The organism is Photobacterium sp. Ph5 (assembly GCF_022129445.1).
Taxonomy (GTDB): domain Bacteria; phylum Pseudomonadota; class Gammaproteobacteria; order Enterobacterales; family Vibrionaceae; genus Photobacterium.
The window spans coordinates 1-57,671 of record NZ_JADQAQ010000027.1 but is presented as its reverse complement, the minus strand read 5'-3'; the positions used below and the strand labels follow the sequence as shown (position 1 = coordinate 57,671).

Annotated in this window: 59 protein-coding genes (1 of these 59 running past the window's edge); 25 read left to right on the top strand and 34 right to left on the bottom strand. The window is 43.0% G+C overall.

Annotated elements, in window-relative coordinates; genetic code table 11:
* Positions 1-631 carry the 5' portion of a DNA repair protein RadC gene (gene radC, locus I3259_RS12010; protein ID WP_238029845.1) on the bottom strand. Its footprint begins 44 nt before the window's first position, so only the first 631 of its 675 coding nucleotides appear in the window; its start codon is at positions 629-631; the stop codon falls past the left edge of the window.
* A gap of 233 nt (positions 632-864) precedes the next feature.
* On the opposite strand from radC, the gene coaBC reads away from it, so the two are divergent.
* The 3 genes from coaBC to slmA all read left to right on the top strand — a co-directional run bounded on the left by coaBC (position 865) and on the right by slmA (position 3,368).
* Positions 865-2,079 carry a bifunctional phosphopantothenoylcysteine decarboxylase/phosphopantothenate--cysteine ligase CoaBC gene (gene coaBC / locus I3259_RS12005; protein ID WP_238029844.1) on the top strand — a complete coding sequence of 405 codons (1,215 nt, stop codon included), beginning with the start codon at positions 865-867 and terminating at the stop codon, positions 2,077-2,079.
* A gap of 8 nt (positions 2,080-2,087) precedes the next feature.
* A complete protein-coding gene (gene dut, locus I3259_RS12000) occupies positions 2,088-2,543 on the top strand; it encodes a dUTP diphosphatase (RefSeq protein WP_238029843.1) in 456 nt (151 codons plus the stop codon).
* A 234-nt stretch (positions 2,544-2,777) separates the two neighbouring features.
* Positions 2,778-3,368: a nucleoid occlusion factor SlmA gene (gene slmA / locus I3259_RS11995; protein WP_005371955.1), complete on the top strand. Its 591-nt coding sequence runs from the start codon at positions 2,778-2,780 to the stop codon at positions 3,366-3,368.
* 76 nt (positions 3,369-3,444) lie between these two features.
* Here the strand turns inward: slmA and pyrE are convergent, their stop codons facing one another.
* Together pyrE and rph are read right to left on the bottom strand one after the other, a co-directional pair.
* Entirely contained in the window at positions 3,445-4,086 is a 642-nt protein-coding gene (pyrE, locus tag I3259_RS11990; RefSeq protein WP_238029842.1) for an orotate phosphoribosyltransferase, read from the bottom strand.
* Between the two features lie 145 nt (positions 4,087-4,231).
* Positions 4,232-4,948: a ribonuclease PH gene (gene rph / locus I3259_RS11985; protein ID WP_238029841.1), complete on the bottom strand. Its 717-nt coding sequence runs from the start codon at positions 4,946-4,948 to the stop codon at positions 4,232-4,234.
* Between the two features lie 228 nt (positions 4,949-5,176).
* Between rph and I3259_RS11980 the strand changes: the two genes are divergently transcribed.
* The 6 genes from I3259_RS11980 (at position 5,177) to recG (ending at position 12,241) form a co-directional block, all read left to right on the top strand.
* Positions 5,177-6,040: a YicC/YloC family endoribonuclease gene (locus I3259_RS11980; RefSeq protein WP_005371958.1), complete on the top strand. Its 864-nt coding sequence runs from the start codon at positions 5,177-5,179 to the stop codon at positions 6,038-6,040.
* A 201-nt stretch (positions 6,041-6,241) separates the two neighbouring features.
* Complete coding sequence (gene gmk, locus I3259_RS11975; RefSeq protein ID WP_005371959.1) at positions 6,242-6,868, top strand: guanylate kinase; 627 nt, start codon at positions 6,242-6,244, stop codon at positions 6,866-6,868.
* A gap of 51 nt (positions 6,869-6,919) precedes the next feature.
* On the top strand, positions 6,920-7,195 hold the full coding sequence (gene rpoZ / locus I3259_RS11970) for a DNA-directed RNA polymerase subunit omega (RefSeq protein ID WP_005371960.1): 276 nt from the start codon (positions 6,920-6,922) through the stop codon (positions 7,193-7,195).
* 17 nt (positions 7,196-7,212) lie between these two features.
* Positions 7,213-9,315, top strand: a complete 2,103-nt coding sequence (gene spoT, locus I3259_RS11965; protein ID WP_238029840.1) for a bifunctional GTP diphosphokinase/guanosine-3',5'-bis pyrophosphate 3'-pyrophosphohydrolase — start codon at positions 7,213-7,215, stop codon at positions 9,313-9,315.
* A gap of 119 nt (positions 9,316-9,434) precedes the next feature.
* On the top strand, positions 9,435-10,160 hold the full coding sequence (trmH, locus tag I3259_RS11960; protein ID WP_238029839.1) for a tRNA (guanosine(18)-2'-O)-methyltransferase TrmH: 726 nt from the start codon (positions 9,435-9,437) through the stop codon (positions 10,158-10,160).
* Complete coding sequence (gene recG / locus I3259_RS11955; RefSeq protein ID WP_238029838.1) at positions 10,160-12,241, top strand: ATP-dependent DNA helicase RecG; 2,082 nt, start codon at positions 10,160-10,162, stop codon at positions 12,239-12,241. The genes trmH and recG overlap by 1 nt, the downstream gene beginning before the upstream one ends.
* Positions 12,242-12,312: 71 nt before the next feature.
* Here recG and envZ read toward each other — a convergent pair whose 3' ends face one another.
* Both envZ and ompR read right to left on the bottom strand, forming a co-directional pair.
* Positions 12,313-13,644 (bottom strand): two-component system sensor histidine kinase EnvZ, encoded by a 1,332-nt coding sequence (gene envZ, locus I3259_RS11950; RefSeq protein WP_238029837.1) that lies wholly within the window; start codon positions 13,642-13,644, stop codon positions 12,313-12,315.
* A 3-nt stretch (positions 13,645-13,647) separates the two neighbouring features.
* On the bottom strand, positions 13,648-14,367 hold the full coding sequence (gene ompR / locus I3259_RS11945; RefSeq protein WP_005371969.1) for a two-component system response regulator OmpR: 720 nt from the start codon (positions 14,365-14,367) through the stop codon (positions 13,648-13,650).
* Between the two features lie 364 nt (positions 14,368-14,731).
* Between ompR and greB the strand changes: the two genes are divergently transcribed.
* Entirely contained in the window at positions 14,732-15,214 is a 483-nt protein-coding gene (gene greB, locus I3259_RS11940) for a transcription elongation factor GreB (RefSeq protein WP_238029836.1), read from the top strand.
* Between the two features lie 163 nt (positions 15,215-15,377).
* The gene (locus I3259_RS11935) at positions 15,378-17,702 is read left to right on the top strand and encodes a Tex family protein (RefSeq protein WP_238029835.1); all 2,325 of its coding nucleotides are present in this window, start codon (positions 15,378-15,380) and stop codon (positions 17,700-17,702) included.
* Between the two features lie 66 nt (positions 17,703-17,768).
* On the opposite strand, the gene I3259_RS11930 is transcribed toward I3259_RS11935, so the two are convergent.
* Positions 17,769-18,227 (bottom strand): ATP-dependent Lon protease, encoded by a 459-nt coding sequence (locus tag I3259_RS11930; RefSeq protein WP_238029834.1) that lies wholly within the window; start codon positions 18,225-18,227, stop codon positions 17,769-17,771.
* A 71-nt stretch (positions 18,228-18,298) separates the two neighbouring features.
* Complete coding sequence (bioH, locus tag I3259_RS11925; RefSeq protein ID WP_238029833.1) at positions 18,299-19,081, bottom strand: pimeloyl-ACP methyl ester esterase BioH; 783 nt, start codon at positions 19,079-19,081, stop codon at positions 18,299-18,301.
* A 35-nt stretch (positions 19,082-19,116) separates the two neighbouring features.
* Here bioH and I3259_RS11920 point away from each other — a divergent pair, with 35 nt between their 5' ends.
* Both I3259_RS11920 and nfuA read left to right on the top strand, forming a co-directional pair.
* Complete coding sequence (locus I3259_RS11920; protein WP_238029832.1) at positions 19,117-19,824, top strand: phosphoribosyltransferase family protein; 708 nt, start codon at positions 19,117-19,119, stop codon at positions 19,822-19,824.
* Positions 19,825-19,966: 142 nt separating this feature from the next.
* A complete protein-coding gene (gene nfuA, locus I3259_RS11915; RefSeq protein WP_005371977.1) occupies positions 19,967-20,545 on the top strand; it encodes a Fe-S biogenesis protein NfuA in 579 nt (192 codons plus the stop codon).
* A gap of 73 nt (positions 20,546-20,618) precedes the next feature.
* Here nfuA and I3259_RS11910 read toward each other — a convergent pair whose 3' ends face one another.
* From I3259_RS11910 to I3259_RS11885, 6 genes are all read right to left on the bottom strand, one after another.
* On the bottom strand, positions 20,619-21,002 hold the full coding sequence (locus tag I3259_RS11910; protein ID WP_238029831.1) for a 3D domain-containing protein: 384 nt from the start codon (positions 21,000-21,002) through the stop codon (positions 20,619-20,621).
* Positions 21,003-21,107: 105 nt separating this feature from the next.
* Positions 21,108-22,454 carry an MATE family efflux transporter DinF gene (gene dinF, locus I3259_RS11905; protein ID WP_238029830.1) on the bottom strand — a complete coding sequence of 449 codons (1,347 nt, stop codon included), beginning with the start codon at positions 22,452-22,454 and terminating at the stop codon, positions 21,108-21,110.
* Between the two features lie 115 nt (positions 22,455-22,569).
* Entirely contained in the window at positions 22,570-23,487 is a 918-nt protein-coding gene (cyoE, locus tag I3259_RS11900; RefSeq protein ID WP_238029829.1) for a heme o synthase, read from the bottom strand.
* Positions 23,480-24,553 carry a COX15/CtaA family protein gene (locus tag I3259_RS11895; protein WP_238029828.1) on the bottom strand — a complete coding sequence of 358 codons (1,074 nt, stop codon included), beginning with the start codon at positions 24,551-24,553 and terminating at the stop codon, positions 23,480-23,482. Before I3259_RS11895 ends, cyoE begins: the two co-directional genes overlap by 8 nt.
* Before the next feature lie 24 nt (positions 24,554-24,577).
* Positions 24,578-25,114 (bottom strand): cytochrome oxidase, encoded by a 537-nt coding sequence (locus I3259_RS11890; protein ID WP_238029827.1) that lies wholly within the window; start codon positions 25,112-25,114, stop codon positions 24,578-24,580.
* On the bottom strand, positions 25,111-25,794 hold the full coding sequence (locus I3259_RS11885) for an SURF1 family protein (protein WP_238029826.1): 684 nt from the start codon (positions 25,792-25,794) through the stop codon (positions 25,111-25,113). The genes I3259_RS11890 and I3259_RS11885 overlap by 4 nt, the downstream gene beginning before the upstream one ends.
* Positions 25,795-25,884: 90 nt before the next feature.
* On the opposite strand from I3259_RS11885, the gene I3259_RS11880 reads away from it, so the two are divergent.
* Entirely contained in the window at positions 25,885-26,091 is a 207-nt protein-coding gene (locus tag I3259_RS11880) for a DUF2909 domain-containing protein (protein ID WP_238029825.1), read from the top strand.
* Positions 26,092-26,112: 21 nt separating this feature from the next.
* Here the strand turns inward: I3259_RS11880 and I3259_RS11875 are convergent, their stop codons facing one another.
* The 6 genes from I3259_RS11875 to lexA all read right to left on the bottom strand — a co-directional run bounded on the left by I3259_RS11875 (position 26,113) and on the right by lexA (position 32,260).
* The gene (locus I3259_RS11875) at positions 26,113-27,003 is read right to left on the bottom strand and encodes a cytochrome c oxidase subunit 3 (protein ID WP_238029824.1); all 891 of its coding nucleotides are present in this window, start codon (positions 27,001-27,003) and stop codon (positions 26,113-26,115) included.
* Complete coding sequence (locus tag I3259_RS11870; protein ID WP_238029823.1) at positions 26,987-27,562, bottom strand: cytochrome c oxidase assembly protein; 576 nt, start codon at positions 27,560-27,562, stop codon at positions 26,987-26,989. The genes I3259_RS11875 and I3259_RS11870 overlap by 17 nt, the downstream gene beginning before the upstream one ends.
* Before the next feature lie 8 nt (positions 27,563-27,570).
* The gene (gene ctaD / locus I3259_RS11865) at positions 27,571-29,190 is read right to left on the bottom strand and encodes a cytochrome c oxidase subunit I (RefSeq protein WP_238029822.1); all 1,620 of its coding nucleotides are present in this window, start codon (positions 29,188-29,190) and stop codon (positions 27,571-27,573) included.
* 12 nt (positions 29,191-29,202) lie between these two features.
* On the bottom strand, positions 29,203-30,345 hold the full coding sequence (gene coxB, locus I3259_RS11860; protein WP_238029821.1) for a cytochrome c oxidase subunit II: 1,143 nt from the start codon (positions 30,343-30,345) through the stop codon (positions 29,203-29,205).
* Positions 30,346-30,701: 356 nt separating this feature from the next.
* Complete coding sequence (locus tag I3259_RS11855; RefSeq protein WP_238029852.1) at positions 30,702-31,499, bottom strand: class I SAM-dependent methyltransferase; 798 nt, start codon at positions 31,497-31,499, stop codon at positions 30,702-30,704.
* 140 nt (positions 31,500-31,639) lie between these two features.
* Positions 31,640-32,260: a transcriptional repressor LexA gene (gene lexA / locus I3259_RS11850; protein WP_238029820.1), complete on the bottom strand. Its 621-nt coding sequence runs from the start codon at positions 32,258-32,260 to the stop codon at positions 31,640-31,642.
* 352 nt (positions 32,261-32,612) lie between these two features.
* Between lexA and plsB the strand changes: the two genes are divergently transcribed.
* Positions 32,613-35,054 carry a glycerol-3-phosphate 1-O-acyltransferase PlsB gene (plsB, locus tag I3259_RS11845; protein WP_238029819.1) on the top strand — a complete coding sequence of 814 codons (2,442 nt, stop codon included), beginning with the start codon at positions 32,613-32,615 and terminating at the stop codon, positions 35,052-35,054.
* Between the two features lie 96 nt (positions 35,055-35,150).
* Here the strand turns inward: plsB and ubiA are convergent, their stop codons facing one another.
* Both ubiA and I3259_RS11835 read right to left on the bottom strand, forming a co-directional pair.
* Positions 35,151-36,011 (bottom strand): 4-hydroxybenzoate octaprenyltransferase, encoded by an 861-nt coding sequence (ubiA, locus tag I3259_RS11840; protein ID WP_238029818.1) that lies wholly within the window; start codon positions 36,009-36,011, stop codon positions 35,151-35,153.
* Positions 36,005-36,547 (bottom strand): chorismate lyase, encoded by a 543-nt coding sequence (locus I3259_RS11835; protein WP_238029817.1) that lies wholly within the window; start codon positions 36,545-36,547, stop codon positions 36,005-36,007. Before I3259_RS11835 ends, ubiA begins: the two co-directional genes overlap by 7 nt.
* A 168-nt stretch (positions 36,548-36,715) precedes the next feature.
* On the opposite strand from I3259_RS11835, the gene I3259_RS11830 reads away from it, so the two are divergent.
* Positions 36,716-37,135, top strand: a complete 420-nt coding sequence (locus I3259_RS11830; protein WP_238029816.1) for a flagellar basal body-associated protein FliL — start codon at positions 36,716-36,718, stop codon at positions 37,133-37,135.
* Positions 37,136-37,194: 59 nt separating this feature from the next.
* Here the strand turns inward: I3259_RS11830 and glpG are convergent, their stop codons facing one another.
* From glpG to ftsY, 6 genes are all read right to left on the bottom strand, one after another.
* On the bottom strand, positions 37,195-38,040 hold the full coding sequence (glpG, locus tag I3259_RS11825; RefSeq protein WP_238029815.1) for a rhomboid family intramembrane serine protease GlpG: 846 nt from the start codon (positions 38,038-38,040) through the stop codon (positions 37,195-37,197).
* Between the two features lie 79 nt (positions 38,041-38,119).
* Complete coding sequence (gene glpE, locus I3259_RS11820; protein WP_238029814.1) at positions 38,120-38,446, bottom strand: thiosulfate sulfurtransferase GlpE; 327 nt, start codon at positions 38,444-38,446, stop codon at positions 38,120-38,122.
* A gap of 549 nt (positions 38,447-38,995) precedes the next feature.
* On the bottom strand, positions 38,996-39,856 hold the full coding sequence (gene rpoH / locus I3259_RS11815) for an RNA polymerase sigma factor RpoH (protein ID WP_238029813.1): 861 nt from the start codon (positions 39,854-39,856) through the stop codon (positions 38,996-38,998).
* A 185-nt stretch (positions 39,857-40,041) separates the two neighbouring features.
* Positions 40,042-40,974 (bottom strand): permease-like cell division protein FtsX, encoded by a 933-nt coding sequence (gene ftsX, locus I3259_RS11810; RefSeq protein ID WP_238029812.1) that lies wholly within the window; start codon positions 40,972-40,974, stop codon positions 40,042-40,044.
* Entirely contained in the window at positions 40,964-41,632 is a 669-nt protein-coding gene (ftsE, locus tag I3259_RS11805; RefSeq protein WP_006647648.1) for a cell division ATP-binding protein FtsE, read from the bottom strand. The genes ftsX and ftsE overlap by 11 nt, the downstream gene beginning before the upstream one ends.
* A gap of 3 nt (positions 41,633-41,635) precedes the next feature.
* Positions 41,636-43,015, bottom strand: coding sequence for a signal recognition particle-docking protein FtsY (gene ftsY / locus I3259_RS11800; RefSeq protein WP_238029811.1), 1,380 nt, complete (start codon positions 43,013-43,015; stop codon positions 41,636-41,638).
* 84 nt (positions 43,016-43,099) lie between these two features.
* Between ftsY and rsmD the strand changes: the two genes are divergently transcribed.
* The gene (gene rsmD, locus I3259_RS11795; RefSeq protein ID WP_045149839.1) at positions 43,100-43,705 is read left to right on the top strand and encodes a 16S rRNA (guanine(966)-N(2))-methyltransferase RsmD; all 606 of its coding nucleotides are present in this window, start codon (positions 43,100-43,102) and stop codon (positions 43,703-43,705) included.
* On the top strand, positions 43,702-43,968 hold the full coding sequence (locus I3259_RS11790) for a DUF1145 domain-containing protein (RefSeq protein ID WP_005372036.1): 267 nt from the start codon (positions 43,702-43,704) through the stop codon (positions 43,966-43,968). Before rsmD ends, I3259_RS11790 begins: the two co-directional genes overlap by 4 nt.
* Before the next feature lie 60 nt (positions 43,969-44,028).
* On the opposite strand, the gene I3259_RS11785 is transcribed toward I3259_RS11790, so the two are convergent.
* The 3 genes from I3259_RS11785 to I3259_RS11775 form a co-directional block, all read right to left on the bottom strand.
* The gene (locus I3259_RS11785) at positions 44,029-44,349 is read right to left on the bottom strand and encodes a DUF2007 domain-containing protein (protein ID WP_238029810.1); all 321 of its coding nucleotides are present in this window, start codon (positions 44,347-44,349) and stop codon (positions 44,029-44,031) included.
* Positions 44,350-44,371: 22 nt separating this feature from the next.
* Entirely contained in the window at positions 44,372-44,992 is a 621-nt protein-coding gene (locus tag I3259_RS11780; RefSeq protein WP_238029809.1) for a lysoplasmalogenase, read from the bottom strand.
* A gap of 974 nt (positions 44,993-45,966) precedes the next feature.
* Positions 45,967-46,323: a DUF4145 domain-containing protein gene (locus tag I3259_RS11775; protein ID WP_238029808.1), complete on the bottom strand. Its 357-nt coding sequence runs from the start codon at positions 46,321-46,323 to the stop codon at positions 45,967-45,969.
* Between the two features lie 189 nt (positions 46,324-46,512).
* Between I3259_RS11775 and I3259_RS11770 the strand changes: the two genes are divergently transcribed.
* The gene (locus I3259_RS11770; protein ID WP_238029851.1) at positions 46,513-46,845 is read left to right on the top strand and encodes a DUF2500 domain-containing protein; all 333 of its coding nucleotides are present in this window, start codon (positions 46,513-46,515) and stop codon (positions 46,843-46,845) included.
* A gap of 63 nt (positions 46,846-46,908) precedes the next feature.
* Here the strand turns inward: I3259_RS11770 and I3259_RS11765 are convergent, their stop codons facing one another.
* Positions 46,909-47,913: an acyltransferase gene (locus I3259_RS11765; RefSeq protein WP_238029807.1), complete on the bottom strand. Its 1,005-nt coding sequence runs from the start codon at positions 47,911-47,913 to the stop codon at positions 46,909-46,911.
* A 177-nt stretch (positions 47,914-48,090) separates the two neighbouring features.
* Positions 48,091-48,813, bottom strand: a complete 723-nt coding sequence (locus tag I3259_RS11760) for an SDR family oxidoreductase (RefSeq protein ID WP_238029806.1) — start codon at positions 48,811-48,813, stop codon at positions 48,091-48,093.
* Positions 48,814-49,180: 367 nt separating this feature from the next.
* Here I3259_RS11760 and I3259_RS11755 point away from each other — a divergent pair, with 367 nt between their 5' ends.
* The 4 genes from I3259_RS11755 (at position 49,181) to I3259_RS11740 (ending at position 53,425) form a co-directional block, all read left to right on the top strand.
* Positions 49,181-50,773 carry an AbgT family transporter gene (locus tag I3259_RS11755; protein ID WP_238029805.1) on the top strand — a complete coding sequence of 531 codons (1,593 nt, stop codon included), beginning with the start codon at positions 49,181-49,183 and terminating at the stop codon, positions 50,771-50,773.
* A gap of 114 nt (positions 50,774-50,887) precedes the next feature.
* Positions 50,888-51,745: a LysR family transcriptional regulator gene (locus tag I3259_RS11750; RefSeq protein ID WP_238029804.1), complete on the top strand. Its 858-nt coding sequence runs from the start codon at positions 50,888-50,890 to the stop codon at positions 51,743-51,745.
* 102 nt (positions 51,746-51,847) lie between these two features.
* Positions 51,848-52,732: a patatin family protein gene (locus I3259_RS11745; RefSeq protein ID WP_238029803.1), complete on the top strand. Its 885-nt coding sequence runs from the start codon at positions 51,848-51,850 to the stop codon at positions 52,730-52,732.
* A gap of 216 nt (positions 52,733-52,948) precedes the next feature.
* Positions 52,949-53,425, top strand: coding sequence for a Dps family protein (locus I3259_RS11740; RefSeq protein ID WP_238029802.1), 477 nt, complete (start codon positions 52,949-52,951; stop codon positions 53,423-53,425).
* 143 nt (positions 53,426-53,568) lie between these two features.
* Here the strand turns inward: I3259_RS11740 and I3259_RS11735 are convergent, their stop codons facing one another.
* Together I3259_RS11735 and rhtB are read right to left on the bottom strand one after the other, a co-directional pair.
* Entirely contained in the window at positions 53,569-54,792 is a 1,224-nt protein-coding gene (locus tag I3259_RS11735) for an HDOD domain-containing protein (RefSeq protein ID WP_238029801.1), read from the bottom strand.
* Between the two features lie 29 nt (positions 54,793-54,821).
* The gene (rhtB, locus tag I3259_RS11730; protein ID WP_238029800.1) at positions 54,822-55,439 is read right to left on the bottom strand and encodes a homoserine/homoserine lactone efflux protein; all 618 of its coding nucleotides are present in this window, start codon (positions 55,437-55,439) and stop codon (positions 54,822-54,824) included.
* A gap of 265 nt (positions 55,440-55,704) precedes the next feature.
* Between rhtB and I3259_RS11725 the strand changes: the two genes are divergently transcribed.
* Together I3259_RS11725 and I3259_RS11720 are read left to right on the top strand one after the other, a co-directional pair.
* Entirely contained in the window at positions 55,705-56,625 is a 921-nt protein-coding gene (locus I3259_RS11725) for an alpha/beta fold hydrolase (protein WP_238029850.1), read from the top strand.
* A 157-nt stretch (positions 56,626-56,782) separates the two neighbouring features.
* Positions 56,783-57,589 carry a Cof-type HAD-IIB family hydrolase gene (locus I3259_RS11720; RefSeq protein ID WP_238029799.1) on the top strand — a complete coding sequence of 269 codons (807 nt, stop codon included), beginning with the start codon at positions 56,783-56,785 and terminating at the stop codon, positions 57,587-57,589.
* Positions 57,590-57,671: the final 82 nt, after the last annotated feature.

Here is a 57,671-nt window from a genome sequence, read left to right as displayed (position 1 = left end):
CAACAACAAAATGATCCAGAACACGAATATCGACCAAAGCCAGCGAATCGCTGATTTTGCGCGTTATTCGACGGTCAGCCTGACTAGGTTCAGCGACGCCTGATGGGTGATTATGCGCTAAAATGAGCGCTGCTGCATTAAGTTCTAGTGATCTTTTTACAACTTCACGTGGATAAACGCTCGCACAATCGATCGTTCCTTCAAATAAAACCTCTCCTGTGATCACTCGGTGCTGGTTATCTAAAAACAGGATATAAAAGGCTTCACGCTGTTTATCACGTAATTTTCGCGCTAAATATCGACGGGTATTTTGCGGGCTTGTGAGGACATCATCTTTTTTTAAAATTTCTTCTAAATACCGTTCATTCAGCGCTAAAACTGCCTGCAATTGTGCAAATTTTGCCGGTCCCAAACCTTTAACCTGACAAAATATCTGTTTTTCAGCGCCAAGCAGTGCTCGAAGAGATCCAAATTCATCCAGTAAATGGGTCGCCAATTCCAGCGCATTCATTCCTTGAGTGCCGGTGCGTAAAAAAATGGCTAATAATTCAGCATCGGTTAATGCATCAGAGCCATGAGATAATAATTTTTCTCGCGGTCGTGATGCGGCTGGTAATTGCTTTAATGACATAACCCCTCCCATTGATATGCCACTAGCAAAACAGTCGACGCTATTATCACAACCTAACAAGACGCTTTTTTAGAAAACAGTCACAGCGAAAAAGTAATCAATAAAATCTTCAGTACTCAAAATGCGAGACACACAACTTCCCATTCAATTCAGAGTTGATCCGAATCGATGATCAGAAATTACTTTGGTGGTATCTTGTTGCCAATTTTATAGCCCAAGACACAGGCAGACTAATGCAAACACTGGCAGGAAAAAAAATTCTTCTCGGCATTAGCGGCGGTATCGCTGCTTACAAATGTGCAGAGCTCACCCGACGACTTATTGAACGAGGGGCACAAGTGCGCATTGTCATGACCACAGCTGCAAAAGAGTTTATAACCCCACTCACCATGCAAGCCGTGTCAGGCCACCCCATTTCAGATAGCCTGCTAGATCCTTCCGCAGAAGCCTCTATGGGCCATATTGAGTTAGCAAAATGGGCAGATTTAGTCCTTTTAGCGCCTGCGACAGCGGATCTGATTGCACGAATGAGTGCGGGGATGGGCAATGACTTACTGACAACGCTGTGTCTCGCAACGGATGCACCAATCGCTGTTAGCCCTGCGATGAATCAACAAATGTACCGCAATATCGCAACACAAGAGAATATTGCCACCTTACAACGTCGCGGCTGCCATATTTGGGGACCAGCAAGTGGTGAGCAAGCCTGTGGCGATGTAGGCCCAGGTCGTATGCTAGAACCGATGCAACTGGTACATTGCTGCGAAGACTTTTTTCAACCACAAGACCTTAGTGGTCTAAACATTGTGGTAACGGCAGGCCCTACGCGAGAAGCGATTGATCCAGTACGTTATCTAAGTAACTACAGCTCAGGAAAAATGGGCTATGCCATTGCTCAAGCAGCAGCAAAGCGTGGCGCAAACGTCACCCTAATCAGCGGCCCAGTAAATTTAACCACGCCCGATGGGGTGACGCGTATTAATGTCAGTAGTGCCCAAGAGATGCATCAAGCGGCACTTGAACATGCCGTTAATCACCACATTTTTATTGCTTGTGCCGCCGTTGCAGATTTCCGTCCAGCTCATCTCGCAACTCAAAAGATGAAAAAACAAGACGGCAATGATGACATGGTGATCCAGTTAGTGAAAAATCCAGATATTGTTGCCAGCGTAGCGGCCTTAACAGAAAACCGCCCATTTACGGTTGGGTTTGCTGCGGAAACACAAGATGTTGAGCAATATGCACGTGGTAAGCTGACAAAGAAAAACCTTGATATGATTTGTGCTAACGATGTCTCGGTACAAGACCAAGGCTTTAATAGTGATAACAACGCGCTACACCTTTACTGGTCTAACGGTGATAAAGCACTACCTCTTGCAGCCAAATCAGAGCTTGGTCTGCAATTGATCAATGAAATTATTAATCTTTACCAACAAGCGAAACAATAGAGCGAAATATGAATAGTATTGATCTGAAAATTCTTGACCCACGCGTCGGCAATGAATTCCCACTACCAGCGTATGCAACCGAAGGTTCTGCAGGTTTAGATTTACGCGCTTGTTTAGATGAAGTATTAACCGTTGCACCGGGTGAGACCCATCTTGTACCCACAGGTCTTGCGATCCATATTGGCGATTCAAATCTTGCGGCAACCATCCTGCCTCGCTCAGGCCTTGGTCATAAACACGGCATTGTTTTAGGAAACCTTGTTGGCCTTATTGACTCTGATTACCAAGGTCAATTAATGGTGTCGGTGTGGAACCGAGGTGAAACCACATTTACTATTGAACCGGGTGATCGTATTGCTCAGCTGGTTTTCTTACCTGTGGTACAAGCGCAGTTTAATATTGTTGATGATTTCGATAGCACAGATCGTGGTGAAGGTGGATTTGGTCATTCAGGCCGTAGCTAGTCGATATTGATGTTAAAAAAGCGTGATCTAATTAGCCTTGTATTATCAATTTTGATGATAAAATAAAGGCAACATATTAAAGCAAAGCGCAACCTCTTCAGCTTGCGCTTTTTTTTGCGAATAAAAATACGTACATTTCGATTGCGCTACTTTTCACAACGCCAAGGCATCGCTAAGATAGGCGGGTTTCATACTGTCCATGGACAGTCTCATTTTGTAAAGGAACGATAATTCATGGCAGGCACCAAAAAGAACAATCGCCGCGAGGAAATACTTCAGTGCTTAGCGCATATGCTGGAGTCTAACCAAGGCAGTCAACGTATCACGACCAAAATGCTAGCCGCGAATGTTGGAGTTTCAGAAGCTGCACTCTACCGCCACTTCCCAAGCAAAGCGCGTATGTTTGAAGGGTTAATTGAATTTATTGAAGATTCAATTACCACTCGTATTAACCGCATTTTAGATGACGAAAAAGATACACTGAACCGCTTACGTATGGTGATGCAGTTCATCCTCATGTTTGCTGAGCGTAACCCTGGTTTAACTCGTATCATGACCGGCCATGCTCTGATGTTTGAACAAGATCGTCTTCAATCTCGTATTAATCAACTGTTCGAACGTGTTGAATCGCAACTTCGCCAGATCTTAAAAGAGCGTAAAATTCGTGAGGGTAAAGGCTTTCCTGTTGATGAGTCAGTTTTAGCAGCACAACTTCTAGGTCAAGTAGAAGGCAGTTTAAACCGCTATGTTCGCTCTAACTTCAAATACAAGCCAACGGCAAACTTTGATGAGTACTGGGAGCTATTAAGTGCGCAATTAGGATAAGGCTTAATTGACGGACACAAAAAAGCGAGAGCCTCTGCCCTCGCTTTTTTATTATCTATTTTTTCTTAAGCGGTACTTATACACCATACTCGGCACGGTACGCTTTTACCGCTTCAAGATGTTGTTCCATGCCATCTTGCTCAGAAAGGTACGTCACTACATCACCTAGCGATACAATTGAAATGACAGCACAACCAAAGTCACGTTCAACTTCTTGAATCGCAGATAATTCGCCTTGACCTTTTTCTTGGCGATCAATCGCCACTAATACGCCAGCTAAATCTGCGCCATTCGCTTTAATGATTTCCATTGACTCACGAATCGCCGTGCCTGCCGTGATCACGTCATCAACTAACATGATACGACCGTCTAGTGCACTACCGACTAAGTTGCCGCCTTCACCGTGATTTTTTGCTTCTTTACGGTTAAAGCAATATGGCGTATCGACATCATGGTGATCTGCAAGCGCAACCGCCGTTGTTGTTGCAATCGGGATCCCTTTGTATGCTGGGCCAAACAACACATCAAATTCAATCTTGGCATCAACCAAAGCTTCAGCATAAAAACGACCAAGACGTGCTAAGTCACGACCGGTATTAAATAAGCCAGCATTAAAGAAGTACGGACTCTTACGACCTGACTTCAATGTGAACTCACCAAATTTTAATACACCTTTCTCTAGGGCAAATTCAATAAACTGACGCTGATATGCTTTCATTGTGTCTCCTTAAACTACTTCTCTGTGTTTTAACAATGTACCCGTTACCTAACAGTCATCAGGTAACAACTAAAACCACCAAGTACTCCACTTGATATTCAGTTTTAGCTAAAAAAAAGCGGCTCCCAATAGGAACCGCTTAATATCAATTTTCTAACGCTTGCTTCTGCATCGAAATAATATCGGTTATACCGTCTTTCGCCAGAGCCAGCATTGCCAGTAATTCTTCATGGCTAAAGGCTTCACCCTCAGCAGTACCTTGGATTTCAATCATCTTGCCTTCTTCTGTCATCACCACATTCATGTCGGTTTCAGCAGCAGAATCTTCAAGATATTCCAGATCGCAAATAGGTTCGCCTTTATAGATACCCACAGATACCGCAGCTACCATACCTTTCAATGGGCTTTTCTTAATCATGCCTTTTTCTAGCATGTAATTAATTGCATCAACCAGTGCCACCATCGCACCGGTAATAGATGCGGTACGTGTACCACCATCAGCCTGAATAACATCACAGTCAACGGTGATCATCTGCTCGCCCAATACTTTTAAATCAACCGCAGCACGCAAGCTACGTGCAATAAGACGTTGGATTTCCATCGTACGTCCACCTTGCTTGCCACTCGCAGCTTCACGACGATTACGAGTATGCGTAGCACGAGGTAACATGCCGTATTCAGCCGTCACCCAACCTTGGCCTTTGCCTTTTAACCAGCGCGGAACATTTTCTTCTACACTCGCGGTACAAATAACCTTGGTATTACCAAACTCAACCAGTACTGAACCTTCAGCGTGAGCTGTATATTGACGAGTAATAGTGATTGGACGAACTTGAGTCGCACTTCTTCCGCTTGGACGCATCGGGATTTCCCTTTGGCTGGATGATATTAACCGGCGATTATAGCGATAACTCAATCTCAGTGCACGAGAAAACGATAACGTTAGCTGACAAACAGTAGCCCCTTGAGGCCAATATCGCATATAATCTCAGCACCCGGTAACGACGCACCCTGTTATGAATAATTAAGACTTATCGTGGGTAACGGTAAGTTAGTCGTCGCACCATTCTCAACTAAAAGGCCACAAGCCATGATCCATAGTATGACTGCTTATGCCCGTCGCGAAATTAAAGGCGATTGGGGTACTGCTGTGTGGGAGATCCGCTCAGTAAATCAACGCTATCTTGAAACCTACATTCGTATGCCTGAGCAATTTCGTAGCTTAGAGCCTGTACTACGTGAGCGTTTCCGTAAACGTCTTGCTCGCGGTAAAGTGGAATGTAATCTACGTTTTGAAGCCAATATTGCCGCAAACACAGAGCTAACTATCAATGAAGCGTTAGCAAAGCAAGTTATTACTGCTGCTAAATGGGTAAAAGAAACCGCGGGTGAAGGTAATATCGGTCCATTCCAAGTCCTTAATTGGCCGGGTGTGATGGAAGCGCCAGAGCAAGATTTAGATGCGATTAACAAAGATCTACTGACGGGTTTTGAACTCGCTATGGATGACTTCATTGCTGCACGTGCAAGCGAAGGCGATAACATGAAACAGCTTATCGACCAACGTCTGGATGCTATTTCGGTTGAAGCGACCAAGGTTCGCACGATGATGCCAGAAATCATCAACTGGCAGCGTGAGCGCATTATGTCTCGCCTTGAAGAAGCAAAAGTTGATCTTGATGCTAACCGCATTGAACAAGAGCTGATCATGCTCGCGCAAAAGAGCGATGTCGCAGAAGAGCTTGATCGTCTAGATTCTCACGTTAAAGAAACCCAAAAAATCATTGCTAAAGGTGGCGCATGTGGCCGTCGTTTAGACTTCATGATGCAAGAGTTCAACCGTGAATCTAACACCCTCGCATCAAAATCAATCAATACTGAAGTCACAGCTTCTGCAGTTGAACTTAAGGTCTTGATTGAACAAATGCGCGAACAAATCCAGAATATCGAATAACCCGATAATCGCTCAATCAAGGAAGCCATGGCTTCCTTGATTGTCGTTGATTAGCTTCTGCAATTATGAAAAACGCATTAAAGCCAACTAGGCTTAAGCTATATCACACAAAAAGATGAATTTTCCAGCAACTAGCTAATTTCAATTATGCGCAGATCATGATAATCTTCGCGCCCTTCTATCACTGAGTGAAAATAGGCAATGAGCAAAGGTACTCTATACATCGTGTCGGCCCCAAGCGGTGCTGGTAAATCAAGTCTGATTAATGCCCTTCTTGAAACAAACCCGACCTATGACATGAAAGTATCCGTGTCCCACACAACTCGTGGCATGCGCCCGGGTGAAGAACACGGTGTTCATTACAATTTCGTTAGCGTAGAAGAATTTACTGACTTGGTAGAACAAGGTGCATTCCTTGAACATGCAGAAGTATTCGGCAACTACTATGGCACTTCACGCCCATGGATCGAAGAGCAATTAAATAAAGGAATTGATGTATTCCTTGATATCGACTGGCAAGGTGCGCGTCAAATTCGCACACAAATGCCTGCGGCTAAGAGCTTATTCATCCTTCCTCCTTCAAAAGAGGAATTAGAGCGTCGTCTAAATACGCGCGGTCAAGATAGCGAAGCTGTTATTGAGCGTCGTATGCAAGAAGCTCGTTCAGAGATCTCACACTACGATGAGTATGATTATGTTATCGTAAATGATGATTTTGATGTTGCTTTAATCGACTTTAAAGCAATTATTCGTGCTGAACGATTGAAGCAAGACAAACAAGCTGCTAAATATAAGAGCATGTTGTCTGCACTACTAGCAGATCAGTAAGTTATTTTGTACAATTTTCTATTCCTAATTTAATAACCACTGGAGTCCTCCATGGCACGCGTAACCGTTCAAGACGCTGTTGATAAAATTGGCAACCGTTTCGATCTGATCCAAATTGCTGCTCGCCGCGCACGTCAAATGCAAACCGGCGGTAAGGATCCATTGGTTCCTGAAGAAAACGACAAGTACACAGTAATTGCACTTCGTGAAATCGAAGAAGGCCTAATTACTAAAGATATCCTTGATGCTCGTGAGCGTCAGGAACTGCAAGAGCAAGAAGCTGCTGAATTAGCAGCAGTTAGTGCTATTGCTGGCGACCACCGTTAATCAGGGAACCGGGCGAATTGTATCTTTTTGATAGCCTGAAAGAAGTCGCAATCGAGTACCTGCCAGAGCCTCAGCTAGAGGCTCTTCGGCAGGCTTTCCTCGTTGCTCGCGACGCACACGAAGGGCAAACTCGCTCCACTGGCGAGCCTTATATTATCCACCCCGTTGCGGTTGCTCGCATCTTGGCGGAAATGCGTCTCGATATTGAAACGCTCATGGCGGCATTGCTTCATGACGTTATCGAAGATACCGAGGTCACCAAGGAAGATCTCGCCAGCCGTTTTGGCGACACTGTTGCTGAACTGGTCGATGGCGTATCGAAACTCGATAAATTAAAGTTTCGCGATCGAAAAGAAGCACAAGCTGAAAACTTCCGCAAAATGATCATGGCAATGGCTCATGATATTCGCGTAATTTTGATTAAGCTGGCTGACCGTACCCACAATATGCGAACACTTGGCGCTCTTCGCCCCGATAAACGTCGTCGTATTGCCCGCGAAACCCTTGAAATATTCTCTCCTCTTGCCCACCGTCTGGGTATCCATAACATCAAATCTGAACTTGAAGAGCTTGGCTTTGAAGCGTTATACCCAAATCGCTACCGTGTATTAAAACAAGTGGTGGCTGCGGCACGTGGTAACCGTAAAGAGATGATCAATAAAATTCACGCTGAAATTGAGGGTCGCCTCAGTGATGCGGGAATTCACGCAACCGTATTAGGTCGCGAGAAAAACTTGTTCTCCATCTATAACAAGATGAAGAACAAAGAGCAGCGTTTCCACTCCATCATGGATATCTATGCTTTCCGTGTACTGGTGAATGATTTAGATACCTGCTACCGCGTATTAGGACAAGTACATAACTTGTACAAGCCGCGTCCTAGCCGCATGAAAGACTACATTGCGATCCCGAAAGCCAATGGCTATCAATCGCTGCATACCTCGCTTGTTGGCCCTCATGGTGTTCCCGTTGAAGTACAAATTCGTACCGAAGATATGGACCAAATGGCAGACAAAGGCGTCGCTGCGCACTGGACCTACAAAGATGGTGAAAGCTCAGGTACCACCGCGCAAGTTAAAGCCCAGCGTTGGATGCAAAGCTTACTTGAACTTCAACAAAGTGCAGGTAGCTCATTTGAATTCATTGAAAATGTAAAATCGGATCTTTTCCCTGACGAGATTTACGTTTTCACCCCGAAAGGCCGTATTGTTGAATTGCCAGTTGGCGCAACTGCGGTGGATTTCGCTTACGCCGTGCATACCGATGTCGGTAATGCATGTGTTGGCTCTCGCGTTGATCGCCAACCTTATCCACTTAGCAAACCACTTAAAAACGGTCAAACGGTTGATATCATCAGTGCTCCTGGCGCTAGACCTAACGCTGCATGGCTAAACTACGTGGTGACATCCCGTGCCCGTACTAAGATCCGCCAAGTGCTGAAAACCATGCGTCGTGATGAGTCGATTACTTTAGGTCGTCGCTTGCTAAACCATGCACTTGATGGCACCAATATTGATAATATCGCTAGCGAAAATGTCACCAAAGTATTGTCTGATCTCAAACTCAGTTCAATGGATGATCTTCTCGCTGAAATTGGCTTAGGTGAAGTGATGAGTGTGGTAATAGCTCGTCGTTTCTTAGGCAATGTCGATGAACTCACGCCAAAAGAAAATGATCGTCGCTTACCGATTCAAGGGGCTGATGGTATTTTATTGACCTTTGCTAACTGCTGTCATCCGATCCATGGCGATCCGATCATCGCACACGTTAGTCCTGGTAAAGGCTTAGTGATCCACCGTGAGGAATGTGCCAATGTCCGTGGTTATCGTAAAGAGCCGGATAAGTACATGGCGGTAGAATGGAGTGAAGACTTCGATCAGGAATTTGTTACCAGCTTGAAAGTTGATATGCAAAACCACCAAGGTGCATTAGCCGATCTCACTAATACTATTGCTGCGACAGGCTCGAATATTCAAGGCTTAGCGACGGAAGAAAAAGATGGTCGTTTATACACCATCACTGTTAAGTTAACCACTCGTAGCCGTATTCATTTAGCCAACATTATGCGTCGAATTCGTATTATGCCAAATGTCGTACGTGTCGCACGCCAGAAAAACTAAGCGTTAAGATACGCTACATTTTTCATCATAAAAACGCCCTTTATTGGGCGTTTTGTGTATTTGGCAATAAAGCCTTATTATCATTAACCTATCTCATTTGTTTTCATTAGGTAACATCCATGACCCCAGATCGTTTTCAACGTATCCACCAAGTATTGGCAACGCGTCAGCCCGATCTGACGGTATGTATGGAAGAAGTCCACAAACCAAATAATGTCTCAGCGATAATCCGCACTGCTGATGCTGTCGGTGTACATAAAGTCCATGCCGTTTGGCCCAAAGAAGGGATGAAAGTCTTAAGCCATACTTCAGCTGGAGCGCGTAACTGGGTTGAATTAGATACCCATGATTCTATGGTTGAAGCCGTGCAAACATTAAAAGATCAAGGCATGCAGGTACTGGCTACCAACCTATCTGATACTGCGATTGATTTTCGTGATGTTGATTACACCAAGCCAACAGCGATTATTTTAGGCGGAGAGAAAAACGGGATCACTGCTGAAGCACTAGCAATGGCAGATCAAGATATCATCATTCCAATGGTCGGCATGGTGCAGTCATTAAACGTGTCAGTCGCAAGCGCGTTGATTTTGTACGAAGCACAACGCCAACGTCAAAATGCGAGTATGTATGAGCGTGAAAAAACCTTACTGCCAGATGATGTCGTTAACCGAATCCTATTTGAACGCGGGCATCCTGTGCTTGCCAAAGTCGCACAACAAAAGGGCTTACCTTACCCACAATTAGATGATGAAGGTCAGATTGTCGCTGATGAAGCATGGTGGGCAGCTATGCAAGCGAAGAAAATGAAAAGACGCCAACCCGTGATGGAGAATAACGAGTAATGAGCGGACAACTCCTCAATACCATTTCGCTAGCTGAACTCTCTGGCGTTGGAGCAAAAATGGCAGAGAAACTAGAAAAGATTGGGCTCCATAATGTCCAAGATTTACTGTTTCACTTACCATTGCGCTATGAGGATCGCACTCGTATTTGGCCTATCAATCGAGCCATGCCGGGGCAACACTTAACAGTTCAAGGTGAAGTCCACCATAGCAGCATTACTTTTGGTAAACGTAAAATGCTGGCAGTAAAAATTGGAGACGGCACTGGCTCTGTCACGCTACGCTTTTTTAATTTCAATGCGGCAATGAAAAATAGCTTTGCTGAAGGAAAACAAGTTAAGGCTTACGGCGAAATCAAAGGCAGTAAATTCGGGCTTGAGATCATTCATCCGGATTACCGTATTTTCTCAGAGCCTACCGAGCTTAGTGTTGAAGAAACCTTAACACCTGTGTATCCAACCACTGATGGCTTACGTCAACTGACCCTGCGTAACCTAACCGACCAAGCGCTCAACTTGCTCGATAAGGCAGCGGTGACAGAACTACTGCCTGAAGGTTTATACGACCGTCAAATGACGCTTGCACAGGCATTACGTGCGATGCATCGTCCAACACCTGATATCTCATTAGATCAATTAGAAGCAGGTAAGCACCCTGCTCAACACCGATTAATTTTAGAAGAATTGTTGGCGCAAAATTTATCGATGCTGGCACTACGTAGTAAGGGTCAACAACATAGTGCTTGGCCACTTGCCGCGAAAGATTCATTAAAGCAGCAACTGCTCGATAGTCTACCGTTCTCTCCAACAGGTGCTCAACAACGTGTTGTCGCTGACATTGAAGCCGATCTTATCAAGCCGCAGCCTATGATGCGTTTAGTTCAAGGTGATGTTGGCTCGGGTAAAACCTTAGTTGCTGCTCTTGCTGCCCTACGCGCTATTGAACATGGCTTTCAAGTCGCCTTAATGGCACCAACGGAATTATTGGCAGAGCAGCATGCCATCAACTTTGCCAACTGGCTTAATCCTATGGGGGTTCAGGTTGGCTGGATGGCAGGTAAGCTGAAAGGTAAAGCACGTGAAACCGAACTTGCCCGTATTGCTAGCGGTGAAGTAAAGATGGTGGTCGGTACTCATGCCCTATTCCAAGACCACGTTAAATTTGAAAATTTAGCGCTAGTCATCATCGATGAACAACATCGATTTGGTGTCCATCAGCGTTTAGAGCTACGAGAGAAAGGCGCCAATGAAGGTCGCTACCCACATCAGTTAGTCATGACGGCAACCCCCATTCCACGTACTCTTGCCATGACAGCTTATGCCGATATGGATACCTCGGTCATTGATGAACTGCCACCCGGCCGAACACCGATCCAAACCGTTGCCTTACCCGATGCCCGCCGCCCTGAAATTATCGAGCGTATTCGATCGGCTTGCGTTAATGAAGGACGCCAAGCCTATTGGGTATGTACCTTGATTGATGAATCTGAAGTATTAGAAGCCCAAGCCGCCTCAGATACTGCCGATGAACTGACAGGCTTACTGCCTGATTTAAAAATTGGTTTGGTACACGGACGAATGAAAGCTGCAGAAAAACAAGCGGTGATGGCAAGCTTTAAAGCAGGTGAGCTGAACGTGTTAGTTGCCACAACCGTGATTGAAGTCGGGGTGGATGTGCCCAATGCCAGTTTAATGGTGATTGAAAACCCGGAACGATTAGGCTTAGCGCAGCTCCACCAGCTACGTGGGCGTGTCGGTCGAGGAAAAGTTGCGAGTCACTGTGTATTGCTTTATCACGCCCCCCTGTCTAAAACCGCACAAAAGCGTTTAGGGGTATTACGTGAAAGCAGTGACGGTTTCGTGATCGCCCAGCGAGATTTAGAAATTCGTGGTCCGGGTGAATTACTGGGTACTAAACAAACCGGTATTGCTGAATTTAAAGTCGCTGATCTGATCCGTGACCAATATATGATCCCACAGGTGCAGAAGCTGGCTCGCTATATTCATGACAGCTACCCCGATAACGCCAAAGCAATCATTGATCGTTGGCTAGGACAACGAGAAAACTACTCAAACGCTTAGTTATTGGTACAGTACAAATACAACAAAGCCCACATTACCGCGCGGTAATGTGGGCTTTTTCATTTGCTGACTTACTTCATTTTATGTAGTGGTAACGTCACTTCAACGCGTAAACCACCTTCGCTGCGGTTACGCACTAAAATAACCCCATCATGCTGATCAACAATACGCTTCACAATCGCAAGCCCTAATCCTGTCCCTTCAGCTTCACTACCACGAGCGGAATCACCTCGAGTAAGAGGTTGGAACATCTTAGTGACCTGATCCGGCGCAATACCCGGTCCATCGTCTTCAACACAGAACCATACAGATTTACGATCAGCAGAAGCCCCACTCGAGATCTTCACCCAACCTTTACCATAACGTTGTGCATTCACAACAAGATTGGCTACCGCACGTTTAAGCGCAACCGCATTAGCAGAAATAGTTCCAGGGATCTCACCGAGTTGCTGATCAATAGTTTTACCGTAACTGCCTTCAGTATGCGCAACATCAACCAACAAAGTGTTCAGGTCGATATCTTCTTCTTCCTGCTTCTTGGTCGATTTTAGATAATCCATAAACTGACTAATGATCGCGTTACACTCTTCAGTATCAGTGATCATCGATTCCGCTAAATAACTATCTTCAGGTGACATCATTTCTGTTGCCAGACGAATTCGGGTTAATGGTGTACGTAAGTCATGGCTAACGCCAGCCATTAACAACGCGCGATCTTCTTCTAGTTGCTTAATACCCTGTGACATCTGATTAAAGGCTTTGGTTACCGAACGAATTTCAGAGGCACCTTGCTCTGGGAGTTGTGGCGGCGTTTCACCACGTCCCACCATAAGTGCAGCCTGTTCCAACTCCATTAATGGACGGTTTTGGATCCGAATGAATAACCAGCCGCCAGCAATCACAAGAAAGGCAATGATCAGGCTATAGCGAAATAGCGGCGCAAAGTCTTCTTCTTGCAGTTCTGATAACGGGACTCGCATTAAGAAATTCGGCATCGCATCAGTTTTTAGCCACAGTACATAACTGTCAGCACCTAGCAATAAACGAACATCGGTTGGCGAACCAAGATCTTTGGTCATCTGCTCACTGAGATAACCAATATGCATAGCATCATGGAAAGGTTTGGCCGCTTCACTATCAGGTGCGACTAGGGTTAGACCTAACTCTTCTAATAGTTTACGACGAAGAGGACGGTCAAGATGTACACATTGATCATCCGGCATCGCCAATTCATCGTTAAGCATCAATTTTACTTCATAAGATAAGATGCGGTTGAATTGCTGAATGCTGGGTAATAAGGCGTAATTAACTATGGTCAGATACGAAAAAATCTGGCTTGCGATAAGCAAGCCAGCTAATAGGATTAACGTTCGACCAAATGTGCTTTTTGGCGATAAACGCATGGCTTACGCCTCGCGACCATCAGGAACGAAGACGTAACCTAAACCCCACACCGTTTGGATATAACGTGGACGGCTTGGATCTTCTTCAACCATACGACGTAAACGTGAGATTTGTACGTCGATAGAACGTTCCATTGCTGAATACTCACGACCTCGCGCCATATTCATCAACTTATCGCGTGACATCGGCTCACGAGCATTAGTAACCAATGCTTTTAATACCGCAAACTCACCAGACGTTAATGGCATCGGAACGTCGCCACGGAACATTTCACGCGTGCCTAAGTTTAAACGGAATTCGCCAAACTCAATCATCTTGCTATCAACACTCGGTGCGCCCGGTGCTTCAATTGTTTGACGGCGTAGTACCGCACGAATACGCGCTAACAGCTCTCGTGGGTTAAACGGTTTAGGCAGATAATCATCAGCGCCCACTTCAAGACCCACAATGCGATCAACCTCATCACCTTTTGCTGTTAGCATCAAAATAGGCAACATGTTATTGGCATTACGTAAGCGACGACAAATTGATAAGCCATCTTCACCTGGTAGCATTAAATCTAACACCATTAGATGAAACGTTTCGCGGGCTAATAGACGATCCATTTGTTCGCCATTTGCCACACTTCGAACCTGAAATCCTTGCTCAGATAAATAACGTTCTAATAGCGCGCGTAAGCGCATGTCATCATCAACAACCAGAATTTTGTAATTTTCTTGCATAATCCACCTTCAGCGGTCGAGGTCTTGAGCTTTTGCCGTAGTGTACGTCAGCTCACTAAACAGACTCAGAATTTCCTGCGTTTTTTTCAGGCAAATATGTAACAGAGTATGTATATTCGTTTTATGCGCCAGATAAGCGCCTGAGTCAATTAAGTAATTATAAAATAGCTAAAATGAAGTGAAAACTAGGGTTGCAGTCTATTTTATCTTGGTGAAAAGACACCTCTTCCCTGTCATATCTCATCTTTATTTCTACATAATTTGAAACTTACCGCGACAATTTATTATTGCGCTTATTGACCCATCAGTCTAAGCGTTAGATCATCGCCCCATTCCTCGTTCACGTCATGTTATAAGGATAGCTATGAGAACCAACCTAGTGACGCGTGAAGGTTACAATAAATTAAAAAAAGAACTTGATTTCCTATGGCGTGAAGATCGCCCTGAAGTGACCAAGAAAGTCACTTGGGCTGCCAGTCTGGGTGATAGATCGGAAAATGCCGACTACCAATACAATAAAAAACGCTTACGTGAAATTGATCGTCGCGTCCGCTTTCTACGTAAGCGCTTAGATGTATTAAAGGTGATTGATTACTCCCCGCAACAAGATGGTAAAGTCTTCTTTGGTGCTTGGGTGGAAATTGAAAATGAGGCGGGAGAAACAAAGACCTTTCGTATCGTTGGCCCTGATGAGATTTATGGCAGAAACGACTATATCTCGATTGATTCCCCTATGGCGCGGGCGCTACTCAGCAAAGAAGTCGATGATGATATTGTCGTTACCACTCCGCTTGGTAAGAAAGAATGGTTTATCAATGAAATCCGCTACGACACTAACATTGACTAATTAAATCATCATTACTGCATACGATAGAAGCCGTTCGTTATGTACGCGGCTTCTTTTCCGATCTTTTTTCTGCTCACTGACACACTCTTAACATCGGTAAACTTGCTACCCTCATCGGGAGACGTAGAATGTAAGCTTAACGATAAACAAGAGATACCTACGGATGAGCAACTCTATTAATCAGCTGATTGCCAGCGAACTGAATGTTCGAAATGAACAAATCAATGCAGCAGTCACACTGCTCGATGATGGTAACACCGTGCCTTTTATTGCCCGTTACCGTAAAGAAGTCACTGGCGGCTTGGATGATACCCAACTTCGTAATTTAGAATCACGTTTAGGCTACTTACGTGAGCTCGATGATCGTCGTCAGGTCATTTTAAAATCGATTACCGAGCAAGGTAAATTGACCCCTGCGCTAGAGGCTGAAATCAAGACAGCAGACAGTAAGACTCGTCTTGAAGATCTTTACTTGCCTTACAAGCCTAAGCGCCGCACTAAAGGTCAAATTGCCATTGAAGCCGGTATAGAGCCTTTAGCCGATCTGCTTTGGAGCCAACCAGACAACACGCCAGAGCAAGCAGCTGAACAATTTTTAAATCCAGAGCAAGGCTTTGCTGATACCAAAGCGGTACTGGATGGCGCTCGCGCAATCTTAATGGAGCGCTTTGCTGAAGATGCGACCTTGCTTGATAAAATCCGTCGCCAGTTAAACGGTCAAGCAGAGCTGACTTCTCGCCTTGTCGATGGCAAAGAGCACGATGGTGCGAAATTTAAAGATTACTTTGAATATAACGAGCCATTAAAAACTATTCCTTCTCACCGCGCACTCGCGCTATTTCGTGGTCGTAATGAAGGCTTCCTACAATTAGCATTGAATGCTGATCCCAACCAAGAGGAAGGCGTTCGAGGCTCTTACTGTGAAGTGATTATTGCCGATCACTACGGCGTAAAACTAGGTACGGCACCTGCTGATGCATGGCGTAAGCAAGTAATAAGTTGGGCATGGCGCATTAAGATTTTAATGCACATGGAAACCGAACTGATGAGTGCACTGCGTGAAAAAGCCGAAGGTGGCGCGATGCAAGTGTTCGCCGACAACCTTAAAGATTTGCTAATGGCAGCGCCTGCCGGTCCTCGCGTCACATTAGCACTTGATCCTGGTTTACGTACAGGGAGTAAGATTGCAGTGGTTGATGAAACGGGTAAGTTACTCGATACTGCCACCATCTACCCGCACCAACCCCACAACAAAATTGCCGAATCAAGCAAAGTCGTTTTAGCCTTGATCAACAAGCATAACGTTAACTTAATTGCGATTGGTAATGGCACTGCTTCACGTGAAACAGATGCGTTTGTTGCCAAGCTACTTAAAGATAATAATCTAAAAGTACAGAGCGTAATGGTAAGTGAAGCTGGCGCATCAGTGTATTCAGCATCAGAGCTTGCCGCTAATGAATTCCCGAACTTAGATGTTTCAATCCGTGGCGCGGTGTCTATTGGTCGTCGTCTGCAAGACCCATTGGCAGAGTTAGTGAAAATTGATCCGAAATCTATCGGTGTCGGTCAATACCAACACGATGTTAGCCAAAGCATGCTAGCGAAACGTCTAGATGCAGTAGTTGAAGACTGTGTAAACGCCGTGGGTGTGGATGTCAATACCGCATCTGCTGCACTACTTACGCGCGTGGCAGGTTTGAACGCTACCATCGCACAAAACATCGTGAACTACCGTGATGAAAATGGTCGCTTTGATGCGCGTACAGCCCTGAAAAAAGTCGGACGTTTAGGGCCAAAAGCATTTGAGCAGTGTGCTGGATTCTTGCGTATCATGAACGGTAAAAACCCACTTGATAGCTCTGCCGTTCACCCAGAGTCTTATGCGGTAGTTAAAGCTATATCGGCTGCTAATAATAAACCGGTTGATGCGATTATTGGTAACACCGATTTCCTACGAAGCTTAAAAGCTGCTGACTACACTGATGCAGACTTCGGCTTACCAACGGTAACCGATATCATTAGCGAGCTGGATAAACCCGGTCGAGATCCTCGTCCTGAGTTTAAAACAGCCACCTTTGCCGAAGGCGTTAATGAAGTCAAAGATCTTATCCCTGGCATGGTATTAGAAGGCGTGATCACTAACGTGACTAACTTCGGTGCTTTTGTTGATGTTGGCGTACACCAAGATGGTTTAGTCCATATCTCCGCCCTGTCTGATAAATTCGTTTCAGATCCGCGTGAAGTGGTAAAAGCTGGTGATATCGTCAAAGTGAAAGTGATGGAAGTGGATTTACAGCGTAAGCGTATTGGTATGTCGATGCGTTTATCTGACGAGCCAGGGCAAGAAAAACCGACTCGTCAACCTCGCGATAATTCAGCACGTCCTGCACGAAGTCAGCCACAAAGCCAACCTCGTCAACGTGATAACGGTAATGCAGCAATGGGTGGTGCGTTTGCAGCAGCCTTTGCTAATGCCAAGAAAAAATAAGCTAACGTCTTATTCATGAACGAAAAAGCCAGACATGATGTCTGGCTTTGTTTTATCAAGTAGAAATTAAATCACTTGCAGATATTCTGTTGGCGGGTTCGGCACACTGGCTTGTGCATACTTAAATGCCACCACCCCTTTAGTGCGCTCGTTGTGATTAACTTTATCTAATTGCTCAAGCAATTCTCGCGGCAATTTAATGTGCATGCTGTAACCCAGCGCACTGTCTTTCTCAAGATAATTACTGGCAGATAACAGATCAACAAGACGAGCAATATCATCTTGATAACCTTTTAAAATTTCATCATCTTGCTTATCGTAATCCGGATGCTCACTCGGATCCCAACTTGGCTTTTTTAGCTGTTTCTCTTCACTGGTGATTGGCTTTTCATCTGCCGCTGCACTACTTTCAGTTAACGGGACAATTTTTTCTCGCACTCGGTTATCCCGCGCAACTTGATCGGTTGGCGGATTGACCGTTGTGGCTAATGGCACACCACCAGCTTGTAGAGGAGAAATATTCATACCGAAAGCAAATTCACCATGTGCAAAGTAAACAAACCAAAGTGGTTACTATTTAATCATAACGGTAATCTTCAAGATACAACAGCATCTTCAAAAATAAACTGACGTACAGCTGCGATAAATTCATCAGGATGTGAAATAAACGGTGCATGAGATGCAGACTGAAAAACATAACTCAATGACTGTGGGCAGAGCTTGGTAATTGCGTCTTCTGTTTTAACTGGCACCAAGCCATCTAAGCGACCATACATTCGCAGCCAAGGTTGAGTGAGCAATGACAGTTCTGCTCGCTGATCGACAGTTTCAAGTAACGTTAACCCCAATGCTAAAGCTGAAGGTTGTGGCGTCGGCCGTTCAAGAACGGCTTGCTTTAAATTCTTAATATCCTGTCGTGCTGTCGGGCTACCCATCGCTTGTAACGCTAAGAATCGCTCTACCGTTAAGTTAAAATCAGAGGCTAGCTGTGATTGAAAATTCCTGAGTACATCAGGTTTGATCCCTCGCCATTCTTCTCGCGCCATAAAACTTGGCGAACTGGCTAAAGTCATTAATTGTGTTACACGCTCAGGTGCAAGTAATGCGGCTTGCGTTGCCACTAGACCACCCAGCGACCAACCTAACCACGCTGCTTTCTGAGGGGCTCGCGCTAATACCGCTTGCGTGATCTCGACCAATGACTCTGCGGTAACATCACCGCTATAGCCGTAACCCGGTAAATCACACCAATGCACAGTAAAATGCTCAGCGAGGGCTGGGATCACATCTTGCCATACCGCACCGTTCATCCCCCAGCCATGAATGAGAACCAGATCCGAGCCTTGACCTTTACTGTGCCAATCAAGCATTACCGCCATTACACTTCCTTATTCGGTTTTTTGAGGTTTTGTTTATGATGCCAAAAAACACAACGGCTTGGCTATCGCACACCTGCCGTAAACTATTATTTCGCCACTGTAGCTTATGTCAGTTGCCACTCGAACCCAATGATGATTATTGGTGCCATTATTGTCTTTCTCAATTTCCATCACCACCTTACTGTCAACGCTGTGGTGCCAGTGCTTTCAACGCTGAACAATATTGTGGTCACTGTTTAACCGCCCCTCCGCCTTGGCAACGATTATATCGGTTGGGTGAATACAGGCCGCCTCTACAGCAATTAGTTAGCCAATTTAAATTTGGGAAAAAGTTTTGGCTTGCAAAACCATTAGCCAAACAATTAGCAAAACAAATTACCGACCCCGCCCCTTTATTACTTCCTGTACCCTTGCATCGTTGGCGTTATTGGCAACGTGGATTTAACCAAAGTCATTACTTAGCGTTAGCCTTAGCTCGTGAACTTAATACCCGAGTTGATCACAATGTATTAGTGAGAACTCGACATACTCAAGCACAAAAATCTCTCACAAAAAAACAACGTAAAACTAATTTAGCCAATGCTTTTACTATTAAAGACTGTGTGCTTCCGCAACATGTAGCCTTAGTTGATGATGTCGTTACAACAGGAACAACCGTGGCATTATTAACCCAAAAACTTCACCGACGAGGCGTGAAGCGCGTTGATATCATTACGATTTGTCATACGGAAAAACCCGTATAGTCATCACTTATAACAAAAAAGTCGCGCATTATGTTGCAAAACGTGATGAAATTAAAAATGCTAAGATTAGGGATGATAGAACGTCTATCTAAGAGTAGAATAGAGAAAACTTACTAAATAGGTCAGGTATTACGTCGTGTCAATGATCACTATTACTGAAAGCGCTCAGCAGCACTTCGGCAAGCTTCTTGCCCAGCAGCCTGAGGGTACTAATATCCGTGTTTTTGTTGTTAACCCAGGCACTCAAAGTGCTGAGTGTGGTGTATCCTACTGCCCACCTGAAGCGGTTGAAGCAAGCGACACAGAAATCAAACTAGAGTTATTTTCTGCTTTTCTTGATGAGCTAAGCCTGCCATTTTTAGAAGATGCTGAAATTGATTTTGTTACTGACAAAATGGGCTCACAACTTACGCTTAAAGCACCAAATGCAAAAGTGCGTAAAGTGTCTGATGATGCACCATTAATGGAGCGTGTTGATTACGTTATCCAAACCCAAGTTAACCCACAACTTGCTGGTCACGGTGGTCACGTTTCTTTGTCAGAAATCACTGAAGATGGCGTTGCCATCTTACAATTCGGTGGTGGCTGTAATGGTTGTTCAATGGTTGATGTCACGCTAAAAGAAGGCATCGAAAAAGAACTACTCGCACAGTTTGAAGGTGAGCTAACTGGCGTTCGTGATATTACCGATCACGCACGTGGTGAGCATTCATACTACTAACTTTTAGTGTGAACGGAAAATCAAAAAGCCGCATATGATATGCGGCTTTTTCGTTTTGAAACAAAGATGCTCGTTATAATACGGTGAGAGTGACTTTCTTTCGTCCCCAGCGTTTCGCCGCACGAATGTCTTTCCCCATGTAAATATCAATCTTATTACGCCAACGGTGGTGCATTTTATCTAGCACTACATATTCACCGGGTAATCCTGATATTTTGACCTTTACACCTCGTTTTAATCCTTTTTTCAACAAATCCCGTGAAACGGCAATTGCTTTCATCCCTGGTTTTAACCTATCTCCCCATGCAGCAATGCTAGGGTTTGAGTTTGTCTGCGCCCTAACAGAATTATACGCTGTCGCTGTCACATGCATTTTTTTAGGCTTAGCTGCAAAGCTATTTACGCTAAAAAGTAATGCAATAGTCAGTAAGAAATAAGCAAGAATATTCTTTTTCATATCCAACACCCGGCTAAAAAGTGCTCGCATTTTAACCAAAAGAACATCACTTTTAATAGTTTTTTTTGCTTAAAATTAATACAAAATGTGTATTTTAAATCTAACTTACTGTTTTAATGCAGGAGATAAAAAAATATTTTTCTTCCACTGGTAACCAAAAATAACCGCTAAAGTCACACCGCGTAATGCCATAAAACCTAACATCGCCGCCCATAATGCATGGTTACCATAGTCATCCATTAACCACCAAATGACAAAGAACCCACAGGTTGCAACAAACATACTATTGCGCATTACTCGCCCTTGCGTTGCACCAACAAAGACACCATCCAATAAAAAACACCACATCGCTACTAATGGCACAGCAGCAAGCCACGGCAAATAAATATCAGCTTCAGCTTGAACCGCAGGCAGATCGGAAATCAAACTGACAATGCGCTCGCCGCTTAAAGAAAATGCCAATGTAAGAGCGACAGATATTATAAAACTCCAAAATGTAGTGTTAATTAAATAACGTCCTAACTGATCACGATTGTTCGCACCAACGGCTTTTCCTACTAATGCTTCCATCGCATAGGCAAAACCGTCCATGGCATAAGACACCAACATTAAAAAGCTCATTAAGACAGCATTTGCCGCGACTACGTTATCGCCTAATGTTGCACCTTGGAAAGTCATAAAGGTAAACGTCGCTTGTAAGCACAAGCTACGTAAAAAGATATCTCGGTTTAATTTAAGTAGTCGCCCCATACCATGTCGTGCAGCCATAATTTTCTCTTTTAACGGCGGCAAACCTAGCGCTAACCATTGACGAGAAACAAACCATAACCCTAATAACATACCACTATAATCGGCTAATACCGACGCAAAAGCGGCGCCTTGAACTTTCCAGCCAAAGCCCAAAACAAACAGAACGTCCAATAAAATATTAACGAGGTTAGTGACAATCAAAAGCCACATTGGCAACTTGGCATTTTGCGCTCCAAGTAACCAGCCCATGATGACAAAGTTTGCTAAAGCGGCAGGCGCTCCCCAAATACGGATTGAAAAGTATTGCTCTGCGTAAACTTTCACTTCATTGCTAGCATCACTGAAATGAAAAATAGTACTGCTGACAGGTTGGTGTAAGGCAATCAGAATAAACGCGAGTAACCATGCCAATGCGATACCTTGAACAAAAATAGCCGCTTGCCCATGTTTATCTTCTCGACCAAAAGCTTGCGCCGTAATACCTGTGGTTGCCATGCGTAAGAAACCCAACAACCAGAATGTAACGTTGATCATAGTACCGCCAACAGCAACACCACCGAGATACCATGACTTATCAAGATGCCCGATCACAGCAGCATCCACCAACCCGAGTAACGGTACTGTAATGTTAGAAAGTACCATCGGCAGGGCTAATGCAAACACCTGATAATGTAATGATTTGTCTTTTAATGCTGCTAGCACGAACTACCTCTGCCGCGATAATGTTGGTTATATAGCAGAGCAGTTTAACCAGTTGATTATGGCGACAAAAGTCTTATTGATTAAAGCGTATAAGATCTGTTGCTGAAACTAGAAACTAACCATACCAAGGTAATAACCAATGATCGGCAAGAAGTACTACAAATAAAGCCAATAAATGCCAGATCGAATATTTAAATGTCGCCCATGCATGACCTTCACTATCAAAAAATTTCAACTTCAACGCATAGCCTAGAAAGCCCACATTCAATGCGGTACTCCCTATTAAATAGACCCACCCACTCATACTGGTTAGCCAAGGTAATAACCCGACCGCACAGAGAATCACGGTATAAAGCAATACCATGGTTTTGGTATATTCAATCCCATGAGTAACGGGCAGCATTGGGATCCCTGCTTTGGCATAATCATCACGACGATGGATCGCTAATGCCCAAAAATGCGGAGGTGTCCATGCAAATACCAACATAACGAGTAACAATGCATGAGGATCAAGCTGACCCGTTACTGCCGTCCACCCCAATAACGGGGGCGCGGCACCTGCAAGCCCTCCAATCACAATATTTTGTGGTGTCGCATGCTTTAACCATACGGTATAAATCAACGCATAACCGACCAAACTAGCCATTGTTAGCCATGCTGTTAAGGCGTTAAGCATCATCAATACCCCAAAACCCACCAACATTAATGTTGTTGCAAAAACAACGGCTTTCCACGTTTCAACTCGCCCTTTTGCAAGCGGTCTATGGTAGGTCCGCGCCATTTTGGCATCAAAGCGTCTATCTAAAACATGATTAAACGCAGCTGCCGCACCCGATTGTAAACCTATCCCTGTTAAACCTAATATCACGGCATCTGCCGGCGGAATACCTTGCACAGCCAAACACATTCCCACCAATGCGGTCAGTAATAACATGGCAACGACTTTTGGTTTCGTCATCGTAAGGTAATCACGCCAAACAGCTATCTGCGGCGTACGAACTCGGCTGGAATGAAGCAGTTGTGATTTATCCATGAGTGGTGCCCTCCGATACAAAATACTTCACTTCTAATGGGGTACGGCAATCGCACATAAGGCGATAACAGGTGGTGACAACAGTGAGTAACAAAACTAATCCAACCACGTTATGTGCCACAGCAATCAGTAACGGTAAGCTGGCAAGAACATTGGTGATACCTAATATTATTTGTACGGATAATACTCCCATTAACCCAATGCTATAACGGCGTAAGGGAGAGGAAAGCCACAACAACCCAACCAGTATTAATACCAAAACAGTGGTAATAATTGCACCAATGCGATGAGTAACATGAATAGACACCCTTTGGGCATAATCTAAAACACCATATTCATAACTACTGTGTTGAGGTTGAAGTAATTCAAATGCGCGAGGATCAAATATTCCTTGCCAATCCCCTTCGCATATCGGTAATTGTGTGCATACAACCGCGGCATAATTAGCCGCCGTCCAGCCACCCAATGCAATTTGGCCGATCACAACGACTAAAGCAGCCATTGCTACACATTTAAGTACGGTTAAATATCGGCGTGATAATGATAACTGTGTTTTAAAACCACCTTGATAGAAAAGTGGTTTAGGCTGGATCCGCAAGCGTAATAACCACAATAGCGATACGATAGTAAAGCCACCTAACAAATGCGCCATCACCACAACAGGCATAAGTTGCATGGTGACTGTCCACATGCCTAATAGTGCTTGAAAACAAACCACCACTAATAACAAACTAGGTAACAATGTTGGACGTCCTGGTCGCCCCCATGCCATCACTGTAATCACTAACACGAAAACACCGAGTGAGCCTGCAATATAGCGATGTACCATTTCATTCCACGCTTTCACTGGCTCTACAGGCGAGTCAGGGTAAATCTCTTGTGCTATTTGTAATTGCGATTCCGTTTGCGGTACAGATATAAACCCATAACAGCCAGGCCAATCGGGACACCCTAATCCTGCATCCGTTAATCGCGTATAAGCACCCAGCCCGACCACAATCAAAGAGAGAAAAAAAGCACCAGTGACTAAAAAGTAGAACGGTTTATCTTTTTGCGTTTTATGCATACTTAACCCCACCATTAGTAACTTTTAGCCAATTTTTGATACTTTTAGCAGCCTTTTTAAATCACGTAAGATATCTTTACCTTGCGTCAAAATGGCTTGATGTTCAGCCTCTAACGTATAGGCCATCATCACATTGCCATGCGGGTCGGCAATATATACCGCATTAAGTCCATATTCAGATGGTGCGAACTGCTTATATTCTGCGGCATTACTGCTATAACGAGGCAAATGATCAGCATCGACAGGAATAACCGCTGTCGGCTCAACGGGGGCGAGTAACACAATACTTTTCACTCGATCTTGATAAGCCCCAACCGCAATCGGTACTTGCTTTAAGTGAAAAAGTGCACCTTCACAACGGCTATCACATTGCTGAGGCAGCCAGTAAATGAGTTGCCACTTTCCTGTCGCAAGCCAACTTGCCGTCAACGGTGGTGTTAATAGCTGACCTTGATTGGTTGCACCACCGCTATACCACTGCTGTGTCAGCATCAATTTTGCCAAAATGACAGGCAGTAAAAACATCACGCCTAATAACATTAAAACCTGATATTTTTTCATTCACGGCTCCCTCTTGATAACCACCATCCAGCCATCCCTAATACCGCAAAGGCTAAAACAAACCATTGCATGGCGTAGCCATAATGCTTATCCGCTTTCATCACTACAGGGTTCCAATTTTGTTTTAGCGCGAGAGGATTAGTGGCTGCAATTTGAACCACCCATTGCGGTAGGGCGCGATTTAATTGTTGTGATAGCCATATCGGTTCAATATTTTGTACCCGTAACGGCCAACTCAAATCCGAGGATTCAGGTTTAAGTTGTAATAATGATGTTGTCGGTGCAATCAGACCAGTAATGACTTGTTCACCGCTAAATTGTGGTAAGACGGGATATAATTCACGATATGGAGGTGCTGCAATCCATCCTAAATTAACCAATATCCACCGTCCTTGGCTTAAGAAGGGTAAATAGAAATGGTAGCCTGCTTGACCATTATTTAATTGATTATCGAGTAAGATCGGATGCTGATTATCAAACACACCAGTAAGCGCCACATTGTGCCAAACGGGAGTACTTGGTAATTGGGTAATATCAGAGATAGGCGCAGATTGAATCGTCTCATCAACTTGCTGTTGTAACTTCAGCTTTTCAGCCCCTCGGCTTAATTGCCAAAAACCTAATCGTCCCAACATGCACACCACGACGAAGGTAAAAATAACAAAAGCTACTTTTCGCATCGATGTTTCCTCCATCCCATTGGTTGAAAACAGCTATCCTTAAATAAGCGCTTAATCTCTTATCAAATCCACTTCCTAAGAGGCTAGTTAATGTTGATAAAAATACTGCTTGTCGGCTTATTACTGGTGATCATCATCAATCTTTTTAAAGCACTCCCAATCATGTTAAAAGGTCAATCATCACGCCCAATGTCACATTACTTAGGCTGGCGTATCGGTTTATCTGTCATTGTTTTTAGTCTGATTGTCATTGCTTTATTAACTGGGGTTATCACCCCCAACCCTCGTCCGTATTAATCTTTAATTCTTAAATCAAAACTAAAGAATATAAACAAACAAAAACAAACCTAACCACACCACATCAACAAAGTGCCAGTACCAAGCGCCTGCTTGAAATGCAAAATGATGTTCAGGCGTAAAGTGCCCTTTTAAAATTCGACACCACACAATAAACAAGATAATCGCACCCAGCGTGACATGAACACCATGAAACCCTGTTAACATAAAAAAGGTATTACCATAAATCCCTGCATCTAAACGTAGGTTCATGTCTTCATAAGCATGGATATATTCCACCCCTTGTAAGTACACAAACACCGCGCCTAACAATACCGTAAGTAATAGTAGTAACTTCAATCGAGGGCGATTATTTTGCTCTAATGCGGTATGGGCAAAATGCAATGTCACCGATGATGTCAGCAATAAAATGGTGTTATAAAGTGGTAAGCCTATAGGACCCATTGCTTGTGTTTCGGTACCATCTGGCGTTTTTTCTAATGGCCACATTGCTACAAAATCCGGCCACAACACCGCATTGGTCATCACATTATTACCCGCGCCCCCCAGCCATGGCACTGCAATCATACGGGCATAAAATAACGCGCCAAAAAAAGCGGCAAAGAACATCACTTCCGAGAAAATAAACCAGCTCATTCCCTGACGAAAAGAACGATCCATCTGAGCACTATAAAGCCCTGTCATAGATTCTCGGATCACATCACGAAACCACCCAATGAGCATTAGTAAAATAAGTCCAACGCCCGCCAGTAATAACCAAGGTCCTTGACCGCCTAATAAACCTCCAACGGTCGAACCCCCGCCTAGCGCGATCAAAAATAAAGCAATAGCGCCAACAATAGGCCAAGCGCTTTCATCAGGCACATAATACTTTGTGGTTGGTGGTACAGGTTCACTATAGGGCTTTGACATTATCCACCTCACTGTGTTGCTGAATCACAGGGTTATCCTTGTCCATTGCAACGTTATATAGGGTGTAAGCTAAAGTCAGCGTCTGAATATCTTCAGGGAGTTCAGGATCGATATAAAACACCAACGGTAACTCGGCATTTTCACCACCCTCTAAAGGCTGATGGTTAAAACAAAAACATTCGATTTTATTGAAGTACTTCGCCGCCACGCCCGGTGTTACCGAAGGCACAGCTTGTCCGATAGTGGCGACTTTATTTAAGTTTTTCGCATCGTATTTGATGATTTTCGTTTCACCAGGATGCACAGTGATTTGCTTTACCTGCGGCGTAAATTGCCACCTTACGCCAGGATTAATATAAGCAACAAATTCAACCGTCACTTCTCGGCTCATATCAATACGCTCACTGGTTTCTGTTGGCGTTGATGCAGTTTTTCCGTTAATCCCCGTAATGTCACAAAACACGTCATAAAGGGGAACCAACGCAAAAGCAAAGCCAAACATCCCAACCGCTGCTGCAATTAACCCCCACAATGATCGCTGTTTTTTCGGCTCATCCATCATGCCTCCTAAGGATCAATCTTGGGCGGTGTTGAAAAGGTGTGATATGGCGCAGGTGATGCGACTGTCCACTCCAATCCTTCGGCACCTTCCCATGGTTTGGCGGCTGCTTTTTCTCCCCCTCGAATACATTTCACCAAGACCGCAATAAATATCAATTGAGAGAACCCAAACAGAAAACCACCAATACTGACCACGGCATTAATATCTGCAAATTGCAGAGCATAGTCAGGAATACGACGTGGCATCCCAGCGAGTCCTAAAAAATGCATCGGAAAAAATAAAATATTGACCGAAATCAGCGAACACCAGAAGTGCCATTGCGCCAAACGCTCATCAAACATGTGCCCCGTCCACTTTGGTAACCAATAATAGGCAGCAGCCATGATCGAAAAGATAGCGCCAGTGACTAACACATAATGGAAATGGGCCACCACAAAATAGGTATCATGATATTGAAAATCAGCAGGCGTAATAGCGAGCATCAATCCAGAAAAGCCGCCAATGGTAAATAGCACAATAAACGCAATAGCAAACAACATGGGCACTTCAAAAGTTAATGAGCCTCGCCACATCGTCGCTACCCAGTTAAAGACTTTCACCCCTGTCGGAACTGAAATTAACATGGTGCAATACATGAAAAATAGCTCTGCTGCGACAGGCATCCCCGTGGTGAACATATGGTGCGCCCAGACCACAAAGCTTAACCCAGCAATGGATGCCGTGGCGTACACCATAGAGCTATAACCAAAGAGTTTCTTGCGCGAAAAAGCAGGGATAATGGCAGAAATAATACCGAAACTCGGCAAAATCATAATATAAACTTCAGGGTGACCAAAGAACCAGAAGATATGCTGGAACATCACAGGATCGCCACCACCCGCCGCATCAAAAAAGCTCGTACCAAAATATTTGTCAGTTAATACCATAGTCACTGCACCTGCTAAAACAGGCATAACCGCGATAAGTAAAAATGCGGTGATCAACCACGTCCAAACAAAGAGTGGCATTTTCATATACGTCATACCCGGTGCGCGCATATTCACTATGGTCACGACAACATTAATCGCTCCCATGATCGAGCTAATTCCCATGATGTGAATGGCAAACACAAACAATCCCGTACTCGGTGGGCTATATGTTGTTGAAAGTGGCGCATAGAATGTCCAACCAAAATTAGGCCCGCCCCCTTCCATAAAAAGAGAAGCTAACAATAAGCTAAATGCAAAAGGTAGGATCCAAAAACTCCAGTTATTCATCCTTGGTAAAGCCATATCTGGTGCCCCAATCATCATAGGGATCATCCAGTTAGCCAGTCCCGTAAAAGCGGGCATCACGGCGCCAAACACCATGATCAAGCCATGAACTGTAGTCATCTGATTAAAGAAGTTAGGCTCAACTAACTGTAAGCCCGGTTGAAATAATTCAGCCCGAATAACCATCGCCATTGCGCCACCAACAAAAAACATGGTTAAACTAAACAGCAAATATAGGGTTCCGATATCTTTATGATTAGTGGTAAATAGCCAACGTTTTAAACCACTCGCTGGATGCGAATGATGATCGTGTTCTGTTTCAGCACAGCCAGCAGTATCAATTTCAGCTTCTTGGCGCATCATATCCGTCATGCTTACTCTCCTTTATAGTTGCTGACCGTTTTTAATTGCTTGTACTTCCGCAGCCTGTACCGATTCTCCAGTATTATTGCCCCATGCATTGCGCTCATAGGTAATAACAGCGGCTAATTCTTTCAAACTCAACTGAGGACCGAACGCTTGCATCGCTGTACCTGTCTTGCCGTGAACAACAACACTTATGTGCTCTAACTTACGTTTGGGATCAACCGAAACCCCTTCGCCAGCCAGTGGTGGAAATGCCCCAGGAATACCTTGCCCGTTAGCTTGGTGACACATTGCACAACGAGCGGTATAGGTCTTTTCGCCCAGCGCCATAAGCTCATCTAATGACATTTGCATGTCCAACAAACGCTGCTCTTCTTCACGCGCTTTACGTTGAGTGATTTTGGTTTGCTGTAGCCAGTCATCGTATTCTGCTTGTGGTTTGGCTATAACCACAATCGGCATAAAGCCATGATCTTTACCGCATAACTCAGCACACTGACCACGGTAAATACCGGGCTTATCAATTTGTGTCCACGCCTCATTAATAAAGCCAGGGTTAGCATCTTTTTTCACCGCAAAAGCAGGCACCCACCAGGAATGGATCACATCTTGTGAGGTGATCAAAAAACGTACTTTTTGCCCAACAGGAAGGACTAAGGGATAATCAACTTCTAATAAATAGTTGTCACGCTTTTGGCGTTGATTACTGATTTGTTCAGCACTTGTAGCAAGGTGGGAATAATATTCAACGTCTTGGTTGAAATAGTTGTAATGCCACTTCCATTGCGAGCCCGTCACAAGGATTGTCACATCAGATTTGGAGGTGTCTTCCATTGCAATCAATGTCTTAGTTGCAGGTATAGCCATGGCAATTAAGATAATAAACGGGATCACTGTCCAGATAATTTCTACTTTGGTACTTTCATGGAACGAGGCAGGCTTTGCGCCTTTTGACTTACGGTGGTGAAAAATAGCCCAAAACATGACCCCGAATACCACCACACCAATCGCAATACAAATATAGAGAATGGTCATATGAAGACCATACACATTCTGGCTCACCGCTGTTACACCCGGTGTCATATTTAGCTGCATGGTGTCAGCCATCAGCGGCATTGAAAAAAGTACACTCGCTATTCCTGCGATCAATGAACGAATCATCGCTCTGACCTCCCCTGTCATTCAAATATACAATTGAACGAATTTTATGTGGCGGAATGCTTCTATTAAGAACAATGCAGCGGATCTATCGACTCTGCATTATTGTTTTTTATTATTTAAAAGCATTTATTGAATAGCACAAACCAACACATAAAAATGTCTCGATATATTTAACGTAGGCAGGAATCGCAGAATACGCAAAGAATCATGCGTATAAAATAACTAACAAAAAAGTAGATAACACTTTGATATATAGATATAAATAAACTACCAATTATCATGTATCACAATATCAATGAGTTATAACACACACAAGATGCGTTCTTTAGATTAACGATAGTAATATTAATACCTTGCTATAATTTCAAATGAACAACAACAGGTGTTAATCGATATTTCATACTGGGCATTTTAGCCATCCAGCGTTGCCATGTTCGCCATCTTGGACAAGCATTATCAAACGGACTAAAACACTCAATCAACTCAGCCCATGGCAACCAGTTAATCACTTGTTGAGCAGGGTTACGATAACCATGCTGATATTCGCCACATCCCATTTTTTTAGCCGCCGGGCTATGACATAAGTCACCCGCCACTACAATGCACATTTCCATTTGACTAAAGCTACAACCAATACGCTGGATAAATGTCGCTAACTGCGCTGAATTACAGGCTAATAGCGCTTGATCGCAAATTAAAAGGGTTGGTGTTTGAGTATTTTTAGGTAACCGCTTAATCCAACTTAAATCGATGACTGAACCCGTTTTAAGCATATAACGATCACTGCGATGAAATAATTTCTCTCGCCATAGTAAATTTTCATCGGTATCTAACTCAAACCAGCGACAACGTCCGTTATCTAATCGATAAAAGCGAGTATCAAGCCCTGCACCAACATTAACAATCTGACCATAAGGATATCGAGTTAAGAAATCTTTCACTTGCTTATCACACTGCAAGGTTAACGTCGCATGTAAGAGTTGGCGTTGAGGAACTTGTTGCCCAACACAATCAGGTTCGAGATAACACTGGCGACAAGCCACTGCAGCGACGGGATCATAAATAAGACCATCATCGGCTAAACTTTCTCGACTTCGATACCAGAGCGGTTGAAGTAAATTAGAAGGAATGGTGTAGCGCTTTAATTTCGTCATCATCATTACCGAACCAATACAATTAACGATAATGATTATCAGTTAGATTTAATGAGTTTGCCAGCTCTTTTATTCAGACAATAAAAAAGCGCAGCTTTCGCTACGCTTTTCTTTTCACTCAATCCGTCGTTCTATAACCATCACATCCAATCAGCGTTTCGAATCACGCCAACAGCAATGCCTTCAATGGTTAAACTTTGATGCTCAAGATCAACTTCAATCGGTGAAAATTCTTCGTTTTCAGCATGGAGTAATACTTTGGCTCCCTGCTTATCAAGACGTTTAACCGTTACATCATCATCAACACGAGCAACAACAACTTGACCGTTATGAACATCTTGAGTTTTATGTACAGCGAGCAAATCACCATCCATAATACCGATATTTTTCATGCTCATGCCATTTACTCGTAGTAAAAAATCGGCACGGGGCTTAAATAACATAGGATCGACTTCATAGTGCGCTTCAACATGTTCTTGCGCTAAAATCGGTTCACCTGCAGCGACACGACCAATCAGCGGTAGCCCCTTTTCTTCTGGCTCTTCTTGTGTGACAAGTAAGCGAATACCACGAGAAGCTCCCGGAATAATCTCCAACACTTCTTTACGTGCCAATGCTTTTAAATGTTCTTCTGCCGCATTCGCAGAGCGAAAACCGAGTTCACGGGCAATTTCAGCTCGTGTCGGTGGCATACCTGTTTCGTCTATTTTTGCTTTGATTAAATCAAAGACTTCTTGTTGGCGTAATGTCAACGGCTTCATGAGTCACCTGTCTTTTTATACAGTTCACTGTGAGTATATCCAGTGTTCAGCGACATTAAAAGGCAATTGTTTACGAAAACACCAATTTGATCAGTTATTCAAACCTATTAGAGCTGAGCAAATAGAATAATTACGAATCACTCACAAGTATAATAATTTCAGCAGAATCAATTAGATTTCACACACTGGTCATGCCAGATTGTTTTTTAAACCGCTTATACCGTAAAAAAGAAACAATAAAAGACCATAAAAAATGATAATTTAAATGCTATCAACCGTTTTTTAGCTGCATGAAATCAATCATTTTCTGCTATCCTTGCGGCGCATTAAGATTCTGAGGCTCGTTATAAATATGTCACGTTGGCAAAAATTTTATCAACAATTATTAAAGTTGCCGCTTTCTTTATTAGTCAAACCCGCAACCATTCCATCTGATCCCGTTGCTGATTTAGAATTAGATTTAGAGCGCCCAATCGCCTACATTTTACCGTATTGTTCTAATACTGATTTGTTAACACTACGAAGCAGTGCTAAAGCATTAGGCTTACCTGATCCATTATCTAAATTAGAAATTAACGGTCACAGCTTTCCACGTTTTGTCTTTGTTGCTGAAGGTCCGAGTGTATTTGGTACTAACAATGCCCTACCTCAAGATTCGATTGAACTCTTTACCGAGTTACTTGAGCAACACAAACAAGATCCAGAGTTAAACGTTCAGTTAGTCCCGTCTTCTATTTTATGGGGACGTGCGCCGGGTAAAGAGTCCAAACGTAAAGCAACCTTACGTCCGCTAAATGGTCCAGCGAAATTTTGGGCCATTTTGACTAATGGTCGTGATTGTTTGGTACGTTTAAGTACGCCAGTATCACTACGTTATATGGCGGATCATCATGGCACTGATGATGCGATTGCACAAAAATTAGCACGCGTAGCAAAAATCCATTTCTCACGCCAGCAAATTGCAACGTCAGGCCCACGCCTACCTGATCGTCAACAGCTGTTTAAGCGTCTACTTGCCTCTAAAGCCATTGATAAAGTGGTACAAGAAGAAGCGATCAGCCGCCAAGTTCCCGTTGAGAAAGTTCGTAAAGAAGCCATCTGTATAATGGAAGAAATTGCGGCAGACTTCTCTTACCCACTGATCAAAAACGGTGAGCGTTTTCTGGGTTGGCTATGGAATAAACTCTACCAAGGGCTTAACATTCGTAACGCTCAAAGAGTTCGTCGGTTAGCGCAAGATGGTCATGAAATCGTCTACGTACCGTGTCACCGTAGTCACATGGACTACTTATTGCTGTCTTATGTTTTGTATAACGAAGGCTTAGTACCGCCACACATTGCGGCAGGTATTAACTTAAACTTTTTCCCTGCTGGCCCCATTTTCCGTCGTGGTGGTGCCTTCTTTATTCGCCGTAGTTTCCGTGGTGATCGCCTGTACTCAACAGTATTCCGTGAATACTTATCTGAACTATTTACCAAAGGGTATTCCGTTGAATACTTCAGTGAAGGTGGGCGTTCGCGTACTGGCCGATTGTTACCAGCAAAAACCGGTATGCTTTCAATGACGATTCAAGCCATGCTGCGTGGTTTAAATCGTCCGGTTACATTAGTACCAGTATACATCGGCTATGAGCATGTAATGGAAGTGGGTACTTACGCAAAAGAGCTACAAGGTAAGCGTAAAGAGAAAGAAAATGTCGGCCAAGTTATTCGAACATTACGTAAATTGCGTAATTTAGGCGAAGGTTATGTCAACTTTGGTGAGCCTATTCCACTTAACCAATACTTAAATGACAATGTACCTGAGTGGCACAAAGACATTAACCCAATCGAACCTCAGAAACCAAGTTGGTTAACACCAGTCGTGAACGAGTTAGCCGTTAAGATGATGACGCATATTAACGACGCTGCCGCAACCAATGCGATGACGTTATGCGCCCTTGCATTACTAGCATCACGACAACGCGCATTAAGCCGTGAAGTGCTAGAGCAGCAAATTGAATGCTATCTTGAACTCTTGCGTAATACACCATACTCAAGCCAATGTACAACGCCAAAAGAAAATGCCGAGCAGATGATTGAGCATGCGGTTGCGATGGATAAATTCGTGGTTGAGCATGACACATTAGGCGATATTATTTCGCTTGATCGTCAACAATCAATCTTGATGACCTACTACCGTAATAACATCATTCACCTATTTGCCTTACCGTCGTTGATTGCACATATCGTGGTACAGCAGCAAAGTTTAACCAATGATGAAATTCATGAACAAGTTGAGTTACTGTATCCGTTTTTGAAAGCTGAATTATTCTTACGCTTTGATAACGAACAGCTCAATGCTGAGATTGATAAGATCATTGATGAGCTTGTCCGTCAGCGTCTATTGCTGAATGATGGGATTAATATTTCCATTAACAACGCGCGTATTGGTCCTCTTCAGTTATTGGCTCGCACAATTTCTGAAACACTACAACGTTATGCGATTGCGCTAACCTTACTGCGTGCTGAGCCTGAAATGGCGAAAAATGATTTAGAGCAGCACAGCCAAGTTCTTGCTCAACGTCTAAGTCGCTTACACGGGATCAATGCACCAGAGTTTTTCGATAAGGGTGTCTTTAGTATTTTAGTGAAAACATTACGAAGCGAAGGTTATCTCAACGATGAATGCCATGCGGTCGTTCGCCCAGTAGAAAACTTAGCGAACTTACTCACATCATTAGTCTCACCAGAAGTAAATCTTACCATTCAAGCGGTGATGCATTTAGATGATAATAAAGACAAACACGAATAATATTATATAAATAAAAAAAGCGCCTGAACGGCGCTTTTTTTATATATTCAATCCACTAACTGAAATCAATTAAGGCAAACATTTAATCGTTGTTCACTAAAAGCAAACACTTAGTACTATGCCTAAACAGACGATCATACCGAAGTAATTATTATTTAAAAACGCACGGAAACAACTTTCACGTTGGCGCTCTTTAAGCAACATCTGTTGATAAACAAACAAACCTGACGCTAACAATAACGCCCAGTAATACACTTGGCCTAATTGCAATACCATACCGACAGCAATCAATAAGCTCAACGTTGCGAGCTGAAGCAAACCAACAATTAGCTTATCAAAACGCCCAAATAAAATTGCGGTCGACTTAATCCCGACCTTTAAATCATCATCCCGATCTACCATCGCATATTGGGTATCATAAGCAATCGTCCACAAAATATTAGCTGCAAATAATAACCATGCACTCAGCGATAAATCACCAGCTTGTGCTGCATATGCCATTGGGATAGACCAGCCAAATGCAACGCCCAAAACCAATTGAGGTAAATGGGTATAGCGTTTCATAAACGGATAACATGCCGCTAATAGTACTCCCACCACTGATAACATAATGGTTAAGGTGTTCATGGTTAAAACCAGTAAAAAAGACACCAGCACTAATAAGAAAAATAATCCTAATGCTTCGCGCTCGGATACTTTACCTGATGGCATTGGACGATCTTTGGTACGTTTAACATGACCATCAAAATTACGATCAGCAAAGTCATTAATCACACATCCAGCAGCGCGCATAAAAATGACACCTAGAACAAAAACAATTAATACATTGATATTTGGCATGCCATCTGCGGCAAGAAACAGAGCCCACAACGTTGGCCATAATAATAATAGGCTACCAATTGGACGATCAAAGCGCGCTAATTGCCAAAACGCTCTCGCCTTTGTCATTTCTAACATTCGTTATTCCTTGCATACACCGGTGAGCGAGGTAAAAACAACTCGGCTACCAGCATAGGTTTTTCATTAATCCATAATCGTGAACGACGTGCCCAAATCGATTGTTCCGGCATACCCATTTTTGCCACTTCCAGTGCATCACGGCGGGAATTATTACCATTAAAAACTCGATAACCTAAAGGATTAGCCCCTAATTCAGCTAAATCACTTTCTTCACCACATAATATGGCAGTCGGCATTAACGTTCGGGCATAGACCCAAGGCTGTTGGTCGCCATTGAGCATAACGATACGTTCAAGGCAATCGCTGTGTCCTAACAACGCACGCTCTGATAGTGATAACTCACTATTTTTTAGTACGTTTTGCTCTAATACTGTGACGGAGAAAACACGACAATGCGCGGCTAAACGACGCGATAAAGAGTTAGATTCGAGTAACCAAGAACCAACGGAACGTCCTTCTAATGCCCATTCAGAGGCTGGATACCATACAGCACCTTCAAGTAACGGACTATATAACTGCTTGAATTCCGACATTTTCTCACTACTTAATCAACAAACTCGTGATCGATAACACTTGGTTGTATTCGGTTAATTTATTACCATAATGATCTGCTATTGTAGCAAGCTGTAACCAGTACGAATATCGTTACCGTGCAAAGATTACACCTGTTTCTCACAAACTACGTGGACAAGATAAGTATAATGATAAAATTATCTGTTTTTGCGGCAGCGTTAACGCTTGTCAGCATGCTGCAAAGCCCAGTGGCGTTCGCATCAAGTGAAGATGTGACCGCTCCCCCTCAAATCACTTACTACACACTAGAGCCTGACATCACAACCAACTATGTTACCCAAGGTAAACGGCTGGGTTATATTCGTCTCCAAGTCGATTTGATGATCAATAATCAAACTTACTTAACCAATATTGAACACCACACCCCGCTTATTCGTGATGCCATTATTGATATTGTGAGTAAACAACCAGAAGCAAAAATCAAGTCACTTGCTGGCCGTGAAGAAATTCGTCGAGCCTGTCAAGATCAAGTCAATCGACTCCTACTAGCAGAAACACGCCAACAGCCCGTCGCTGAACTGCTCTTTACTAAGTTTCTTTATCAATAAAGAAAAGGCAGTGAAATATCGTTAAAGCAAACTTCCTCTTTAACGATATTTTCTCTGGGTTATTTCGCTTGCTTTAATGGATTCACTTTAGCGTCAAATAACGCAATCACACAGCCAGAAATGAGGCCAAACAAGTGCGCCATATTGGCAATCGACATGCCCATCGGTTCAACGAATCCAATCACTAGCCATACCAACATAAACACAACGTAAGAGCGGGCAATCACTAAACCTCGCTGTGGTGCCAGCCATCCCATCCACCAGATGTAGCCTAATAGCGCATACACCACACCAGATAAACCGCCGAAATTAGGCCCATCAAGCCAGAACTGACCAAAACCTGAAACTAATGAGGACAGTAAAAAAATCTGTACTAATTTAGCAGAACCACTATGACGTTCAATTTGCCCCCCCAGCAACCACCACCATAGGCAATTAAAAATCACGTGAAGAGGAGAAAAGTGCAGTAATGCGTGGGAGAAGTAGCGCCATAATTCCCATTGATCGCCATTCATAAACGGGAAATGTAGCCACTCAAATAAGACCTGTTCAAAGCCGAGTAACCATAAGCCATAAATCACCAGTGATGCGACCATCACCAATAAAGTAAAAGGACCGGCTTGAGCTTTGACCATATTGATCAAACTTGGATTATTGTAGTTAAACTTTGCAGTTCGGCTTTCAGCAACTTGCCAAGATGCCGCTTGATATTTTCTATTATTGGGGTCAAGTAAAAATGCATTAAGCTCAGCTTCTGCTTCAACAAGGTATTGCTCATCTGCCAACCATAATGCAAATTTACCTTCCGGCTCTGGCGCCATCGATATTTCGATACCTCGATAGGCCATATAATCGATAAAAGCTTGTGCCTGTCGTGGGTTATAAAATCCCGCTAAGCGATACATAATAATGACCTTTCTGTTCGAAAATAGAATCTTACTTAAGATCTATCATTATCGCGCTCTCGATACCACTGTAAACCATTTATGCTTCAATCACAGGTAATGCTGCACGACGCCAACCTTCAAAGCCTCCATCTAAGCTATACACATTTTCATAACCTTGATTGATCAAATACTGTGCCGCGCCTTGACTACTGATACCGTGATAGCACATCACAATCACCGGCTGCTCAAAATCGACTTCATCCATCCAACTAACCATAGTGTCATTAGTTAAATGAAATGCTTGCTCGGGATGTGCTAAGGCAAATGACTGGGGATCACGAATATCAACTAAAACTGCCTGATTATCCGTTTGTTGTAATAGCTGATAAGCCTGATCGACTGAGATATGTTGAAACTGTTCCATGACTTTCCTTTACCTGACTTTTTATTATTATCACGCATCGTGATCTACAAATATTAAATAATACGATCCGATTAGCCAACCAAGATCCTTTTCACAAGATCCTGACTTTTCACTACGCGACATCATTATTAAGCACAGTATACCTCAGCTTTTAGGGAATATATTCCACGCCAAAAACAAGGTTTATCCACACACCGACATCTTATCGGTCAATGAAGTTTCAAATGAAGACAAGGGCTTGCCGCTGATCATAACCACAACACGAACATAAAGTAACCAGCTGTGGAAAACACTGTGAATTGCGTTGATAATGTGTTTAGGCAATAAAGGATCCACTACATGTAGATCGGATCCGATCATAAGCTGTGGATAAGGTTTCCTTTAGTACACAGAGATACTCACAATTGTGATGTTTGTCTCATTATATTCAAGGTAATAGTCAATTACGCCAGTTCCGTTAGATCACTCTGCTTTATCGACGTCATTTAGGATCCTCAGGCACAAAAAAACCGACACTTAGGTCGGCTTTCATTTCTATAATAGCGCGGTTCAATAAAAGTCGCCCACGGCATCTTTTAACTTTTTCATCGCATTTTTTTCTAACTGGCGAATACGCTCAGCAGAGACACCGTAGTTATCTGCCAAATCTTGCAACGTTGATTTTTCATCGTCTAACCAACGTGAACGTACGATATGCTGACTACGCTCATCAAGACTGGCTAACGCTTGGGATAATCGATTATTAGCATGATTTTCCCAATTATTTTCTTCATACGTTAATGCCACATCAGAGCTTTTATCTTCAAGATAATAAGCCGGTGCCATAGGTGCAGTATCACGCTCATCATCATCATTCTGCATTTCAAACGTAGGATCTTGCGCTGCGAGACGTGATTCCATTTCTCGAACATCGGAAGGCTCAACTCCAAGCTGCTCTGCGACCATGTTGACTTCATCATTATTAAACCAACCTAAGCGCTTTTTCGACTTACGTAGGTTAAAGAATAATTTACGCTGTGCTTTAGTCGTCGCCACTTTCACAATACGCCAATTACGTAATACGTATTCATGAATTTCTGCTTTGATCCAATGTACGGCAAAGGATACTAATCGAACCCCAACTTCAGGGTTAAATCGTTTCACCGCTTTCATTAAACCAATATTACCCTCTTGAATAAGATCGGCAATTGGCAAGCCATAACCTGAGTAACCACGAGCAATATGCACAACGAAGCGTAGATGCGACATTACCAGTGCTTTTGCTGCGTTAATATCATCATCGTAATGCAGACGTTCAGCTAACTCTTTCTCACGTTCAGGCGTGAGCATTGGGTAACGATTGACGGTTTGAATATAACTATCCAAACTTTCCGTTGATACCAGAGCCATTGCAGACATCTCTTGTGACATTCAAAGACCTCGCGTGTTTGTGCTATTTTTGTTCTATCGTAACGATAAATAAACGACGGCTTACGTTACGTGAACCTGCAATAATGCCTGTAAACATAGTTCAATTGCAAGCCGAAGCACAAATGAATATGAATTACAGGCATCATTAATAAATAAAAAAGGTATCGAAACTGAGAAACAACACGTTATACAGGTTCGATCTCTTTAAGGTGGCGCCCCGCAGAAAAGCGTGCCGCTAATAATCCTAAGAAGGTAGCTAGCATAACCATAATTAAGCTTTCATCCCAGCTCAATCCGATCATTCTAAAATTGCTGCCATAGAGGTTAGCGAGTTTTGCCACCGCATCATCAAGCAATAATGTCACCACTGCCGTCAACACCCACGCAATCACAGCGGCAATCAAGCCATACCATGCGCCAACATAAAGGTAAGGGCGCAGAATATAACTATTGGTTGCTCCCACCATTTTCATGACTTGAATTTCGTCTTTATGGCTTAACACTTGTAAACGTAATGTATTACCAACAATGAGGAACACGGCAAAGAGCATTAAACCCGACATCAAGGCCGCTAATGTTATCGCAAGATCTTGAATTGCAGCTAACCGTTGAAGCCAATCACTGTCTAAACGTACTTCATTGGTTTGTGGTTCTTTACCTAACTTATCGGCTAACGCACGTGCTTGTACGTCACTTTGCCAATCAGGTGCAGGCTTTACAATCACCACAGCCGGTAATGGATTATCTTTGCTATCAAACAAACTCAATGCTTTTTCAAACCCACCATGTTGACGAAACTCTTCGAGCCCTTGTGCCGCTGAAATATATTGAACATTTTCTACTTCAGGCCAGGTTTTGATCGTATCTGCAAAAGCTTGACCATCACTGTCACTGACACCGTTATTCAAATACACCGTAATTTGGCTAGGGTTTTGCCAAGAATCAGCCACTACCGTAATGTTTTTTGCCATTAGGTAAAAGGTGCACGGTAGTGTTAATGCAAATGCGAGTACCGCTAAGGTTAAGAAATTACCAAGAGGACGACGAAACATATCTTTTAATGCGGCACTTCCTTGTTGGCAATGAATCGCAAAAAAACCCGTAGATTTACGCGCCATGAGTAAGCTCCCTTAGATTTCCTTTTTGTAAATCAAAGCGACGATAGTTTCGACTCGCTAATAATGACGTATCGTGGGTGGCCATTAAAACACTGACCCCAACACGATTAAATTCTTCAAACAAGCGCAATACTTGTTGTGATAAATCCGCATCTAGGTTACCGGTTGGCTCATCTGCCAGCAGTAACATAGGTTTGTTAACAACAGCGCGGGCAATACCCACACGCTGTTGCTCACCGCCAGATAATTGGATCGGCAAACATTTTGCCTTATCCAATAAGCCAACTTTATCAAGTGCCGCACAAACACGGCGCTTAATTTCATTTTCCGAGACTTGTTCAACCCGCAGTGGTAACGCGACATTGTCGTAAACACTGCGATCCATTAACAATTTATGGTCTTGAAAAATAATACCGATATTTCGACGCAGAAAAGGGATCTGCTTATTTGGTAATCGCGTGATGTCATGACCGTTAAACCAGATCTGACCATCACTTGGTCGTTCTAAAGCACAAATTAATTTCAGCAGAGTACTTTTACCGGCACCAGAGTGACCAGTTAAAAAAGCCATGTCTGCTGGACGTAGATGAAAATCTACTTTCTGTAGGGCTTGCCTACCGCCACGATAAGCTTTACTTACCTGCTGAAATCGAATCACACTTTATTCCTCATCACTAAATAATGCTTCAATAAATTCTTCTGCAGCAAATGGACGGAGATCGTCAATGCCTTCACCGATACCAATGTATCGAATCGGAATATTAAACTGATCTGCCACCGCAAAGATCACGCCGCCTTTTGCTGTACCGTCCAATTTGGTGATAGTGATCCCTGATACAGGGGCAACATCACTGAACAATTTCGCTTGGCTTATGGCATTTTGACCAGTACCTGCATCGACAGTTAGCATAATTTCATGAGGTGCATCCACATCCACCTTCTTCATTACACGGACAATCTTCCGCAGCTCTTCCATTAAATTGCCTTTGTTTTGCAAACGGCCAGCAGTATCGGCAATAACCACATCAATGTTCTTGGCTTTTGCCGATTCAATGGCATCAAAGATCACCGATGCGCTATCAGCGCCAGTGTGCTGGGCAACAACAGGAACGTTGTTTCGCTCGCCCCAAACTTGTAACTGCTCTACGGCAGCAGCACGGAATGTATCACCTGCCGCTAACATCACAGATTTACCTTCCGCTTGGAATTGCTTAGCTAACTTACCGATCGTGGTCGTTTTACCTACCCCATTTACGCCTACCATTAAGATGACATAAGGCTTTTTGCTGGTGTCGATAACCAAAGGTTGTTCGACTTTTGCTAACATGCCTGCTAATTCATCTTTCAGTAAACCATAGAGAGCTTCACCGTCTTTAAGTTCCTTTTTTGATGCTTTATCAGTCAGATTTTCGATGATTTTCAGCGTGGTATCCATACCGACATCTGCAATCAACAGCTGCTCTTCCAGCTCTTCAAACAGCTCATCATCAATTTTCTTACCGCTAAATAAGCCAAAGAAACCCGCACCAAAGTTGGTTTTAGTTTTCTTTAATCCACGCATCAAACGAGCAAAAAAGCCTTCTGATTTCGGTTTTTCTTGCTCTACGGGTTTTGCTATCTCTTCTTCCGTCGCTGATTCAGTCTCAACTGTTTCAACGCTTGCCGAAGCGATAGGCTCTACAATCTCAGCGTTATCTATTACATTAGAAGGCTCAAGAACATCTGAAGCTTCAGGCTCAATCGTTACAGTTTCTTCAATAACACTGCTTTTTTCAGCGTCATCTACTTGCAACGTCTTTGCCAATTCGACATCATCGGTCTTAGCAATCTTTTCTTGCTCTGCCACAGCGCTTTCGTCAGTTTGAACATCATCATTATGCTCAACTTTCGTCTTCGCCTCGTCAGAGGAATGTGTTGATTCAGGGCTATCAATAGCCCCATCCACTACTGACTGTTCAGTAGTTTGTTCCTTTTGAGCATCGTTATCTTCAGAGCCAAATCCGAGCCATGAAAATAAACCGCGTTTCTTTTTTTCTGCCATTGGCGAATCCTAGCGCTTGATTGGTACAATTTGCAGCCTAAAAACAGGTGTATACTATCATTTTCTTAACGGTCAAAAAAATCTATGACGCAGCGTAGACAACAAACAACTCGCAAACCACAAAATAATCGTCCTGGCGGGTTCGTTCGCATCATTAGCGGACAATGGCGTGGACGCAAATTACCCGTTCATGATGTCGAAGGACTACGTCCGACCACTGACCGTGTAAAAGAAACACTTTTCAACTGGTTAGCGCAAGACATTTATCAATCTAAATGCCTTGATCTGTTCGCTGGTAGCGGCGGTTTAAGTTTTGAAGCTCTTTCTCGTGGTGCTGAAAGCGTCACGATGCTTGAACTCGACAAAAAAGCCGCGAATCAATTAGAGCAAAACTTAAAAACCGTTGGGGCAAAAAATGCCACTGTGGTTAATGGTGACAGCTTAACGTTTTTGTCACAACAAGGACGTGCACATGATTTAGTCTTTATTGATCCTCCATTTAGAAAAGATCTTATTCAAGACGTGATCGCCGCATTGGAAAACAACGGCTGGCTTGCTCCCCATGCAATGATTTATATTGAAGCAGAAAAGGAATTGGGCAACCTGATAACGCCAAACCATTGGCACCTACACCGTGAAAAAACGGCAGGACAGGTTTGCTACCGCTTATTTGCAAGAGAGGAACCATGAAGGCGCTAATACTTATCGCAAAACTTGCCATTGCCTTTGTTTGGCTGGTACTACTGATTAATATCGTTCACCCATTCCCTGGCGTTGCTGCTATGGCGTTATATATCATGACAGCGTTCTTGTTTATGATGCACGGTTTGCAAATGCTGATATTTATTGGTGCATTTGGCGATAAAATTAACATGTCCGGTTGGGAGAAATGGTCCATTTTAATTTTTGGTATCTTCGCCCTGCTTGATATCCGCCGTAAGCATATGATGTAAAAAATAGAACACAAAAAAGCGAACCTTATGGTTCGCTTTTTTATTATCGAAGACTTAAGACTACGGAGTCTGATCGCGATCGCATTGGCAATTCCAACACAGTTCAAATTGCCCTTGATTCACTTCACCGCACTGCAAACAATGCCAATCATGGTAATCAGTGCGTTTATAATCACTGACAATCCCTTGTGCGCGTTGCCATTGCCATTGCTCAACCCATACTTTCACTTCAACAACATTCGCTGGAAGCTCTCCCATCGCTGCACCTAACGCCTCACCCGTTAACCGTGCATTAACTCCCTCACTTTCTAATAACCCTTTCACGCTATGCGCTTCCAAGCTATTACAAGCGCTATAGATACACTGCCATTGCTCTGACATAGATAACTCCTCAAATGACAGGCTATAGAACGAGTACCGAGCCAACAAATAAACCTTGGGCAATAAAGTACGTCGACATAATGATGACCGTTGCAGCACCGAACTCACCCTTAAAACGATTAACAGCCAAGGTCAGATCTGATAGCACAAATAAAATAGCGCCAACGATGGTAAATAGTGCGGCTTGGCTATGGGACAACAACCAATACTGCCCAGCAGCAAAGGTCATCGCCATAATAATGAGTATATAGAAAGCAACTGGCGTTTGTAATGGTGCTAGAGAGGGTAATAACAGTAAGAAAACCACAATACCGATGGCCAGACAAAGCGCAAGCAACCACCAGCTTATTGTTCCTTGCCATTGACTGGCAAATGCGACGGTAAAAGCAATATGAGCAAGAAAAAAGCTCATCAGACCAGCGAGAAAGCGATCTGCTGGCAACATTAAGTAAATATCACCAATGATTGAAAAGCAAAGCCCTACAACAATTGCCCAGTAATAAAAACTGGGGGCACCACTCCATACGCATTGTATTACCATCAACATAACCGTTAACGGTTTACTGACATAGTAAAGCCAGCGTGGTCCTCGATAAGCAGCAGTAATGTGCAGTACCGCTAAAAATATAATACATAACCACATAATCAGACATTCACTACGATTTTAAATACACTCTTTGTAAAGGTGAGCAAATATTATTGTATTTGCCATCTCAATAATCAGAAACAACGTACAACTCCCTCATAACAGACCTCTATACACCTTTGATAAATTGTAAAAGCAACCGTTTACCTCTCATGAAAAGCTATTTTATTAATTTTTTAGCACTTTACACCTAAGAAAAACACCTCAGCTTCAAGAATAATATAAAAGCTACAATAAAAACCTTAATAAAACATAAAGATAAGAATAATCACGATGCTATCACCGTTGTTTTTTACGCATACCACCTTGGTGAATAAAGCACCAAAAAATAAAAACACAGTCCAAATAGGCGTTTAGGTAATAAAAAACACAAAAAGCGACTGATTTAGTTATAAAAAAACAAACATTACGATAGAAAAGTTAGAATAAACAAAAGGACAAAAGCCTAGACAACACAAACAGTCATTTTTTCAACCAAACAATTAACACCAGCAATGAAAAATAAAAATAACAAATAAAAATCAATAATATAAGCTCGAGCAAAAACAAATAAACCCTTAGTAAAAAAAACAATAAAAATCTCTTTCTCTTCCATTTAAAAGCTTTATCTTGATTTTAAAATGTTTTTATCTAAGTTTTTAACCAATCTAAATTGCCAAAGTGGTTAAAAAAATGTTATTCTTTTTGTCAAGAAAAAAATAACCACTAAAAAAGGATAACAAAACAATGACCCCCTCTCAAAAACAAGGACTTATGATGATTGCAGTTGTTGTAGGCCTAATGACATTGCCAGTTCTTTACTAAAAGAATTATCAATTTCAAAAAAATAGCGCCTATTGGCGCCATTTTTTTATCTGTGTCACACAAATACGAATATTTGTATTAAATTCCTACAATTTTTTGATTTTTAAATAAAATAAAACCTGACGCATCACTGCCCCAGGCTTAATAAAAAATCTAATATTTAGCGCTTACAGCTTAATATGGTGCCAGTTAAGGCTATAAAACCATATTGCCGCAAGTGTAAAGCCACATAATAATGTGATCGCCACGCCCCATACCAACCGACTACTTCTTGGTGCTAGCTCTTTCTCACACCAATTACATAACTCTATAAATTCATCACTCGAATCAACCAATGTATCAGATGAAGTGAATTGTTTATTTAATTCAGCAACCTTATCCAGCTTCATTAACACATCGTGTGGTAGACGATCTTCACAACTGCCAATTAATTGCTGAAGATCAGAACCTTTTGCGTGATAATGCTGACGTAATAAATCTTCAATACGGCGAGAACGATCAATCACTTGCTCAATATCAATCATGAGCCCACTCCTTGTTGATGCCATACCTTTACCTTACAACTAAAGTGCCAATATGCAAGATAGGTAACATAATTTTTACTTCATTTTGTCACGTATAGATCACGCTTTTCTATCCATTGATTAGTGATATTTCACTGAGTGTGAATAATAGCCATGAAACTGTCTTTCATCGTTCAAGGAGTTAGTGTTATGCCAACAGGGATCATCGTGGCAATTTGCATTCTATTTATCTTCTCATTTGGCTATTTTATTTTTAGCTATCGTCGACATATGCTGGGGCTTGGCGCGCCAGAGAAAAAACTCGACGTTATGATCCTCGATAAACAGAGCAATAAAATCATTGGGGCTCAACCCGGTGAAGATGATGAGGAATATTGGATTTATGTTGAGCCGGTGTCAGGAGGGCCAAAGCGTGAATTTATGGTAGGCATCCATTATTACCATGCTTTAAACCCGGGAGATAAAGGCACGATGACCTATCGTGGACAGCAGTTTATTCACTTTGCCTTACAACGTGATTAACGCTATTTAAACCGCCTATATGATGCAATAAAAAAGCCTGACATTGTGTCAGGCTTTGTTATTTTATGGGACCAGCCAAGCGGTTTTCGGACTGCGGCTTAATAGCCAGCTAGCCCCTAACGCAAGTCCCCCCGCTATCACTGTCCAAACAGGGACAGCAATCAGAGGATTCGCAAAATACCAATCATAATTTCGCAATGGCCATAAGAAAATGGGATGCAACAAATATACACCTAAGCTATAGCGGCTCAGCATTGCTAATCGAGAACGCGTACTCTCACTAAATTTATCAAACATGTAACGACACAAAACAAAGACACCAGCGGCCGCTATTGCTGTATTCAGGGTTTTGTATGATAACCAGCGACCTATTTTATATTCGCCAGCCGTTAAACTATGACTCACTACCATAAAATCTGTCACCAACAAGGCCACAATAGCTAAAGGAATAAGCCACTTCATCGCAGGCCAATAATATTTGTACAGACAGTAACCGAGGACTAAATAGCCGCTATATAGCAGGTAAGTTTCACTCCATAAACCATCAATGTGGTACAAGTACGATCCCGTGATCACCAGCCATACCATCACCACACCTTTGACTTGGCCTGGCTCCATGCGCTGAACCGCCCATTGATAGAAAGGCACAATGACATACAGAGGAATAAAGTAGTAAAAGAAACCTAGGTGATAATAGGTTTCGTGAAAAGGCATGCCTGTCAGTAACTTCCAACTGGCCGAAAAGTCTGTGCCTGATGCAGAAAATGCCGAGAAGAAAGCGTAGAACACTGACCAAACCACAAAAGGTATCAATACCTTACCAACACGACGTTTTAAATAGTAACGTCCTTCAAAAGGTCGTTCATCACTGAGCATTAATGCCCCAGTGATCATTATAAAAATAGGAACAGCCCAGCGACTAAAACTATTAAATGTTATTGCTGTTACCCATTCCCAGTTAGGTATTTGCCCTAATTGTTCTCGATACGGCCCTAAAACATGGATCACGACAACAGCAATGGCTGCAACCACTCGCAGGAGATCGAAATACCCAACTTTTTCTCTCATTACCTATCCCTCTGATACAAAAAAGAGAAGCTATTAATATCACTGATACCAATAACTTCTCTTTAAATATAACAGGGGATCAATAACATGTATTGAATAAGCGTGTCTTTTTAACATTACTCACAACACGCTGACATTGCCCCTTTCAACGCCAACGCCAACGCCAACGCCAACGCATTATGGCTGTTGGCGCGTTGCAGCCAGCACAATTTCACGAATACATAAATTCTGTGGTTGGTTGTATGCGTAGCTAATTGCATTAGCAATATCTTGAGGCGCAATCACCCCACCCATGCCTTCTTTCCACTCTTCATAGCCAGCTTTAATTGCATCGCTACTGGTATGGCTCAGTAATTCAGTTTCAACTGCACCTGGTGCAATAGTAATAAAGCGAACGTTGTCATCTGCCACTTCTTCACGGATATTTTCAGTGATCGCATGAACGGCAAACTTAGTACCACAATAAGCAGCATGATTAGGGAAAGTTTTACGTCCAGCAATAGAGCTAATGTTGATCACTGTACCGTGTTTACGCGCTTTCATGCCCGCTAGTACCACATGAATACCGTTTAGCATCCCCATCACATTAACATTGAACATCGTCTGCCATTCTGCTGGATCTTGTTCATCAGCAAGGCCAAGTAGCATCATGCCAGCATTGTTAATTAAACAATCAACAGGACCAAACTTTTCTTCCGCTTCAGCAACGGCAACTTGAATGGCTTGCGCATCAGTAACATCAACTTCTCGACATAATGTATTTGGTAAGTTCATGGCTTCCATACGTTCAACGCGACGCGCAAGTAATAATAATGGATAACCTTCTGCAGACAATTGACGTGCTGTTGCTTCACCAATACCCGAACTTGCACCTGTGATAACAACTAAAGATTTAGACATAAGACTTTCCTACTTTGAGAATTCGAAAAAGATTCAACAGGCCGACATGTTGTTGATGCATCCACTATAAGTGTAATTACTATGGGTGAAAAATATCGTTTTCTTAGGATTATCATAAAAAAAAACTATGGATAACCTTCCTTCATCATTAATTTTTCCAATCACACGACATTTTAATTTTCCAGTTCAAACCTAATCCGTTAACAATTGATTAAAAACTCCACATTTACCGACGATTAAAGATTTATTAGTTAAGTATTTACATTCTGAAACACTTTAGCATTGATCTTGTAGCAAACAACGAGATAACATCTCGTTTACAAAAGCAGTACCCATTGATGGGATTAAAACTATAACGGAGGTAGTGATGCATTCATCGGCTTCACAACAACAGCAACCTAAAAAGACGCTTTTTACGCGTTTTCTCGATACTGTGGAATGGTTAGGTAACCTATTACCACATCCAATAACTCTTTTTGCTATTTTCTGCGTCGCGATCTTAGTTGCCTCCGGCATTGCAGGCTACTTTGGTGTTTCTGTTGCCGATCCTCGTCCTGAAGGCGCTGCTGGTCGTGCCGCTGACGGTATGATCCACGTGGTCAGTCTATTTAATGCTGAAGGCCTACAACTCATTGTTGCTAATCTAGTGAAAAACTTCACTGGCTTTGCACCATTAGGTACCGTACTGGTTGCCATGTTAGGTGTCGCGATTGCAGAGCACTCAGGTCTACTATCTTCTGCGATGCGTGGTTTGGTAATGGGCGCGTCTCGTCGCATGGTAACGCTGGTCGTAGTATTTGCCGGTATTATCTCTAACACCGCCTCTGAGCTTGGCTACGTAGTACTTATTCCACTTGCAGCCATGTTATTCCACTCGTTAGGTCGTCACCCATTAGCTGGTCTGGCTGCCGCTTTTGCTGGTGTATCAGGTGGTTACAGTGCCAACCTATTACTTGGCACCGTTGATCCACTGCTATCGGGTATTACCCAAACCGCAGCACAGATGATCGATCCTAATTACATTGTTGGTCCAGAAGTTAACTGGTACTTCATGTTTGCCTCAACCTTTGCCATTACCATCATGGGTGCATTCGTTACTGAGAAAATCGTTGAGCCTAAACTAGGTAAATACGATGACGCTGAAGCCAGTGATGATTTAAGCCAAGATAAAATGGGCAAACTGACTGCGCTTGAAAAGAAAGGTTTAAAAGCTGCAGGTCTTGCTGCCCTAGTTGTTGCAGCGCTGCTTGCACTTACGATTGTTCCTGCTGACGGTATTCTACGTAACCCACAAACAGGTTTAGTGGCTGGCTCTCCGTTCCTTAAAGGTATCGTGGCATTTATCTTCGTGTTCTTCGCTATTCCAGGCTTTGTTTACGGTAAAGTGGTAGGCACAATGAAGAACGACCGTGATGTGATCAACGCGATGTCAGTGTCAATGTCATCAATGGGTATGTACATTGTTCTGGTGTTCTTCGCTGCACAATTCGTGGCGTTCTTTAAGTGGACGAACTTCGGTCAAGTATTCGCGGTTGGTGGTGCAGACTTCCTACAATCGATTGGTTTAACGGGTCCTGCGCTATTCTTCGCTTTCATTCTAATGTGTGGTTTTATCAACCTAATGATTGGCTCAGCATCGGCACAGTGGGCGGTAACCGCACCTATCTTTATTCCAATGCTAATGCTGGTAGGCTATGCGCCTGAAACGATCCAAGCGGCGTACCGTATCGGTGACTCAGTAACCAATATCATCACACCAATGATGAGCTACTTCGGTATGATCCTAGCTGTAGCAACCCGTTACCAGAAGAACCTAGGTCTAGGTACACTGATCTCAACCATGCTGCCATACTCAATTGTATTCGTGATTGGCTGGAGCATCATGTTCTATGTTTGGGTGTTCGTACTGGGTATTCCTGTCGGTCCTGGCGCTAATACTTACTACAACATTGCAAGTTAATCACCAATTATTCCCTTTAGCCGGACATCATGTCCGGCTTTTTTACGTCTGTTTCCCGCTAAATCCTATTGCTGTGATAACCTGCTCACTTAGCATCATAGAAGGTTACTTACGATGGATTTACGACTGCTACGCTTTTTCATTGCGGTTTATGAAGAGAAAAATATTACCCTTGCCGCTGAGCGCTGTTTTGTGTCTCAACCGTCAATTTCCAACGGTATCAAACAGCTAGAACAAGAGCTTAATACCGTCCTGTTTTTGCGCCATAAAAAAGGGGTCGATGTTACCGATGAAGCCCATTACTTATACCCATTAGCGATCCGTTTACTCAATGACGTAAATACCCTACCGCAATTGTTCCAACAGCGTACTGAGCGATTACCGCTGACCTTGGCAAACTTCCCCGATCTCAGCCAAAGCCAGTTGGCGAAGGTGTTTGCGACTTTACACCACAACATTGCCAACTTATCGCTCGAATTGGTTGATCATGACAAGCCGGCGGATGCACGCTTAACCCTCGATATGTTCAAAGCTGAAGATGAGATCTTTTTGCCACTATGGGATGAAGACTATGTGTTGTGTATGTTGCCCAATCACCCACTTGCGTGCTTAACATCTGTCACACCCGAGCAATTGCACCAACATGATTTTATTGAGTGTCCACCTTGTGAAGCCCACCAGCAAACCATTGGTTTACTTGCTTGTGATGGCCTATCCGTTAATCTCGTCGCAAAAGCTGAACATAAAACGCAGGTGATGCACTTGGTTCAAGCAGGGCTTGGCATTTCGTTTTTGCCAACAGGCGTGCTAGAAAGTGCCAATCAATTAGTAACAGTACCACTAGAAGGCCCAAGGATGTTCCGCCGTTTAGGGCTATGTTATCCCGCCAGTAAAACCTTAAACCCAGTCCTTTCTGAGTGTATTAAGGTACTCAGCCAAAGCGTGACCGCAACACAAGCAGAAAAAGGTTAAGTTTTTCCTATCACAGCAATAAGAAAAACCGACTATTACTACTGCTAAGCTAGATTTATTCTTGTGATATCGGTCACTTATTTCTAGTTATAGGCACTTGGTATGAACACAGCAGAAAATTCTCGGGCACTCGTTGTTGAAGGCGGCGCGATGCGTGGTATTTTTGCAAGCGGTGTGTTGGATGCCTTTCTAGATAACAACTATGTTGACTTTGATTTTGCGATTGGGGTATCAGCTGGGGCAACCAATCTCATTGGTTACCTGTGTGGTAACTACGGTCGCAGCCATAAAATCATTACCCAATATTCACGTGATCCTGAGTTTATTAATTTTTCACGATTTACTCATGGTGGCCACCTGACTGACATTGATTGGCTATGGCGTACCAGTACCCGCCATCTTCCACTTAATTTATATAAATATGAGCAACGTCAAATCCCTTTATTTGCCACCACAACAAATCTAGAAACAGGTGCAGCCGAGTACATTGAAGTCACTCGCAATAACGTGACCCCCGTGATGGAAGCCACTTGTGCCTTACCCATTGCCTATCGTCATAACCCTACTATCAATGGTGTTGCAATGAGTGATGGCGGTGTCGCAGATTCCATCCCTGTGATTGAAGCTTACCGTCGCGGGGCCCGTGATATTACGGTAGTACTGTCTAAGCCTTTAGGTTTCCATAAAGCTGAAACTAAGGTGCCATGGCTGATCAAATCCATGTTCCACGATCACCCTGCGTTTGCTGATGCGGTGATCAAACGAGCACAGCGTTATAACACTGCACTCGATTTTATTAATCATCCACCCAAAGACTGCAAAATCACCGTGATTGCACCCAATAATGACTTTCAAGTGGGTCGTCTGACACGCAATCTGGATAAATTAGAGCAAGGTTATGCAATGGGTAAAGAAGCTGGTAACCGCATTTGCGGTGTCACCCCTTGTTATGGTGAAAACTGCCACGGCGATTTAATCGCAGCGTAAAGTAAATATTAATAAGTATTTTTAGAAAGCCACCCGATACTTGCCGAATCACATCGAGTGGCTTTCGCCTATCTAGCTAATTTTACATAGCTAATTCCTATTGATTCGATAGAACCTAACAGTTATACCTATCGTTAAATTCTTCCTATACTGATCCCATCTTCTGAAAGGCAATAACCTTTCTATCCAATTTATCGAATATGTGAGGAAAGTAGCATGACTAGCGAAATGAATTTAATCGGTCTCGATACCCATAAAGCACAAGCTCTGGCTACAGACCTCAATAAATTATTAGCAGATTACCAAGTGTTATACATGAATACCCGTGGCTATCACTGGAATATCAAAGGCCAAGAATTTTTTGAACTTCATGTGAAGTTTGAAGAGATCTACACCGATCTTCAGCTAAAAATCGATGAACTTGCAGAACGTATTTTAACCCTTGGTCATACGCCAGATCACAGCTTCAGCAGTTACCTAGATGCGAGTGATATCAAAGAGCATCGCAATGCAACGCAAGGTAAAGATTGTGTAGAAGGTTTAGTGAATGGCTTTAGTGTCTTGCTACGTTTAGAGCGTAAAATTTTAGCTAAAGCAGGTGATGCTAATGATGAAGGTACCGCTGCATTGATGGGAGATTACATTCGTGAGCAAGAAAAATTGCTATGGATGTTGAACGCATACCGTCAATAAATAATAGATAAACAAGCTGATATGGATTTAGTCAGGCCATATTATGCCCTTGCAGCGCTGTATCAACGGCGTTGCTCCCTCTGACTCGCACACTATAATATTACGATTCCTATTCGGGGGCGAGACTACATAGCCCCCATTTTTTATCGCTTTAAATTCACTGCGGTACATTTATCTGCCCACTCAACCGCTGCTAAATAACTTTCATGCACCACTTTTTCTTTTATCCCAAGCACCTGACAACAAATCTGTACCCGTGTCCAATCTGCAGTACTAAACGCATCAACCACATCCAGCACTAAGCCTAATCGTCCATTACGTTGTAAAAGTGCGGATTTAATTTCAGGCTGAAGCTGGATCATATCCAATAAGCTCTCTAATGAATTATCAAGCAAGGCATCCAGTAACGAGAACATACCAGCTAAAAAAGCTTGTTCTGAGCGCAGTACAATGCCGCCTTTTGTCACCAGTAACTCACACATCTTGGCGCGTAATAACGATAAGGCATAAAGCTCTTTTGGCTTATCAAGCGCAGCATGTGCGGTCGCCACAACACCAATGAATAAGCGTAAATTATCTTCACCTAAATACACTAAAGCTTGGCGAAATGAACTGATCGGCGAGCGTAAACGCTTGGTCACAGTATTGACGTAACGAAGTAATAAATAGGACAGTGAAACATCACGACTAATGATGGTTTCGATACGCGAAAAATCCACTGGATCATGGGAGATTTCATGCAGTAGTTGTACCGTTGTTAGCTCCGACGGCGCTACCTTGCGGCTTTTTAGTACTTCCGGTTTACTAAAGAAGTAACCTTGAAATAAATGAAAACCAGCATCAAGTGCTTGCGCATAATCTTCATAGGTTTCGACTTTTTCCGCTAAAAATTTCGCCTTTAAGTGCTTATTTTCTAGTGCATATTGACAGGCTTGATCAATCCCAAGTGCCAGTAAATCTAATTTAATCACCGACACATAAGGTAAGAATCGTTGCCATTCAGGACAACAATCAAAATCATCAAGAGCAAAGAGATAGCCTTTTTGGTAGAGGTGTTTAACGGCTTGTAAAAGTTCGTCACTTGGATGACAACTTTCAAGGATTTCAATAATAACTTTATCTTTAGGCAACAATAATGGCATCAACTCAATCAAACAATGCTCAGGAAAATTAATAAAGTTTCGCTGACCTTTGTAAGAGCGGTTGTCGCCAATCGCCATGTAATTTTCCATGACTAAGCGACATGTTGCTTCACTCGCATCGATATTCGGGAAAGCATTGCTTTCTCCGTCACGAAATAATAATTCATAGCCAATCGTCTGTTGCTTACGATTAAAAATTGGCTGACGAGCAACATAGGAATACATCAAACTTTTCCTTTATCTATCATCAAAATTTACGCTCGAGCCAAGGCAAGTAAAGCACCACATCCGATAAACATAGAGCCAAATAAACGATTTAAACGAGACATCACCGTTGTTGAGCGAATATAGCGGGTAAAGCGGGATGCTAATAGTACGTAAAATAACATTACACAACCATCGACGACTAATGTCGTAATACCAAGTACTAATAACTGTGGTAATTGAGGTTCTAATGGATTGATAAATTGGGGAAATAACGCAACTAAGAACACGATTGTTTTGGGATTGGTCAAATTGACAAACACTGCTCGTTTAAACAATGTGGCAGCTGATACGGAGCTATCACGCTCATCTAAGGCTAATGCTGACTTCTCACGCCATTTTTGGATCCCGAGCCACACTAAGTACACCGCACCTAGCCACTTAATAATGGTAAAAGCCAACTCAGAGCCGGCGACTATCGTTCCTAGCCCTACGCCAACAAGAATGATGTGTGCAGCCATACCACACTGCAAGCCAATAATAGAGGCTAATGACTTACGCCAGCCATAAACCATCCCATTACTGATTGAATTTACGGTGCCAGAGCCAGGTGCAAAACTAAAGATAACTGCAGCGAGCAAATATGCTAACCAAACATCAATACTCATGTGATCTCAGTGAAATTTTTATGACATTTATAAAATGCGTTTATACCCTGAATAGAACAAATAAAGCAATATGGATACACTTATTCTGTCTTAGATAAATAAGGTATACTGTATCAAGTATACATTTTTTGACTAATCCACAGTAATCGCCACGCCATAATTTGCTGTGATGCTTTTCAAACAGATAAATTTCGGACGCGCTTTAATGACTTGTCAACCTTCGACTTTTCCCCCTTTTTCTCAAGAAGAACATTTCAACCACACAATGACGAGTGCGGTAACTGAAATGTGGCAACAACGTCACGAAGGAAAATTCACGGGTGTTAAACAATGTGAATTAGGATGGGTCAGTTTAACCCCAAAGCGCAGTGATAAAGTCATTATCGTGGTTAATGGGCGCGTAGAAACCTATTGGAAATACCAAGAGCTGTTCTATGATTTAGTCAAACAAGGCTACCATGTTTATTCCTTCGACCATCGTGGTCAGGGCGTATCTGAACGCTTAGTCGCCGATCATGAATTGGGGTATGTCGAAGACTTTGATGACTACGTTGAAGACTTGCATCTTTTTATGCAAAACATCGTCAAACCACAAGGTTATAAACAGCACTTCATCCTTGGTCATTCAATGGGAGGAGCAATCACCAGCTTAGCACTGGCTCGTTATCCCACTCTTTTTGACCGCGCCGTGCTTAGTGCGCCGATGCATGGTATCTATGTTAAACCTTACTTAAAGCCCTTTGCCGAAGCCTTGATCGGCATCACCGAATTATTTCGTCGTCAACCTCAGTATGCTATTGGTCAAAAGCCCTATTATGCAAAGCCGTTCGATGGCAACTTACTGACCCATAGCCAAACACGTTACCAATGGTTTCGCGATCTTTATGATGTTCGTCCTGAATTACGCATTGGCGGTGCAAGTAATCACTGGGTATGGGAAAGTATTAAAGCGGCCCGTCGAGCGATCCTGCAAGCCCATACCATCACAATCCCTGTTCTGTTACTTCAAGGCAGTGAAGACAAAATTGTCGATAACCTCTGCCAGCAGCGCTTTCATCAAAAATTAAACCAAGGCTCAGGACACTGTGATTTTCAGATTATTGAAGGCTCTCGCCATGAGATCCTATTTGAAAGTGATCCGCTCCGTAATCAAGCGATCACCGCACTCTTGGCGCATTTTGCTTAATCTTCACTAACAGACTTTCGTTTTTATCAAGTAATCGAAAAGCGGAAGTCTAATTATCCTACTTTAGCCTCTTTTTTCCTCATTGACTTGTTCTAGAATTAATCTCTCATTGGCATGCTACATACCATTACCGCCCGTTTTACTATCGAGAGTTCACATGTTTAAAATTGTTGCTTCAGATCTAGATGGCACCCTGCTTACTCCTGAGCATAAGATCGCCCCGTTTACTCAAGATGTCTTACAGCGTCTTTATCAGCACGATAAGCATTTTGTATTTGCAACAGGTCGCCACCATATTGATGTCGCTGAAATGCGTGAAAAACTGGGTATTCCGGCTTACATGATCACATCAAATGGCGCCAGTGTGCATGATGCCGACGGTAATCTTGTGTTTCAACAAAGTTTAAGCCCTGAAGTGATCCGTGGCGTTATTGCACTAGCAAAGCACGATCCTGAGTTACACATTCACTTGTACCAAGGCGACCATTGGCTACTCAATCACGAAAATGAAGCACTGCGTGATTTCCACGATAGCTTTAACTACCAGTTATTTGATGTTGAGAACCCGCCGACAGATAACGTATTAAAAGTCTTCTTCACCCGAGATGATCTTGACCATGAGAAAATGGTGAAGTGGGAGCAAGCATTTAATCAAGAGTTTAAAGACAAAGCTAATATCGCGTTTTCTACACCTTGGTGCTTAGAAGTGATGGATGCTGGCGTCTCTAAAGGCGATGCCTTAGCCGCTGTAGCCAAAGCGCTCGAGCTGACATTAGATGATTGTATTGCCTTTGGTGATGGAATGAATGATGTTGAAATGCTATCAATGGCAGGTAAAGGCTTAATCATGGGCACCTCTCATGACAAAGTGAAACAAGCCCTGCCAGATAATGAGGTTATCGGTTCAAGTGCTGATGAAGCGGTAGCGCACTACTTAGAAAAACATCTACTTAATCACGCATAACAAACCCTATAGAAAGGCTGTTCAACACCTGTCTCTTATACACAAATCCCTAAGCTGCAGCTTGGGGATTTTTTTGAACTAA

Bases quoted from the DNA above. Each gene is read 5' to 3' on its own strand.
- coaBC (WP_238029844.1), top strand. From the start codon at position 865: ATGCAAACACTGGCAGGAAAAAAAATTCTTCTCGGCATTAGCGGCGGT.
- dut (WP_238029843.1), top strand. From the start codon at position 2,088: ATGAATAGTATTGATCTGAAAATTCTTGACCCACGCGTCGGCAATGAA.
- slmA (WP_005371955.1), top strand. From the start codon at position 2,778: ATGGCAGGCACCAAAAAGAACAATCGCCGCGAGGAAATACTTCAGTGC.
- pyrE (WP_238029842.1), bottom strand. From the start codon at position 4,086: ATGAAAGCATATCAGCGTCAGTTTATTGAATTTGCCCTAGAGAAAGGT.
- rph (WP_238029841.1), bottom strand. From the start codon at position 4,948: ATGCGTCCAAGCGGAAGAAGTGCGACTCAAGTTCGTCCAATCACTATT.
- I3259_RS11980 (WP_005371958.1), top strand. From the start codon at position 5,177: ATGATCCATAGTATGACTGCTTATGCCCGTCGCGAAATTAAAGGCGAT.
- gmk (WP_005371959.1), top strand. From the start codon at position 6,242: ATGAGCAAAGGTACTCTATACATCGTGTCGGCCCCAAGCGGTGCTGGT.
- rpoZ (WP_005371960.1), top strand. From the start codon at position 6,920: ATGGCACGCGTAACCGTTCAAGACGCTGTTGATAAAATTGGCAACCGT.
- trmH (WP_238029839.1), top strand. From the start codon at position 9,435: ATGACCCCAGATCGTTTTCAACGTATCCACCAAGTATTGGCAACGCGT.
- recG (WP_238029838.1), top strand. From the start codon at position 10,160: ATGAGCGGACAACTCCTCAATACCATTTCGCTAGCTGAACTCTCTGGC.
- envZ (WP_238029837.1), bottom strand. From the start codon at position 13,644: ATGCGTTTATCGCCAAAAAGCACATTTGGTCGAACGTTAATCCTATTA.
- ompR (WP_005371969.1), bottom strand. From the start codon at position 14,367: ATGCAAGAAAATTACAAAATTCTGGTTGTTGATGATGACATGCGCTTA.
- greB (WP_238029836.1), top strand. From the start codon at position 14,732: ATGAGAACCAACCTAGTGACGCGTGAAGGTTACAATAAATTAAAAAAA.
- I3259_RS11935 (WP_238029835.1), top strand. From the start codon at position 15,378: ATGAGCAACTCTATTAATCAGCTGATTGCCAGCGAACTGAATGTTCGA.
- I3259_RS11930 (WP_238029834.1), bottom strand. From the start codon at position 18,227: ATGAATATTTCTCCTCTACAAGCTGGTGGTGTGCCATTAGCCACAACG.
- bioH (WP_238029833.1), bottom strand. From the start codon at position 19,081: ATGGCGGTAATGCTTGATTGGCACAGTAAAGGTCAAGGCTCGGATCTG.
- I3259_RS11920 (WP_238029832.1), top strand. From the start codon at position 19,117: ATGATGCCAAAAAACACAACGGCTTGGCTATCGCACACCTGCCGTAAA.
- nfuA (WP_005371977.1), top strand. From the start codon at position 19,967: ATGATCACTATTACTGAAAGCGCTCAGCAGCACTTCGGCAAGCTTCTT.
- I3259_RS11910 (WP_238029831.1), bottom strand. From the start codon at position 21,002: ATGAAAAAGAATATTCTTGCTTATTTCTTACTGACTATTGCATTACTT.
- cyoE (WP_238029829.1), bottom strand. From the start codon at position 23,487: ATGGATAAATCACAACTGCTTCATTCCAGCCGAGTTCGTACGCCGCAG.
- I3259_RS11895 (WP_238029828.1), bottom strand. From the start codon at position 24,553: ATGCATAAAACGCAAAAAGATAAACCGTTCTACTTTTTAGTCACTGGT.
- I3259_RS11890 (WP_238029827.1), bottom strand. From the start codon at position 25,114: ATGAAAAAATATCAGGTTTTAATGTTATTAGGCGTGATGTTTTTACTG.
- I3259_RS11885 (WP_238029826.1), bottom strand. From the start codon at position 25,794: ATGCGAAAAGTAGCTTTTGTTATTTTTACCTTCGTCGTGGTGTGCATG.
- I3259_RS11880 (WP_238029825.1), top strand. From the start codon at position 25,885: ATGTTGATAAAAATACTGCTTGTCGGCTTATTACTGGTGATCATCATC.
- I3259_RS11875 (WP_238029824.1), bottom strand. From the start codon at position 27,003: ATGTCAAAGCCCTATAGTGAACCTGTACCACCAACCACAAAGTATTAT.
- I3259_RS11870 (WP_238029823.1), bottom strand. From the start codon at position 27,562: ATGGATGAGCCGAAAAAACAGCGATCATTGTGGGGGTTAATTGCAGCA.
- ctaD (WP_238029822.1), bottom strand. From the start codon at position 29,190: ATGACGGATATGATGCGCCAAGAAGCTGAAATTGATACTGCTGGCTGT.
- coxB (WP_238029821.1), bottom strand. From the start codon at position 30,345: ATGATTCGTTCATTGATCGCAGGAATAGCGAGTGTACTTTTTTCAATG.
- I3259_RS11855 (WP_238029852.1), bottom strand. From the start codon at position 31,499: ATGACGAAATTAAAGCGCTACACCATTCCTTCTAATTTACTTCAACCG.
- lexA (WP_238029820.1), bottom strand. From the start codon at position 32,260: ATGAAGCCGTTGACATTACGCCAACAAGAAGTCTTTGATTTAATCAAA.
- plsB (WP_238029819.1), top strand. From the start codon at position 32,613: ATGTCACGTTGGCAAAAATTTTATCAACAATTATTAAAGTTGCCGCTT.
- ubiA (WP_238029818.1), bottom strand. From the start codon at position 36,011: ATGTTAGAAATGACAAAGGCGAGAGCGTTTTGGCAATTAGCGCGCTTT.
- I3259_RS11835 (WP_238029817.1), bottom strand. From the start codon at position 36,547: ATGTCGGAATTCAAGCAGTTATATAGTCCGTTACTTGAAGGTGCTGTA.
- I3259_RS11830 (WP_238029816.1), top strand. From the start codon at position 36,716: ATGATAAAATTATCTGTTTTTGCGGCAGCGTTAACGCTTGTCAGCATG.
- glpG (WP_238029815.1), bottom strand. From the start codon at position 38,040: ATGTATCGCTTAGCGGGATTTTATAACCCACGACAGGCACAAGCTTTT.
- glpE (WP_238029814.1), bottom strand. From the start codon at position 38,446: ATGGAACAGTTTCAACATATCTCAGTCGATCAGGCTTATCAGCTATTA.
- rpoH (WP_238029813.1), bottom strand. From the start codon at position 39,856: ATGTCACAAGAGATGTCTGCAATGGCTCTGGTATCAACGGAAAGTTTG.
- ftsX (WP_238029812.1), bottom strand. From the start codon at position 40,974: ATGGCGCGTAAATCTACGGGTTTTTTTGCGATTCATTGCCAACAAGGA.
- ftsY (WP_238029811.1), bottom strand. From the start codon at position 43,015: ATGGCAGAAAAAAAGAAACGCGGTTTATTTTCATGGCTCGGATTTGGC.
- rsmD (WP_045149839.1), top strand. From the start codon at position 43,100: ATGACGCAGCGTAGACAACAAACAACTCGCAAACCACAAAATAATCGT.
- I3259_RS11790 (WP_005372036.1), top strand. From the start codon at position 43,702: ATGAAGGCGCTAATACTTATCGCAAAACTTGCCATTGCCTTTGTTTGG.
- I3259_RS11785 (WP_238029810.1), bottom strand. From the start codon at position 44,349: ATGTCAGAGCAATGGCAGTGTATCTATAGCGCTTGTAATAGCTTGGAA.
- I3259_RS11780 (WP_238029809.1), bottom strand. From the start codon at position 44,992: ATGTGGTTATGTATTATATTTTTAGCGGTACTGCACATTACTGCTGCT.
- I3259_RS11775 (WP_238029808.1), bottom strand. From the start codon at position 46,323: ATGATTGATATTGAGCAAGTGATTGATCGTTCTCGCCGTATTGAAGAT.
- I3259_RS11770 (WP_238029851.1), top strand. From the start codon at position 46,513: ATGCCAACAGGGATCATCGTGGCAATTTGCATTCTATTTATCTTCTCA.
- I3259_RS11765 (WP_238029807.1), bottom strand. From the start codon at position 47,913: ATGAGAGAAAAAGTTGGGTATTTCGATCTCCTGCGAGTGGTTGCAGCC.
- I3259_RS11760 (WP_238029806.1), bottom strand. From the start codon at position 48,813: ATGTCTAAATCTTTAGTTGTTATCACAGGTGCAAGTTCGGGTATTGGT.
- I3259_RS11755 (WP_238029805.1), top strand. From the start codon at position 49,181: ATGCATTCATCGGCTTCACAACAACAGCAACCTAAAAAGACGCTTTTT.
- I3259_RS11750 (WP_238029804.1), top strand. From the start codon at position 50,888: ATGGATTTACGACTGCTACGCTTTTTCATTGCGGTTTATGAAGAGAAA.
- I3259_RS11745 (WP_238029803.1), top strand. From the start codon at position 51,848: ATGAACACAGCAGAAAATTCTCGGGCACTCGTTGTTGAAGGCGGCGCG.
- I3259_RS11740 (WP_238029802.1), top strand. From the start codon at position 52,949: ATGACTAGCGAAATGAATTTAATCGGTCTCGATACCCATAAAGCACAA.
- I3259_RS11735 (WP_238029801.1), bottom strand. From the start codon at position 54,792: ATGTATTCCTATGTTGCTCGTCAGCCAATTTTTAATCGTAAGCAACAG.
- rhtB (WP_238029800.1), bottom strand. From the start codon at position 55,439: ATGAGTATTGATGTTTGGTTAGCATATTTGCTCGCTGCAGTTATCTTT.
- I3259_RS11725 (WP_238029850.1), top strand. From the start codon at position 55,705: ATGACGAGTGCGGTAACTGAAATGTGGCAACAACGTCACGAAGGAAAA.
- I3259_RS11720 (WP_238029799.1), top strand. From the start codon at position 56,783: ATGTTTAAAATTGTTGCTTCAGATCTAGATGGCACCCTGCTTACTCCT.